This window comes from Mycolicibacterium sp. XJ870 (assembly GCF_053483975.1).
Genome location: NZ_JBEFTI010000002.1, coordinates 564,754 through 622,424 on the forward strand (window position 1 = coordinate 564,754; position 57,671 = coordinate 622,424).

At 65.9% G+C, this 57,671-nt stretch carries 49 protein-coding genes and 3 tRNA genes (2 of these 52 only partly in view); 30 read left to right on the forward strand and 22 right to left on the reverse strand.

The features are described from left to right. The 7 genes from pknB to ABQF30_RS14255 form a co-directional block, all read right to left on the reverse strand. Positions 1-219 carry the 5' end (the start) of a Stk1 family PASTA domain-containing Ser/Thr kinase gene (pknB, locus tag ABQF30_RS14225; RefSeq protein WP_448464670.1) on the reverse strand. 1,656 nt of this gene lie to the left of the window's left edge, so 219 of the gene's 1,875 nt are visible here — the first part of the coding sequence; it begins with the start codon at positions 217-219; its stop codon lies off the left edge, out of view. 8 nt (positions 220-227) lie between these two features. Next, positions 228-1,475: a protein kinase domain-containing protein gene (locus ABQF30_RS14230; RefSeq protein WP_448464672.1), complete on the reverse strand. Its 1,248-nt coding sequence runs from the start codon at positions 1,473-1,475 to the stop codon at positions 228-230. Then, entirely contained in the window at positions 1,472-2,947 is a 1,476-nt protein-coding gene (gene pbpA, locus ABQF30_RS14235) for a D,D-transpeptidase PbpA (protein ID WP_448464674.1), read from the reverse strand. Before pbpA ends, ABQF30_RS14230 begins: the two co-directional genes overlap by 4 nt. Continuing rightward, the gene (locus ABQF30_RS14240) at positions 2,944-4,359 is read right to left on the reverse strand and encodes a peptidoglycan glycosyltransferase RodA (protein ID WP_448464676.1); all 1,416 of its coding nucleotides are present in this window, start codon (positions 4,357-4,359) and stop codon (positions 2,944-2,946) included. Before ABQF30_RS14240 ends, pbpA begins: the two co-directional genes overlap by 4 nt. Continuing rightward, the gene (locus ABQF30_RS14245) at positions 4,356-5,876 is read right to left on the reverse strand and encodes a PP2C family protein-serine/threonine phosphatase (protein WP_448464678.1); all 1,521 of its coding nucleotides are present in this window, start codon (positions 5,874-5,876) and stop codon (positions 4,356-4,358) included. The genes ABQF30_RS14240 and ABQF30_RS14245 overlap by 4 nt, the downstream gene beginning before the upstream one ends. Then, complete coding sequence (locus ABQF30_RS14250) at positions 5,873-6,340, reverse strand: FHA domain-containing protein FhaB/FipA (RefSeq protein ID WP_448464680.1); 468 nt, start codon at positions 6,338-6,340, stop codon at positions 5,873-5,875. Before ABQF30_RS14250 ends, ABQF30_RS14245 begins: the two co-directional genes overlap by 4 nt. 131 nt (positions 6,341-6,471) lie before the next feature. Beyond that, positions 6,472-7,932 (reverse strand): FHA domain-containing protein, encoded by a 1,461-nt coding sequence (locus ABQF30_RS14255; protein ID WP_448464682.1) that lies wholly within the window; start codon positions 7,930-7,932, stop codon positions 6,472-6,474. A gap of 260 nt (positions 7,933-8,192) precedes the next feature. On the opposite strand from ABQF30_RS14255, the gene ABQF30_RS14260 reads away from it, so the two are divergent. Then, positions 8,193-8,275 (forward strand) — tRNA-Leu (locus ABQF30_RS14260). 122 nt (positions 8,276-8,397) lie between these two features. Here ABQF30_RS14260 and ABQF30_RS14265 read toward each other — a convergent pair. From ABQF30_RS14265 to ABQF30_RS14280, 4 genes are all read right to left on the reverse strand, one after another. Beyond that, positions 8,398-8,898 carry an HNH endonuclease gene (locus ABQF30_RS14265; protein ID WP_448464684.1) on the reverse strand — a complete coding sequence of 167 codons (501 nt, stop codon included), beginning with the start codon at positions 8,896-8,898 and terminating at the stop codon, positions 8,398-8,400. Positions 8,899-8,935: 37 nt separating this feature from the next. Further along, a tRNA-Leu gene (locus ABQF30_RS14270) sits at positions 8,936-9,009 on the reverse strand. 109 nt (positions 9,010-9,118) lie between these two features. Further along, positions 9,119-9,190, reverse strand: a tRNA-Lys gene (locus ABQF30_RS14275). A 367-nt stretch (positions 9,191-9,557) separates the two neighbouring features. Continuing rightward, positions 9,558-10,721 carry an MFS transporter gene (locus tag ABQF30_RS14280; RefSeq protein WP_448464686.1) on the reverse strand — a complete coding sequence of 388 codons (1,164 nt, stop codon included), beginning with the start codon at positions 10,719-10,721 and terminating at the stop codon, positions 9,558-9,560. A 145-nt stretch (positions 10,722-10,866) separates the two neighbouring features. Between ABQF30_RS14280 and ABQF30_RS14285 the strand changes: the two genes are divergently transcribed. After that, positions 10,867-11,409, forward strand: coding sequence for a TetR/AcrR family transcriptional regulator (locus tag ABQF30_RS14285; RefSeq protein WP_448464688.1), 543 nt, complete (start codon positions 10,867-10,869; stop codon positions 11,407-11,409). Here the strand turns inward: ABQF30_RS14285 and ABQF30_RS14290 are convergent, their stop codons facing one another. Further along, a complete protein-coding gene (locus tag ABQF30_RS14290; RefSeq protein ID WP_448464690.1) occupies positions 11,410-11,901 on the reverse strand; it encodes a CYTH domain-containing protein in 492 nt (163 codons plus the stop codon). Between the two features lie 34 nt (positions 11,902-11,935). Here ABQF30_RS14290 and ABQF30_RS14295 point away from each other — a divergent pair, with 34 nt between their 5' ends. Beyond that, positions 11,936-12,577 carry an alpha/beta hydrolase gene (locus ABQF30_RS14295; protein ID WP_448464692.1) on the forward strand — a complete coding sequence of 214 codons (642 nt, stop codon included), beginning with the start codon at positions 11,936-11,938 and terminating at the stop codon, positions 12,575-12,577. 11 nt (positions 12,578-12,588) lie between these two features. On the opposite strand, the gene ABQF30_RS14300 is transcribed toward ABQF30_RS14295, so the two are convergent. After that, complete coding sequence (locus ABQF30_RS14300) at positions 12,589-13,227, reverse strand: nitroreductase family protein (protein WP_448464694.1); 639 nt, start codon at positions 13,225-13,227, stop codon at positions 12,589-12,591. 195 nt (positions 13,228-13,422) lie between these two features. Here ABQF30_RS14300 and ABQF30_RS14305 point away from each other — a divergent pair, with 195 nt between their 5' ends. The 3 genes from ABQF30_RS14305 to ABQF30_RS14315 are packed head-to-tail and all read left to right on the forward strand — an operon-like array spanning position 13,423 to position 19,116. Continuing rightward, complete coding sequence (locus tag ABQF30_RS14305; protein ID WP_448464696.1) at positions 13,423-15,543, forward strand: SaeA-related protein; 2,121 nt, start codon at positions 13,423-13,425, stop codon at positions 15,541-15,543. Beyond that, the gene (locus ABQF30_RS14310; RefSeq protein WP_448464698.1) at positions 15,540-17,960 is read left to right on the forward strand and encodes a GAP1-N2 domain-containing protein; all 2,421 of its coding nucleotides are present in this window, start codon (positions 15,540-15,542) and stop codon (positions 17,958-17,960) included. The genes ABQF30_RS14305 and ABQF30_RS14310 overlap by 4 nt, the downstream gene beginning before the upstream one ends. Position 17,961: 1 nt before the next feature. Beyond that, positions 17,962-19,116, forward strand: coding sequence for a hypothetical protein (locus tag ABQF30_RS14315; protein ID WP_448464700.1), 1,155 nt, complete (start codon positions 17,962-17,964; stop codon positions 19,114-19,116). Positions 19,117-19,125: 9 nt separating this feature from the next. Here the strand turns inward: ABQF30_RS14315 and ABQF30_RS14320 are convergent, their stop codons facing one another. Continuing rightward, on the reverse strand, positions 19,126-20,067 hold the full coding sequence (locus ABQF30_RS14320; protein ID WP_448464702.1) for a DUF8017 domain-containing protein: 942 nt from the start codon (positions 20,065-20,067) through the stop codon (positions 19,126-19,128). A gap of 123 nt (positions 20,068-20,190) precedes the next feature. Between ABQF30_RS14320 and ABQF30_RS14325 the strand changes: the two genes are divergently transcribed. Further along, positions 20,191-20,694: a pyridoxamine 5'-phosphate oxidase family protein gene (locus ABQF30_RS14325; protein WP_448464704.1), complete on the forward strand. Its 504-nt coding sequence runs from the start codon at positions 20,191-20,193 to the stop codon at positions 20,692-20,694. Here the strand turns inward: ABQF30_RS14325 and ABQF30_RS14330 are convergent. Further along, positions 20,691-21,656 carry a pirin family protein gene (locus tag ABQF30_RS14330; RefSeq protein ID WP_448464706.1) on the reverse strand — a complete coding sequence of 322 codons (966 nt, stop codon included), beginning with the start codon at positions 21,654-21,656 and terminating at the stop codon, positions 20,691-20,693. The genes ABQF30_RS14325 and ABQF30_RS14330 overlap by 4 nt on opposite strands. A 54-nt stretch (positions 21,657-21,710) precedes the next feature. On the opposite strand from ABQF30_RS14330, the gene ABQF30_RS14335 reads away from it, so the two are divergent. Further along, positions 21,711-21,968: a DivIVA domain-containing protein gene (locus ABQF30_RS14335; RefSeq protein WP_448464708.1), complete on the forward strand. Its 258-nt coding sequence runs from the start codon at positions 21,711-21,713 to the stop codon at positions 21,966-21,968. A 195-nt stretch (positions 21,969-22,163) separates the two neighbouring features. Here the strand turns inward: ABQF30_RS14335 and ABQF30_RS14340 are convergent, their stop codons facing one another. Further along, complete coding sequence (locus tag ABQF30_RS14340) at positions 22,164-22,457, reverse strand: WhiB family transcriptional regulator (RefSeq protein WP_448464710.1); 294 nt, start codon at positions 22,455-22,457, stop codon at positions 22,164-22,166. A 348-nt stretch (positions 22,458-22,805) separates the two neighbouring features. Between ABQF30_RS14340 and ABQF30_RS14345 the strand changes: the two genes are divergently transcribed. Beyond that, positions 22,806-23,573, forward strand: a complete 768-nt coding sequence (locus tag ABQF30_RS14345; protein ID WP_448464712.1) for a transcriptional regulator — start codon at positions 22,806-22,808, stop codon at positions 23,571-23,573. A gap of 6 nt (positions 23,574-23,579) precedes the next feature. Here ABQF30_RS14345 and ABQF30_RS14350 read toward each other — a convergent pair whose 3' ends face one another. Beyond that, positions 23,580-25,061, reverse strand: coding sequence for a MinD/ParA family ATP-binding protein (locus ABQF30_RS14350; protein ID WP_448464714.1), 1,482 nt, complete (start codon positions 25,059-25,061; stop codon positions 23,580-23,582). A gap of 367 nt (positions 25,062-25,428) precedes the next feature. On the opposite strand from ABQF30_RS14350, the gene ABQF30_RS14355 reads away from it, so the two are divergent. The 18 genes from ABQF30_RS14355 to ABQF30_RS14440 all read left to right on the forward strand — a co-directional run bounded on the left by ABQF30_RS14355 (position 25,429) and on the right by ABQF30_RS14440 (position 47,713). Continuing rightward, a complete protein-coding gene (locus tag ABQF30_RS14355; RefSeq protein ID WP_448464716.1) occupies positions 25,429-26,964 on the forward strand; it encodes an EspA/EspE family type VII secretion system effector in 1,536 nt (511 codons plus the stop codon). A gap of 30 nt (positions 26,965-26,994) precedes the next feature. After that, positions 26,995-27,312, forward strand: a complete 318-nt coding sequence (locus ABQF30_RS14360) for an ESX-1 secretion-associated protein (RefSeq protein ID WP_448464718.1) — start codon at positions 26,995-26,997, stop codon at positions 27,310-27,312. Positions 27,313-27,315: 3 nt separating this feature from the next. Next, positions 27,316-28,164 (forward strand): ESX secretion-associated protein EspG, encoded by an 849-nt coding sequence (locus ABQF30_RS14365; protein WP_448464720.1) that lies wholly within the window; start codon positions 27,316-27,318, stop codon positions 28,162-28,164. 14 nt (positions 28,165-28,178) lie between these two features. Then, the gene (locus tag ABQF30_RS14370; protein WP_448464722.1) at positions 28,179-28,676 is read left to right on the forward strand and encodes a YbaB/EbfC family DNA-binding protein; all 498 of its coding nucleotides are present in this window, start codon (positions 28,179-28,181) and stop codon (positions 28,674-28,676) included. After that, the gene (gene eccA / locus ABQF30_RS14375) at positions 28,669-30,393 is read left to right on the forward strand and encodes a type VII secretion AAA-ATPase EccA (RefSeq protein WP_448464724.1); all 1,725 of its coding nucleotides are present in this window, start codon (positions 28,669-28,671) and stop codon (positions 30,391-30,393) included. The genes ABQF30_RS14370 and eccA overlap by 8 nt, the downstream gene beginning before the upstream one ends. Positions 30,394-30,396: 3 nt before the next feature. Further along, positions 30,397-31,839: a type VII secretion protein EccB gene (gene eccB, locus ABQF30_RS14380; protein WP_448464726.1), complete on the forward strand. Its 1,443-nt coding sequence runs from the start codon at positions 30,397-30,399 to the stop codon at positions 31,837-31,839. Next, positions 31,836-34,067 carry a type VII secretion protein EccCa gene (gene eccCa / locus ABQF30_RS14385; protein ID WP_448464728.1) on the forward strand — a complete coding sequence of 744 codons (2,232 nt, stop codon included), beginning with the start codon at positions 31,836-31,838 and terminating at the stop codon, positions 34,065-34,067. The genes eccB and eccCa overlap by 4 nt, the downstream gene beginning before the upstream one ends. Further along, on the forward strand, positions 34,064-35,845 hold the full coding sequence (gene eccCb, locus ABQF30_RS14390; RefSeq protein WP_448464730.1) for a type VII secretion protein EccCb: 1,782 nt from the start codon (positions 34,064-34,066) through the stop codon (positions 35,843-35,845). The genes eccCa and eccCb overlap by 4 nt, the downstream gene beginning before the upstream one ends. Positions 35,846-35,992: 147 nt before the next feature. Further along, on the forward strand, positions 35,993-36,286 hold the full coding sequence (locus tag ABQF30_RS14395) for a PE family protein (RefSeq protein ID WP_448464732.1): 294 nt from the start codon (positions 35,993-35,995) through the stop codon (positions 36,284-36,286). Between the two features lie 32 nt (positions 36,287-36,318). Next, entirely contained in the window at positions 36,319-37,647 is a 1,329-nt protein-coding gene (locus ABQF30_RS14400) for a PPE family protein (protein ID WP_448464734.1), read from the forward strand. Between the two features lie 87 nt (positions 37,648-37,734). Further along, positions 37,735-38,037 carry a WXG100 family type VII secretion target gene (locus tag ABQF30_RS14405; RefSeq protein WP_448464736.1) on the forward strand — a complete coding sequence of 101 codons (303 nt, stop codon included), beginning with the start codon at positions 37,735-37,737 and terminating at the stop codon, positions 38,035-38,037. 31 nt (positions 38,038-38,068) lie between these two features. Next, entirely contained in the window at positions 38,069-38,356 is a 288-nt protein-coding gene (locus ABQF30_RS14410) for a WXG100 family type VII secretion target (protein WP_448464738.1), read from the forward strand. 120 nt (positions 38,357-38,476) lie between these two features. Then, positions 38,477-39,901, forward strand: a complete 1,425-nt coding sequence (locus tag ABQF30_RS14415) for a MinD/ParA family ATP-binding protein (protein WP_448464740.1) — start codon at positions 38,477-38,479, stop codon at positions 39,899-39,901. Then, a complete protein-coding gene (gene eccD / locus ABQF30_RS14420; RefSeq protein ID WP_448464742.1) occupies positions 39,898-41,430 on the forward strand; it encodes a type VII secretion integral membrane protein EccD in 1,533 nt (510 codons plus the stop codon). The genes ABQF30_RS14415 and eccD overlap by 4 nt, the downstream gene beginning before the upstream one ends. A 168-nt stretch (positions 41,431-41,598) precedes the next feature. Next, complete coding sequence (locus ABQF30_RS14425; RefSeq protein ID WP_448464744.1) at positions 41,599-42,432, forward strand: hypothetical protein; 834 nt, start codon at positions 41,599-41,601, stop codon at positions 42,430-42,432. Between the two features lie 29 nt (positions 42,433-42,461). After that, the gene (locus tag ABQF30_RS14430; protein ID WP_448464746.1) at positions 42,462-43,673 is read left to right on the forward strand and encodes an ESX-1 system-associated protein; all 1,212 of its coding nucleotides are present in this window, start codon (positions 42,462-42,464) and stop codon (positions 43,671-43,673) included. Positions 43,674-45,337: 1,664 nt separating this feature from the next. Next, complete coding sequence (locus tag ABQF30_RS14435; RefSeq protein ID WP_448464748.1) at positions 45,338-46,078, forward strand: EspK C-terminal domain-containing protein; 741 nt, start codon at positions 45,338-45,340, stop codon at positions 46,076-46,078. Positions 46,079-46,153: 75 nt separating this feature from the next. Continuing rightward, complete coding sequence (locus ABQF30_RS14440) at positions 46,154-47,713, forward strand: PPE domain-containing protein (protein ID WP_448464750.1); 1,560 nt, start codon at positions 46,154-46,156, stop codon at positions 47,711-47,713. A 35-nt stretch (positions 47,714-47,748) separates the two neighbouring features. Here ABQF30_RS14440 and ABQF30_RS14445 read toward each other — a convergent pair whose 3' ends face one another. From ABQF30_RS14445 to mycP, 3 genes are read right to left on the reverse strand one after another with little or no spacing between them, the layout of a single operon-like run. Then, complete coding sequence (locus ABQF30_RS14445) at positions 47,749-48,078, reverse strand: YbaB/EbfC family nucleoid-associated protein (protein WP_448464752.1); 330 nt, start codon at positions 48,076-48,078, stop codon at positions 47,749-47,751. Between the two features lie 11 nt (positions 48,079-48,089). Continuing rightward, positions 48,090-49,487, reverse strand: coding sequence for a type VII secretion protein EccE (gene eccE, locus ABQF30_RS14450; RefSeq protein ID WP_448464754.1), 1,398 nt, complete (start codon positions 49,485-49,487; stop codon positions 48,090-48,092). After that, positions 49,484-50,833, reverse strand: coding sequence for a type VII secretion-associated serine protease mycosin (mycP, locus tag ABQF30_RS14455; RefSeq protein ID WP_448464756.1), 1,350 nt, complete (start codon positions 50,831-50,833; stop codon positions 49,484-49,486). Before mycP ends, eccE begins: the two co-directional genes overlap by 4 nt. Before the next feature lie 362 nt (positions 50,834-51,195). On the opposite strand from mycP, the gene ABQF30_RS14460 reads away from it, so the two are divergent. The 3 genes from ABQF30_RS14460 to ABQF30_RS14470 all read left to right on the forward strand — a co-directional run bounded on the left by ABQF30_RS14460 (position 51,196) and on the right by ABQF30_RS14470 (position 55,432). Continuing rightward, positions 51,196-52,005, forward strand: a complete 810-nt coding sequence (locus tag ABQF30_RS14460) for an ESX-1 secretion-associated protein (RefSeq protein WP_448464758.1) — start codon at positions 51,196-51,198, stop codon at positions 52,003-52,005. A 201-nt stretch (positions 52,006-52,206) separates the two neighbouring features. After that, positions 52,207-54,513: a TPR repeat domain-containing protein gene (locus ABQF30_RS14465; RefSeq protein WP_448464761.1), complete on the forward strand. Its 2,307-nt coding sequence runs from the start codon at positions 52,207-52,209 to the stop codon at positions 54,511-54,513. Then, positions 54,452-55,432 (forward strand): hypothetical protein, encoded by a 981-nt coding sequence (locus tag ABQF30_RS14470; RefSeq protein ID WP_448464763.1) that lies wholly within the window; start codon positions 54,452-54,454, stop codon positions 55,430-55,432. Before ABQF30_RS14465 ends, ABQF30_RS14470 begins: the two co-directional genes overlap by 62 nt. A 54-nt stretch (positions 55,433-55,486) precedes the next feature. On the opposite strand, the gene ABQF30_RS14475 is transcribed toward ABQF30_RS14470, so the two are convergent. Together ABQF30_RS14475 and ABQF30_RS14480 are read right to left on the reverse strand one after the other, a co-directional pair. Continuing rightward, positions 55,487-55,744, reverse strand: a complete 258-nt coding sequence (locus tag ABQF30_RS14475; RefSeq protein WP_448464765.1) for an HPr family phosphocarrier protein — start codon at positions 55,742-55,744, stop codon at positions 55,487-55,489. A gap of 9 nt (positions 55,745-55,753) precedes the next feature. Then, a protein-coding gene (locus tag ABQF30_RS14480; protein WP_448464767.1) for a PTS fructose transporter subunit IIABC crosses the window boundary here: on the reverse strand, positions 55,754-57,671 show its 3' portion. The gene runs 110 nt beyond the window's last position; the window shows 1,918 of its 2,028 coding nt (coding positions 111-2,028); its start codon lies off the right edge, out of view — the gene reads right to left on this strand; the stop codon is at positions 55,754-55,756.

The window sequence follows — 57,671 nt, forward strand, 5'->3', positions numbered from 1 at the left end:
CGCGACGATCGCCGGATGGTTCAACGCTGCGGCGTTCTGCGCTTCGCGGCGGAAGCGCAGGTAGAAGCTGGGGTCGCGGGCAAGGTCGGCGCGCAGCACTTTCACCGCGACATCGCGGTGCAACCGGGTATCGCGGGCGATATGGACTTCGGACATTCCACCGAAGCCGAGGATTTCGCCGAGTTCATATCGGTCGGAGAGGTGCTGAGGCGTCGTCATCGCAGTATCTATTCCGGTGCCGCGGGGGCGCGCGGCACGATCACGTGGACCCCCAGGTCAGGCAGCGCTGCCGGTGACTCGTAGGGCGTTGTTTGCGTCACCGTATCGGTGACGGTCGGCGACGGTGTCTGGTTCTGTTCCTTGCGGTCCTGCGCATTGAGCACAATCAGGATCGCAATGACGATGGCCAGCGCGCCGAGGACGCCAGCCGCCCACAATAGCGCTCGCTGGCCGGAGGAGAAGGTGCGTCGCGCCGGTGGCGGTGCGGGCCGATGCGCGCTGGTGGTCGTCGGCCTGGCTCGTGCGGCGGTGACCGGTGCGCGTCCGGTGAGGTCGGCGGCAGCTCGAGCCTGCGCGGCCGACGGCACCGCGGCAGGTGCGGCCCGACCGAGCGTCGGCGCCTGGTTCGGCCGGGGCGGCCTGCGCCCGGATCGCACCGCGGCGACCGCGTCGGCGAACGGACCGCCCGACTTGTAGCGCATGCCCGGGTTCTTGACGAGGGTGATTTCGATGAGCTCACGCACGTTGGGCGGCAGATCGGCAGGCAGCGGCGGCGGGGTCTCCTTGATGTGCTTCATCGCCACCGTCAGCGCACCATCACCGGTGAACGGGCGCTTGCCCGAAACAGATTCGTAGCCAACAACTCCCAGTGCGTACACATCGCTGGCCGCGGTGGCGTCGTGGCCAAGGGCCTGTTCCGGGGCGATGTACTGGGCGGTGCCCATCACCATGCCGGTCTGGGTGACCGGGGCGGCGTCGACGGCCTTGGCGATACCGAAGTCGGTGAGCTTGACCTGACCGGTCGGGGTGATCAGGATGTTGCCCGGCTTGACGTCGCGGTGCACCAGCCCCGCGGTGTGGGCCACCTGCAGCGCGCGTCCGGTCTGCTCGAGCATGTCCAGGGCGTGCCGCAGCGACAGCCGCCCGGTGCGTTTGATCACCGAGTTCAGCGGCTCACCGTTGACGAGCTCCATCACCAGGTACGCGGTGCGGCCCTCACCGTCCATGTCGGTCTCGCCGTAGTCATAGACGCTGGCGATGCCGGGGTGGTTCAGCATGGCCACGGTGCGGGCCTCGGCCCGGAACCGTTCGACGAACTCGGCGTCGGTGGAGAACTCGGCCTTGAGTACCTTGACCGCCACCCGGCGGCCCAGCCGCGAGTCGACGGCTTCCCACACCTGGCCCATACCGCCGGTGGCGATCAGGCGCTGCAGCCGGTACCGACCGGACAGCGTGACTCCGACCCGGGGGCTCATGTTCCCTCCCGCAGTGCCGCCGCAATGGTGGCACGTCCGATGGGGGCGGCAAGTGCGCCGCCGGTGGCCGACAACCGGTCGCCGCCGTCCTCAACCAGCACCGCGACCGCGACCTTTGGGTCGGAGGCCGGTGCAAAGGCGATGTACCAGGCATGGGGCGGAGTGTTCCTGGGATCCGTCCCATGCTCTGCCGTACCGGTTTTTGAAGCGATCTGCACGCCGGCGATGGCTCCCTTCTGCTGAGTCACCTGCTCGGCGGCGACCATCAAGTCCGTAAGTGTAGCCGCGACCTGGGGTGACACCGCCCGGCGCTCTTGCGCGGGGGTGGTGGTGCTGATGGTGGCCAGGTCCGGTCCCTTGAGAGTATCGACAAGGTAGGGGCGCATTGCGATGCCGTCGTTGGCGATTGTCGCGGCCACCTGCGCGTTTTGCAATGGCGTCAGCGCGACGTCCCGCTGCCCGATGCTCGACATTCCCAGCGCCGCCCCGTCGAGGATGGGTCCGGTGGTGGATTCGGCCACCTGCAGCGGAATGGCAGGTGCCGGCGAGTCGAGTCCGAACGCCTGCGCGGTGGTCTTGAGCTTGTCGGCGCCGGTGTCGAGGCCCAGTTGCACGAACGCGGTGTTGCAGGACTTCGCGAACGCCTCGCTCAGGGATGCCGTCGGGCCGGACCCACACGGTGCGCCACCGAAGTTCTCGAGTGTCGCGGTGCTGTCCGGCAATGTGGTCCGCGGCGCCGCGTTGAGCTGTGTTTCCGGGGTGGCGCCCGCCTGCAGCGCAGCGGCGGTGGTGATCACCTTGAACGTGGAACCCGGGGGGTAGGTCTCGGAGATGGCGCGGTTGAGCAGCGGTGACTGTGGATCGTCGCGCAGCCGCTCCCAGGCCGCCGTCTGCGCGGTCATGTCGTGCGTGGCCAGCAGGTTGGGGTCGTACGACGGTGCCGACACCATGGCCAGGATCTTGCCCGTCGACGGTTCGAGTGCGACGACCGAGCCCTTGCACGGTCCGTCGCAGCTGGACTGCATCGCGTCCCAGGCGGCCTGCTGCACCTGCGGCTTGATGGTCGTGTCGACGTTGCCGCCGCGCGGATCCCGGCCGGTGAAGAAATCCGCGAGCCTGCGGCCGAACAGGCGCTCGTCCGAGCCGTTGAGCATGGTGTCCTCAGCCCGTTCGAGGCCGGTGCTGGAGTAACCCAGCGAGTAGAACCCGGTGACCGGCGCGTAGGTCTGCGGGTTCGGATAGGTGCGCAGGTACCGGAATCGGCCCTCGGTGGAGACCGAGTAGGCCAGCAATTGACCGCCCGCGCTGATCTGGCCGCGCTGCCGCGAATACTCGTCGAGCAGCACCCGCTGATTGCGCGGGTCAGCGCGTAACCCGTCGGCGGTGAAGACCTGGGTAATCGTGGCGTTGGCCAGCAGCAGCACGATCAGCACCATGATCGCGACGGCTACCCGGCGCAGTGAGGTGTTCATACCTTCTCGATCACCTCGGTGCCGGCCGCCGCGATCGGCGTCGCATTCGGCGGTCGGGTGTCGGTGATCGGTCGCCGAGCGGCGTGCGAGATGCGGATCAGGATGGCCAGCAGCACATAGTTGGCCACCAGCGAGGAGCCGCCGTAGGACATCCACGGGGTGGTCAGTCCGGTCAGCGGGATCAGTCTGGTGACGCCGCCGACGACGATGAACAACTGGATGGCCAACGTGGAGGCCAGGCCGGCGGCGAGCAGCTTGCCAAAGCTGTCACGCACCGCGAGCGCGGTCCGCAGGCCGCGGATGATCACGATGGTGTAGAGCATGAGAACGCCTGCGAGGCCGACCAATCCGAGCTCCTCGCCGACGGCGGCGATGATGAAGTCGGTGGCCGCGGCAGGCACCGTGCCGGGCTGCCCATTGCCCAGACCGGTGCCGAAAATACCGCCGGTGGCGAAGCTGAACAGCGACTGCACCATCTGGTAGCCGGCGCCCTCGGGGTCGGCGAACGGGTCCAGCCAGGTTTGTACGCGCACCCGGACATGGCCGAAAATGTGGTATGCCACAACGCTTCCCACGGCAAACAGGGCCAGCCCGATCACCACCCAGGTGAGCCTCTCGGTGGCGACGTAGAGCAGTACCAAAAACGATGCGTACAGCAGAAGTGAAGTGCCCAAATCTTTTTCGAAAATCATCACACCGACCGACGCCGCCCAGGCGAGCAGCAGGGGTGCCAGATCGCGGGGACGGGGCAGGTCGACACCGAGGAAATGCTTACCGGCACTGGTGAACAGGCTGCGCTTGGCCACCAGCACGGCGGAGAAGAAGATGAGCAGCAGGATCTTGGAGAACTCGGCGGGCTGAATTGAGAAGCCCGGGAACTGAATCCAGATCTTGGCGCCGTACTGCTCGGAGTATCTCGCCGGCAGCAGGGCCGGAATCACAAGCAGCACAAGGCCTGTCAGCCCGCAGATGTAGCCGTACCGAGCCAGGATGCGGTGATCGGTCAGGAAGATCACCACGAGCGAGAACGCGATCACGCCCACCAGCGTCCACAGCATCTGCTGGTTGGCGGTGCCGCCGACGTCGTCCGACGTCATCTCACCCTTGGCCAGGTCCAACCGGTGGATCATCACCAGGCCCAACCCGTTGAGCAAGGCGACCACCGGTAGCAGCAGCGGGTCGGCATACGGCGCGAACCGACGCACCGCGAGGTGGGCACCGGCGAACACCGCGAGGTAGGCGGCCGCGTAGCGGGCCAGATCCCAGCTCAGGCCCTGCTCCTGATTGGTCTCCACGATGAGCAGCGCGACAGTGGTGATCAAGACTGCGAACCCCAGCAGCAGCAGTTCCGCATTGCGCCGATTCGGTAACGGCGGCATGACGGTAACCGGCGACTGGGGTTGCGTCGTCATGACGCCGCCCGGCAGTTCGTCCCCGGTTCCGGCGGCGGGGGAGGCAGAGCGGTGACGGTGGGTGAGGGCGACGGAGCCGGTGATGGTGCCTGCGCCCCTGGTGGCGGCGGCGGCGCGGGCGCGGTGACGGTGGTCGGGGTCTCCGGTGCCGGGGACTGCGCGGTCGCGCGGGCAGTGGGCTCGGGCCCGGGCGCCGGGGCGGGCGCGGGAGGCGGTGTGGGAGTGGCCGACGTGGTGGTCGCAGCCCGAGGTGCGCACACCGGGAGCACTGAGCTCTGGGCCAGCTCGGTGATTTGGGCGAACGCCTCGTCGAGGGTGCCGCCGGGCAGGCCCGCGGCCACCTGTGCGCGCTCGGAGGGACGCATGTCGTTGACCGCCATCAGGCGGCAACCCAGATCAGCGCGATTTTCGTCGGCGCCGATCAGGGACAGCTCGTTGCGGGCGTTCAGACAGCCGAGCCGGTAGGGCTCCTGCAGTGAGAATCCCAGAAAGGAACCCTGGACCCCACGCATGATCGACACCGTGCCATCGTGCTCGGCGACGTAATAGTTGTTGCGGACGATCTCCCGGCCGATCGCGAGTCCGCCCACCACCACCAAGATCAGCAGCACCGCGGCGATGACGATGCGCCGCCGCGACCGTGGCTTGCGGGACGGTTCGGCGGGCTGGGGCACCACCCGCTTCGGTTCGTTACGCCGAGGATTGAATGCCGAAGCCCGCCCCGCGGAGGTGTTCGGCGGTGCGCTCTGGTCGTCGTCGCCGGAAACCGCGCCGGCCAAAATCGGCTGAGTCTGGCCGTAGTCGTAGTCGACGACGTCGGCGACCACCACGGTGACGTTGTCCGGGCCGCCGCCCCGCAGCGCCAATTCGATGAGCCGGTCGGCACTTTCGGCCACATCCTCGATCTGCAGCGCTTCCTGGATGGTCTCCTGGCTGACCGGATCGGACAAGCCGTCCGAGCACAGCAGATAGCGGTCACCGGCTTTGGCCTCGCGCATGATCAGCGTCGGCTCGACCTCGTGGCCCGTGAGTGCCCGCATGATGAGCGAGCGCTGCGGGTGGCTGTGCGCTTCTTCTGCGGTGATCCGACCCTCGTCGACGAGCGTCTGGACGAAGGTGTCGTCCTTGGTGATCTGGGTGAGCTCACCGTCGCGCAGCAGATAGCCGCGGGAGTCGCCGATGTGGACGAGGCCGAGTCTGTTGCCCGCGAACAGGATCGCGGTCAGCGTCGTGCCCATCCCGTCGAGTTCCGGATCGGCCTCGACGTGCGCGGCGATTGCGCCGTTTCCTTCGGCGACGGCCGAGTGCAGCTTGCTGAGCAGATCACCGCCGGGCTCATCGTCGTCGAGGTGGGCCAGCGCCGCGATCACGAGCTGCGAGGCGACCTCGCCGGCGGCGTGTCCACCCATCCCGTCAGCCAAGGCCAATAGGCGGGCACCGGCGTACACCGAGTCTTCGTTGTTGGCGCGGACCAGGCCGCGATCGCTGCGGGCGGCATATCTCAAAACGAGGGTCACGGGCGTAACTCGATCACCGTCTTGCCGATACGCACCGGCGTGCCAATGGGAACCCTTACCGCTGTTGTCACCTTCGCCCTGTCAAGGTATGTGCCGTTGGTCGATCCTAGGTCTTCGACGTACCACTCCGAACCTCGTGGCGAGAGTCTGGCGTGGCGCGTCGAGGCGTAGTCATCGGTAAGCACAAGTGTCGAGTCGTCAGCCCGGCCGATCAGCACAGGTTGGTCCCCCAAAGTGATGCGGGTACCGGCCAGGGCGCCGTCGGTGACCACCAATTGCCGGATCACGTGCCGTCGTTGCCGGTTGGGAAGCAGCGAGCCGCGCAGCGCCAACCCCCGGCGCACCATCACCGCGCCGGTGGGGGCATAGATATCGGTGCGCAGTATCCGCAACACCGACCAGATGAACAGCCACAACAGCAACAGGAAGCCGACGCGCGTCAGCTGCAGCACTAACCCCTGCATCTGACGTCCTCTCCGTGCCCGCCCCGTTGGTGTCGCTCAGCGACCGTCGGCAACGTCACGATACTTGGACGGCGATGGGCATGAGGGTGAAGCGAGCCGCTTGTCACCCCGATGTGTCCCGTCCGAGATGCTCAGTGCACGCGCACGATGATCTCGGAGTGGCCCAACCGGATCACGTCGCCGTCAGCCAACTGCCACTCCTGCACCGGTGCATTGTTCACCGTGGTGCCGTTGGTGGAGTTGAGGTCAGACAGCAGCGCGACCTGGCCGTCCCACCGGATCTCCAGGTGCCGACGTGACACGCCGGTGTCCGGCAGCCGGAACTGGGCGTCCTGGCCGCGGCCGATCACGTTGGCGCCTTCACGAAGCTGGTAGGTCCGGCCACTGCCGTCGTCGAGCTGCAGTGTGACGGACGCCCCACCGGCCGCGTAGTCCGCGCCGGCGTACCCGCCGCCGTAGCCTGCCTGCCCGCCCGCGGGAGCACCGTAATCCGCATCACGGCCGCCCTCGCCGTAGCCGGGCTCCGGATAGCCGCCCTGCGGCTCGGCGTAGCCACGGCCGTAGTCGGGCTGTTGACCGTACTCGGGCCGCCCGTACGGCTGCGCGGCATAGCCACCCTGCTCGGGGTAACCGGGCTGACGGGGATCCTGCCGTGGGTAGCCGCCCTCGTCCTGGCGTCCGGGTGCGGGCTGCCGTCCGTAGTCGTACTCAGCGGCGGGACCGCCGTAGCCGGGCTGACCGGCGGGCGGCGCCGGCGGGTAGCCACCGGGCTGCTGACCGTAGCCCCGGCCCGGGGGCTGGTCATAACCGCCGGCGGGCTGGCCGTAACCGGCCGCCGGCGGACGCTGCTCGTACGGCTGCGGCGGGTAACCGCCCTGGTCGGGATATCCGCCTTGATCCGGGTAGCCGCCCTGGTCCGGGTAGCCGGCCTGGTCGGGGTAGCCGCCTTGATCTGGGTAGCCGCCCTGCTCGGGGTAGCCACCACGGGGCGGGTAACCAGCCGGCTCCTGCGGGGGATAGCCGCCTGGCTCCGGCGGGTACTGGCCGCCGCGCGGGTCATCCTGCTGGCGCCCGTAGCGCTCGTCGTAATACTCGTCGCCTGGCCGACCTTGTCCCTGGCCGCCGCGGTAATTCGGATTATCGGTCATAGGTGGTTCTCCTGATTCTGCGGTGAACGCATGGTCGCGATGGGCTCGCGCGGATTCGCCAGCGGTCGAATCGGGGTTGACCGCGCCATGCGCGCGGAACTGTCCAGTGTGCAAGTTCGGTGATTGCTCGAATCTAACGACCACTTCACCATACGTTTGCCACCCCTGATCATGGATAAATCCCCCCAAGTGCTTGGCGAACGCGGTCGAGGTCAGGTCAGTATCGGCGCTTACCTTCTGATAGTCAGTCCCACTGAGGGTAATTACGTACTCGTTCGGTGCCAAAACTTGGCCGCCGCCTCCGACGGTGCGCGCCCGCGTCTCGGCCTCGCGCCGCAACGCGGCTTCGAGCTCCTGCGGCACAATGGAACCACCGAAAACCCGGGCGAATGCATCCCCGACAGTCGATTCGAGTTTGCGTTCGATGCGGTCAACAAGACCCATGACACCGCCCGCCTTTACTCGTTGTCGTTGGTGGCCGCGCCGACAGCTTCGTGCTACCGCGTGTCGCTCTGGCCACACTGCTCACAAGCATGGTATCGGCCTGACGTGCTTATGCGGGACCAACAGAACTCTGAGAATCAGAACGCCGCTGGTCAGTGACCTGATCTTGATGAAGGAAAGCATTCATTCAGGGTCTCGGGGCTACGATCGGCGCGGTTTGGGAAGCGGCCGCGCGCAGTGATACGCTGCCTCGGTCATTCGGGCGAGTGGCGGAATGGCAGACGCGCTGGCTTCAGGTGCCAGTGTCCTTCGGGACGTGGGGGTTCAAGTCCCCCTTCGCCCACAGTTACGACGCAGGGCCCCGGTCAATCGGGGCCCTGCGTCGTTTTCACCGAGATCGACACCAGGGCTGTGCCGAGCGCGAAATCACAACCCTGGCGTCAATCTCGATGCAGCCGTCCGAAGTCACACCGCCGTCGACAGCTCCCGCCAGATCCGGCGCTGGCGCACCGGTTCCCGTGCCGGCACCCTCGGGCTCCACAGCAGTCGCATCCCCGCCTCCTCCGGCGTGGAGTCGGCCTTGAGTTGATTGCACGTGAGACAGGCAGCGATCAGATTCGCCCACGAGTTCGCCCCGCCTCGCGATCGCGGGACGATGTGGTCGACCGTCGAGGCGAAATCGCCGCAGTAGCCGCAGGTGTTGTTGTCACGGCGCAGCACCGCCGTCACCGACGCACCCGAGTGCTCGTCCAGTTCCCGGTAGGGAACCAGCACGTAGTGCGTGAGCACGACGACAGCCGGCAACGGGACCGACAGATACTCCGAGTGGATGACCACGCCGGATTCATGGGCCTGGTGAATTCGGGCCTTGTCCTTCACGATCAGGACGACAGCGTTCTCCCAAGAGACCAGGTCGAGGGCCTCGTAGGACGCGTTAAGTACAAGTACTGCTGGATAATTCGTCATCCATCGGCCCTCCTTCCTGTTGGTGTGGCCTGTTGTGTGCCTCGGGTGGGACTCGAACCCACACTGTCCGGTATCTGAAACCGGTTCCTCTTCCAATTGGGATACCAAGGCAAAATCCGGTCGTAGCTACCGGGTTGTGCTGCTGCACAAGATAATTCGCGACGTGCTCCGGGGAGAGTCCTGCTCTCACCCACTGAGCTACCGGAGCGGTGAAACATTGTGCCCCGCCGAGGATTTGAACCCCGGGCCTACTGATTAAGAGTCAGTAGCTCTACCGCTGAGCTAGCGAGGCGTACGGCGACACCGGCGGGAATCGAACCCGCGTCCTACCCGTGCCATACCGAAACGTGCATGTTCAGTTATCAAGAGATCAACCCGTCACCGGGGAAGCGGAACCAAGTAAACCGGGCGACCAACGGCCCGTCAACGGCAATAAAATCGCGATTGCCAGGGGAAAGAGCGACAAAGAGACCCGTTTGAAGCTAGGCGCGTCGTGCGACGTGCCTAGCAGCAAGAAACAGGCTCAGCAAATTTCTGAAGTGATATCACCCGTCCGCTCATACCGAGATCGCACGCCAAAGCGACCGAGCTCAGCTCGGTCGCTGCGAGACGCATCACGAACGCGGACATGAGATAAGGGTAGCGACCTCCGCCACCGATTATCTGGATGCGGACGGCGACGCGGCGCTGACAGCCTCGTCCGCGGAGTCGGTGAGGCCGCCGATCGGCCCGGCCGCGCGAGCGATGAGGGGGCCGCAGGCGGCGATCGCGGCGAGCACGGTTGCCACTGCGACGGCTCCAACCGCACCGTGCGCCTCGGTCGCCACACCCGCGCATGCGGTGCCGATGGCGCCACCGACGAGGGCGGCGCTGTTCAGCCAGCCGAACGCTTCGGTGGCCGAGTGTTCGTCGACTTCCCGCGACACGATGAGGTAGAGAGCGGACATTGCCGGGGCGAATCCAAGTCCCGAACAGAACAGGGCCGTGAACTGCAGCACCAGGCTGTCGGCGATCCCGAACAGCGCGGTACCGATCGCGACGGTCGCCAGCGCGGCCACGATGCCGGCGACGCCGATGCGGCGGTGTCCCAGTAGCAGTCCGCCGACCAGAGACCCGATGCTCGCCACTGCTATCGCAACCCCGGCCATGACGCCGCTGTGCCCGAGGTCCGCGACGATGCCGACCTCAAGGGCCATGAACGATGCGACGAGCAGGAGGCTGGTCAGCATGGCAAGAATGACCGTCCGGTTCGCGAGAACCTTGCCAAAGGTCGACGTGCTCCGGGTGATTCCCGGGTGTAACCGCCTGGCGCTCAGCAGAAACCAACACGTTCCCAGCACCGTGACGGCAGCCGACAGAATCAGTGGGGCAGCGGTCGAGGCAGCCGAGACGAGGAAGGTGGCGGCGACGGGGCCGATCACCCAGATGAGTTCCTGTGCCGTCGTATCGAGCGCAAACAGGGCTCGAACGCCTTCGCCGGTAACCATTTTCGGGTACAACGCCCGAACTACCGGCATCAACGGCGGAACCGATGCGCCGATGAGGACGCCGAGCGTCATCAGCAGGGCAGGCGAGGAACCGGCGAACGCGAGTGCCAGCATGCTGGCCCCACTCATCGAAGCCGCAACCAACAACGTCGGCACCACGCCGACGCGACCGGCAAGGCGTGCGGTCATCGGCATGGCGACCGCTTGGCCGGCGCTGAGCGCTGCCACCACGGCACCGGCTTGGGCGTAGGACCCGGACAGCGCCTGAACGTGCAGCAGGATCGCCAATGAGAGCATGCCCAGCGGTAGCCGCGCAAACAGTTGCGACGCAGTCACATTCGCGACACCAGGCACTCGAACAAGATCGAGATAGGCCCGCACTGACATCCTCCGCTCAGTTCTGTCGGGCCGCGTGGCCGCCGAGAAAGCTACTGTACCGTCCAGACGGTACAGTAGCGGGACGCTGTCGTAAGCTTTCGCGATGGCTTCGTCACGGGACCGCATCCTCGACGCCTACGAGGACCTGCTGGCCGTCGAGGGAGAACGCTTCGCAACCCTGGACTCAGTGGCGGCACGCGCGGGAGTCTCGAAGGGCGGCCTGCTCTACCACTTTCCCTCCAAGGACCGCTTGGCTGAGGCGCTGTGTGACCGATTGGTGGCCCTTGCGGCGGAGGACGTGCAGCAGATGCGGACCGCAGCGGAAGGGCCGGCGCGCCACTACGTCCGCACCTCCCACTACGCGGGCACGCCGTTGGACCGCGCGCTGCTGGCCGTCGCGCGACTGCAGCAAGCCGGGGACACGCAGGCCCGCGCCGTCATCGAATCGGTTTCGGGGGAGTGGTTGAGCGTCCTGCACGGGGCACTCGGTGATCTCGACGTCGCCCGCGCCGTCAAACTGATCGGCGATGGCCTCTACTACAACGCCCTTTCCAGTGCGCTCGGCGGCCATCCGGCGGGAACCGACGCCGATGACGGGCTTCTCTCGGTGATCGACCGGATTATCGCGAGTACTGCCCGCGACTGATCAGGGCAGGCCGTTGGTGGCGAGGTTCTTGTTCTTGTAGGACTTGTCGCTCGTCACGTCGCGGGAAAACCAATCTGGCACAACGAAGGCCGCCGCGTCCTCTTCACCGCTGAACTCAACTTCTGCGACAACCAACCCGGCGAGATCACCGCCGTAGATATCGAGCTCGATGGTGTGTGACTCGTACGGTATTCGCAGGCGGGCCTTCTCGATTCGCGCGCCTTCGGACTTCGGCCACAGCGCCTCGAACATCTCGCGGGTGATCTCGATTGTCGACTCACCGCGCACCAGATCACCCGCGGACTTGACGGTCAGTTCGAACGCCGCATCGTCTGTGCTGCGCACCCGAGCCTCTGAGCCGTCCGTTGCAACGGCGAGATAACCCTGCCGCAGCACCAGCCGACGCTCTGCCCGCTGCTCGACATCAGCCGGGACATCAGACGGTTCAACCAGGAACTTCCGTTCCACCTCGGTGCCGGCATCTCCATCCACGTTGTCAGAGTAATGAGCCACGTACCGTGACGGCATGACGCGGTTCATCCTCATCCCCGGCGCGGGCGGGGTCGGCTGGTACTGGCAGCGGGTGGCCGAGAGATTGCGCGCACGGGGCCACGGGGCACTGCCGGTTGATCTACCGGGAAACGGCAGGCTCCCGGACTACCGTGACATCGTCCTCGCCGAGCTGCGCGAGGGAGATGTCGTGGTGGCGCAGTCGCTGGGCGGCTTCACCGCGGGAGCGGTGTGTGGGGTAACACGCCCTGCCGCAGTGGTTTTCGTGAACGCGATGATCCCGGCGCCCGGTGAGACAGCGGGGGAGTGGTGGGCCAACGTCGGCGCCGAGGAGGCCCGGCTGGCGGCGGTGGACGGCTATCCGCCGGAGTTCACCGCCGAGACGTACTTCCTGCACGACGTGCCACCAGATATCGCGGCCGAGGGCGAACCGCTGCAGCAGGAGCAAACCGACGCCATCTGCGGCGATCCCTGCGTCTTCGGCGGATGGGACGACATTGCAATGCGGATCCTCGTCGGCGCGGATGACCGATTCTTCCCGGCCGACTTTCAGCGCCGGGTGGCTTTGGAGCGCACCGGCGTCAACCCGGATGTCGTGCCCGGCGGCCACCTGGTCGCGCTGTCGAATCCGGACGCCGTGGTCGACTACCTGGCATAGGGCGCGACGGGCTAATCGTTCGACGGAGCGTTGTCCCAATAGTCGGCGGACACCAACTCCGAAAGCAGGCGCCGTCGCACCGGCCCATGTGAACCGCGCGGCCAGCCGACCACGACGTGTCCGGCCAGCATCCAGTCCGGCGGTACGCCGACCGCGTCGCGAATCAGCTGCTCGCCGCCGTACGACGCCCAACTGGTCAAGCATGCGCCCAAGCCCTGAGCCCGCGCCGCCAGCAGGAAATTCTGCATCGCCGGGAAGATGGAACCGCCGAGCAGCAACTCCGACGCCGTCGGGAACTTCTGCTGGGTGAACAGCACCGAGGTGAATTCGCCTGCCCGGTCATGCAATTCATAGGTCGCCCGGTTGGTACGGGCGCGCCGGCTGGTGTCGTCGTCGGCAGGTCTGCTCATTCCGTAGACCGGCTCGATCACCGCCAGTGCCTGAGCGGCCGCCTTGGCCACCACGGCCCGCTGCTCGGGTGAGCGCAATACGACGAACCGCCAGGCCTGCGCATTGGCCCCGGACGGCGCCCATGCCGCCGCCTGCAGGCACCGATTGAGGGTGGTCTGGTCGACCGGTTCGTCCGTGAACCGCCGGATCGTCCGGGATGTCGACATGACCTCCCAGACGTCGTCGCTGGCCGCTGACATCGCGCTCCCTCCCGCTCGCTGCCCCGAACCTAGTAGTGGCGGGCTGAGCAGGCCGCCCCGGGTTAGGCTCGAGGGGGCGGTTGTACGTCGGGGGACTGGAGGAGCGTTGGCGCAGCACAGCACGCGGCGGCGCCCGCTGCCCGCGGTCGCGCCGAGCCGATCCGACGTTCCGCCCGGCGAGGACTTGGTTTTCTGATGGCCGATCTAGACCCCGCCGACGAGCATGACGACGCCGACCCGCGGTTGGCGCCGCTGCTGGCCTGGCGTCAACAACTCGTCGATTCCGGCGCGGTCGCCCCCCGCAGCTTCAAAGAGTCGCACCTGCGTCTGGTGCTGAGATCCGGCCGCACCGATGTCGAGCAGATCCGCGCGATGCTGCCCGGATCGGTGGGCCAGCACGCCGACGAGATGGCCCGGATATTGGCCGAGCTCGCAACGACGTCTGCTGAGCAGACCGCGGCTCGCGGCAAGCATCGCAGCCCCGACGCGTCGTCGCCTGGGCTCCCTGTCCCGACGCACCCCGACCCGCCTGCGCCGGCTGACCCGGCGCCACCGGCCCCGCCTCCGGAGCCGCCCGAGCCCGAGTCGGCGCAACCAACGCCGCCGGCTCCAGAACGCAACGAAACACCCGAAACACCCGAAACCACAAGCGGATTCGCACCCTACCTGTTCGGAAGCCAGCAGGCGGCGCTACACGTCATCAAGGTGCGCCGCGGCGGCGCTGCCGGCACCACGGACCTGAGCTGGCCGGCCTACGAGACGCCGGGTGTCGCGCTGTACCGGTTGGTCAGCGTCGACGGTCAGGCGCCGTACTCACCGGATCGCGCCGATCTGGTCGCCGTGACCGAGCAGCCCGCCGCCACTGATGAGCGGCCGCCGATAGCTCCGGTCCGGCACTACCAGGTGTGGGTCAATGCGGGGGCATCCCGCGCGGAGGCGCAGGCCTCCCAACCGCTGCTATATGCCAGCGGGGTAGTGGTCAGACCGATCACCGACTTCGAGATCCGCGAGGACGCCGGCTGGGTCATCGGGCAGTGGACCGCGCCTCCCGGAATCGGCGCGGTACAGGTGTATCGAATCCCGATCGACGAGGTCGACCGCGACGAGGCGCAATACCGGATCCTGGCAGGCAGCGAAAATCTGGCCGGCTTCGTCGACACCGAGCCGGTCCGCGGCCAGCGCTACCGGTACCGGGCCCGCTGTGCCGTCGATGTCGAGGGTGTCGTGGGGTTGGCCGAGCCGGCCGAAGCCGACGTCGAGTTGGCGGCGGCACTGGCACCGGTCACCGACCTGGCGGTGGAGACCGACGTCGACGGGGATACGTGCGAGCTGTCGTGGACTCCTCCGGCGGGTGGTCAGGTGGTGATCTACTGCAGCCAGAACGGTCCCAGCGCCGGGGCGGAGGGCATCGAACTGCCGGAAGGAGCCCTCGAGCAGGTCGGGCTGACGCCCGAATTGCGCCTGGCACAGCCGGTGAGCGAGCAGCCCGGACCGGACCGTCGTCGGCGCTCGCTGATGAGCGGGGTGTCCTGGCCTTCGCAGTGGAGCCGGGCATATTTCACGCCGGTGACCATCCTGGCCGAGCGGGCGATCCTCGGCCGCACGCAGTCGTCGGTGCGCACGGGCACCATCCGCGACATCGAACTGGCCGAATACTGCAACAAGCAGATATTGACCTTCGATTGGCCCGACGGTGCCGCCGGCGTCGTGGTCTATCTGGCGCCCAAGGGGCACGATCCGCGGGCCGGTCTGACAGGCAGGTCATTCGAGATCTCGCTGGAGGAGTACGAGAGGTACGGCGGCATGCACCTCACCGGGCAGCTTCCGGTGGGCGGCTGCTCACTGCATCTGGCGCCGGTCGCGTACGCGGGCGGGCGCCGGATGACCGGGACATTCTCCAGCGTCGAGTACCCGGGCCTACTGCGGTTGCAGTACGCGGTGCGAATCGGCCGGGATCCCAATGGTTTTCCCACAACCGCCACGGTCGCGCTGCGTGCCGAGCACGACGTGCCGGGATCGCCCGGCTTCGTCCTGGTGAACAACCCGCAGCGGCTGCCGCTGAGTGTGCACGACGGGCAGCCTGTCGACGTGGCACCGTTGGATGCCAACGGCCAGCTCGCCGATCACCCGTCCAAGGAGCTGCGCTGGTCGGCGCTGACCACATCCGGCGACGGAGAGTTGTGGGCTGCCAACGTCAGTGGATTGCAGGGCTGGATCCGGCTCTTCGTCGACATCCCGTCACCGGCGCAGCTTCGGGTGGTTGCGCTGCTGGATCCGCCTGTTGACACCTTGCAGCTGACCGCGGTCGCGCCATGACGTCCCGCTACGGCCAGCTGGCTTATACGTCGTTCGACGCGGCCGGATCTGTCGGTGGCTGGCAGGTCAAAGAGACCAGCGGTGGGCTTACTCCGGAGGAGACGCAGCTGTTGCTGGCCGGTGTGCGAACCGTGTTCCGTCCGGTCGACCAGCCGCCGGACTTTCCCACGCCCGAACAGCTCGAGCAGGGACCGCGTCGCCTCGCCTACCGGCGCACCGACCAATCCGGCGCCGCCTACTGGCACACCGTCCCGGCGGGTTCGGACAGCACCGGCCGGCCGGGCAATGTGTTCGCGCACGTGCTGCTGGATCGCACCCCCGACACGATCCCGCGGAAACGGGCGATCGAATGGTGGCGCTCGTCGTATTGGCTGCAGCCGTACGGCGCGACCGCGGTGGCGCGCGCTGTCCTGACCGACACCAACCCGACACCTGGCGCGGCGGTGACAAAGGACAGCGTCGTCCAGTTCGCGCTGGACGACGCGACCTGGCGGTTGGCGACGCTGTTCGGGCTGCTGGACGCGGTGGCCGCGGCGCTGGACGGCGGGGCGCCGGTGGCGTTCGGAGTCCAGTCCGCGGATTCGGCGGCGCAGTGGATCGGCCTGCTCAGTTTCTTGATGTCCCCGGGCACTGCGGCCGACCTGAGCTTCTCCACTTTCGATCGCGCCGACCAAGTTTCAGTCCACAGCGGTCAGTTGCTCAGCGCCGTGCCCATCGCGGATCTGACCGGCGTGCCGCCCGGTGTGGTGGCGATCAGCGAAACCGAGACCTTGTCGCTGGGTGAGCTCGGCGGCGAACCCCATCGCACCGCGGGCGGGCACAGCGTGGCGGTGACGCCCTGGTCGGCGATGGCGCAGGTGGTGATGCTGGATCCAGGGTCTGCGCGGCAGCTTTTGGACGACATCGACACGATTGCGCAGCAGGTGCGCGACGTAGGTCTGCACCCAGCGTGGCCGATGGCGATGGCGGTGGCGGGTCGCGCCGAGTTCGCCGACGCCGAAGCCGAGGCGCACGAGGTGATCGCAGAGCATTCACCGCCGGGGATCGCGGTCGGCTCTTCAGCCGCCCGCACCATCTCCAGCGTGCTGTCCGCGGCGGTGGGGACCACCACGGCCGACGCCTGGCAGGCGGTCCACGAACTGAAGGCCGGGCCCGGAGCCGTGTTCGCCGACACCACATATCTGTGCCGAGCCATCGCCGACGACGACTGGTTGGCCCAATCTGATCCAATACCCTTGGGGCCCAGACCGTTTCACGGGAAACCAATCCCTCCGCCGCTACGGTCCGCGATCGGCGGCGCCCTGGCACCCGACCGGGGTCCGGACAGGTTGCTGCGGGTGATCGACCTTTTGCTGCGCGCCGGCGTCGAGGACGAGCGACTCCGCGCCGCCCTGGTCGACGACGTCGTACCGCACCTCGGTGACCCCGGTCTGCGGCAGCGCATCGGCGCCGAAACCAGGCTGACGCTGGGCGCCGCGCTGCTCCAAGATGACATCGACGGCATCGGCATCGACGACGACCTGTTGGACTGGCTGGCCGACGCGGCCCCGCTGCCTTCGCTCGCTCAGCTGTCGCAGGCGCTGCCATGGGATTCGGTCTGGACGAGCGCGGCGCTGCGCGGCGTGCGTACCCGTCGCCGCGGGCCGGTCGAGACCGGCGATCCCGGCGCGCACCTGTGGTGGCTGCGGGTGACCGGGTCGGATGAGTTCGAGCCGACCGCATCCTCGGCGGCCTGGGATCCCGCAGATCTGTTGCTGGCGGCAGGCTCTCACCCGGTGTCCGGGCCGGCCGCGGTACGCACGTTGGTGGGTGCACCCGACTCGCCGGCGATGGAACAGTTGGCAGGCAAGGTGATCGACGAGAACGGGGACGGTTTGGCGGTGGCCTGCGCAGCCGTCCGGCACATCGGGCCGCAGACGTGGCTGCAGCAGCGCTACGTCGAAACCCATCAAGGCGCCTACTCGCCGCTGTGGGATCAGGTTCTCACCGGTATCGAGCCCGACGGTGTGCACCCCGACTTCGCCACGCGGATACTGACTTTCGCCTTGTTGGGGCTGATTGCCGGCCAACCGTACCCGCAGGCGTGCAACGCGTTGGCCGCGGGCAATGGTCACGATGCGGTGGACCGGCTGCTGCCCATGGTCGCCAACGGTGACCTCACACCTCAGGTGGTGCTGGCTGTGAGTCTGCTGCGTGCAGCGAGCGCCGAGGCCGCCGCACGGCCTCTCGATGCGGTCGAGGAACTGGCCGGTCAGGTCGCCGAGCGGATCGCCGTCAGGCTCCCCGGTGATGAGGGCGCCGTCGACGGCGTCGCGGCGATGATGGCCCAGCTTTCGGGCGACGCGACAGAGGGCGCACTGCGCGGGTATCGCAAGATGGTGAGCAGGCTGCTGGCGCGACGACGGGGGAGCCGCTGACATGAGCAAGTGCCCGCGCTGCTTCACGGCGCTGAACCCCAACCAACATCTGTGGACCCTGCCCGCCCAGGCAGGCGGTACCCGCTACCGCGACGAGGTCGCGTCGGCATATGTCGGTGCCCCCGCCGACTGCGGCCCGCTCTACACCTGGTCGCGCAGTCCGGGTTACAACGGCCCGCCGCCGCCGACCTCCGAGGCGAGCCGTGCCCTGCAAGGGCCCGCGGTCGAGATCTGCCCGGTATGTCACTTCACGTTGCCCGACGGCTGGCGCGAGGGCCACGCGATCTGCATTGCGCTGGCCGGCGCGCGCGCCACGGGTAAAAGCCTCTACATCGCGGTACTGGTCAAACAGCTTGAGCTGTTGTGCGAACGGTTCGGTTTCTCGATGCTGCCGGCCACCCGCGGCACCGCGCAGGCCTACGCCACCCACTACGAGGGCCCGCTCTACGTCCAGCGCGGATTGATCCCGCCGACTCCGACCGTGCACACCCAGACCGCCGATCATCGTGAGCCGCTGATGTTCTCGATCGGGGTGTGGCATGGGGTGCGACGCTTCCTGGTGCTGCGCGACGTGGCCGGTGAAGACATGGAGACCGGTGACCTGCATGCGCCTCCGTTCCGGTTCTTCGCCCACGCCGACGCGGTGTTCTTCATGTTCGATCCGCTGCGGGTCAAGACAATCCGCGACCAGCTGCAGGATCTTCTTCCCGCTCAGGTGTTCAGCAGCGGGGATCCGCGCTCGGTGCTGACCAACCTGCTGATGGCGGTCGGCTCCGGCCGGCCCAAACTGGCCCTGATCCTGTCGAAGTTCGACGTGCTGCGGGCGTTGCACGACGTGGAGGGTGACTGGGGCCTCATCATGTCCAACGGTGGCGCGGCCTACCTGCGTGACACGTCCGACGGTCGTCAGTACGACGACGTCGACGGGCAACTCCTGCACGAAGAGGTGCGCAGCCTGCTGATCCGGCTCCACGGCGGATCGATCATCGCCGCGGTGGAGAACCCGTCGACCGGAATCCACCTGCCCAGCCGCAACTTCGCGGTGTCCGCACTCGGTCACCCGCCCAACGGAAATCACCTACACGCCAGGGGAATTGCCCCGTTCCGGTGCGTTGATCCGGTGCGATGGGTGACATCGGGTTTCGGCGTTCTCTAGCCGGCCGCCTCAGGTGTCCTTGCGCAGCGTTCCGACAAGTTGATCGATCAGGGCGGGGTCCGGCGCACCGGGATAGCCCTGCTCGAGCGAGACGATGAACAGCACGGACCCGGGCTGACCGGGCACCTTCGTCGCCAACATGGAATGCAGCGCCGTCGGGGCGGTGCACGCGTCGGCCTCGATGCCGGTGACGGTTGCGACGATCTGAACCGCCGGTTCTCCGGAGATGGTGAGCTCCCGGGGCGGGCCGAGGGAAACCGTGGGCACCACACCAGTTTTCGATGTGTAGATGTCCGCGACGAGCTGGGATTCCCGTTGCACGGCCTCCTGGATGTCGTCGGTGCCCTTTGCGCCGGGTACACCGGTGGCGCCGCGGTGCACGTCCGGGCACTGCTTGTTGGGCATCACGGCCGAGCCGCTCATCGTTCGGACCGGGCAGAAGCCGAATGGCCCGTCAGGACAGGGCTTTTCCCATCCGACCAGGGCGGTGCAGCTGTTGACGGTCCAGTCCGGAGGGACGTCGTAACCGAGCCCACGAGGGCTTTCCACCGCAATCCAGCCGGGGGGCGTCTGCGGCTTGGTGCTGGCGATCCGCCCCGCGCACGCGGGCGTGGCGGCGGGGGAGGGCGACGTCGTCGCCGATTCCGACGAGGTGACCGACGTCGTGACGCCGGCGGTGTCGGTTTCGTCATCGTCTGCGTTCAGAGTCCACACGAACCCACCGACCGCGACGGCTGCAACGAGAACCAGTGCGACAGCGGCGATGATCCACGGGGTCTTGTTCCGCTTGGGCGGCCGTCCATACGGCGGCGGGACCTGGCCGTACCCCGGCCAGTGCTGCTGCGGATAGCCGCCGGAATACGGCTGCGGCCGATTCTGGTAGGCGCCGGGGTATCCCTCGTAGGGCGGCTGTTGACCGCCGTACGGATCTCCCGGTGGTGGGTAGGTCAAGGTGACGCAGCCCCTCCTCTGCAGTGCTCGCTGACCGGAGTATAGATACCACCGCCGTACCAATGTCTTCCGCCGAGCAGTTCCCGCTTATGGTGGGCACACCGAGCAGAGAGGTGCTGATGCGTGGGTAAGAACGAGCGCACAAAGATCGTCATGGCCGACGACGAGATCGCCGACTTCATCGAACGCAGCCGGACCGCGACCATGGCAACGGTGCTGCCCAACGGCAGGCCGCACCTGGTCGCCATGTGGTACGCGGTCCTCGACGGTGAAATCTGGTTCGAGACGAAGGCCAAGTCGCAGAAGGCGGTCAACTTGCGCCGCGATCCGATGGTCACCGTGATGATCGAGGACGGCCAGACCTACAACACTCTGCGCGGGATCTCCATCGACGGGCATGGCGAAATCGTGGACGACCCCGAAACCCTTCTGCGCGTGGGCATCAGCGTGTGGGAGCGCTACACCGGGCCCTACACCGAGGAGATGCGCCCCTTCGTCGACCAGATGATGAACAACCGGATCGCGGTGCGGGTGGTGCCAGGCCGGCTACGCAGCTGGGATCACCGCAAGCTGGGCCTGCCCGAGATGCCGGTGGGCGGAAGCACAGCGCAGTATCTCGACGCCTAACTCTCGGGGCGCCGCCGCGGTTTGAGCCTGCCATTCGGCAGCGGCGGCGCGGGCAGTCGCGCGATGCGGCCGCGATAGCCGTGAACGTCGCCGAACCGCCCGTCGTTGGATTGCCACAGTTCGCGATAGGCGGCGATGTCGTCGTGACTGCGGCCGACGAAGTTCCACCACATCACCAGGTCCTCGGGGAATGGTGGCCCGCCGAGCAGAACCACTCGCGCTGGGCCGCCGCCCGGGTTGGCGATGTGCAGCTGCTGGTGGCCGGGAGCTTGATAGGCCATATCGGCCACCTCGAGGGCGGTCTCGCCGACATGGACGACGCCCTGATCCAGCAGCACGCCGTGCTCGAAGGAGGGGTCGACATCGAGGGTGAGCACCGCGCCCGCCTCGAGGTCGAGCTGCGCGCCGAGCAATGGTGTGAAGGTGTGCACGGGGGATCGCGAATCGGCCAGCTCACCGAGGAAGACCCGCAGGGTGACACCGTCGAGGGCCAGCGGCGGCGGCGCGTAATGGGCGAAGTCGCGATCGGTGTCACGGGCGGATTCCGGCAGGGCGACCCACAGCTGTACGCCGTGCAGGATCGACGTGTTCGCGGTGGAGACCTCGGAGTGACAGATCCCGGCGCCTGCCGTCATCAGATTGAGCTCGCCGGGCCGAACCATGGCGTGCACCCCCGCGCTGTCACGGTGTTCGATCTCGCCGGCGAAAAGCCAACTCACCGTTTGTAATCCGGTGTGCGGGTGCGGCGGCACGTCCATGCCGGGGCCGTTGCGGACATCGTGCGGGCCGTAGTGGTCGGCGAAACACCACGCTCCGATCAGCGACCGTTCCCGCTGCGGCAGGGTGCGCCGGACCAGGATCGCGCGTGGCCCGCCGAGTGGTACCTCGCGCGCGTGCAAGACCCCCGTGAATGCCGAAGTGGCACAGGTGACCTCGGCGGGCGCCGGATCCGTGTTGCTCATGAGGCCACGGTAGTGCGATCCGGCGCGAGCCGACGCACGGTTAGCATGAGCGCCATGAGCCGGGATCTGACAGCCGACGATGTCCGCAGCGCGCAGTTCCCCAAGCCACCCATCGGTAAGCGCGGCTATGACAAGAAATCGGTGGACGACTTTCTGCAGCTCATCGTGCGCAGGCTCGACGGGCGCGGACACCTCAGCGCGGACGACGTCCGCAACATCGCGTTCCCGAAGCCGCCGGTGTTCCAGCGGGGCTATGACGAGGACGAGGTGGACAGCCTGCTCGACGCGGTGGTTGCCACGCTCGAGCGTTAAGAAGTCGGAGGACGGTGCCGGCAGTGCGCCTCACGGCGAGTGGTCGCTCGAAGCGACTGTTTTGGATGGGACCCGGGGCAATGCCGACACCGTCGAATGATGTAACGGCAGACCCCGGGTCCCTATTCCTCGCCCTGTGGGAATGCTGCCCTCCCGCCGCCGTCCCCTCGAATCGGCGGCGAGAGGGCCAGTGATTCAGGCGGCGTCCGGGAAGATCAGGCGGGTCTTGCGCACGGGATAACCGTGGCGCTCCGCCAGCGAGCGAAGCTGCTTGAGCGCGAACGCACGGCCTCGGCCGCCCTCGGGAACCATGATGCCGGCCCACAGGCCTTCGGCCCGGGGCAGCTCGCATGCTTCACGGGCGCACAACCAGCGCCGGGGGCATTCACGGCAGATGACCTTGGCCTCGTCGTCGGGCGTGGAGGTCCACCGCTCCGGGTCGCTGGTGCACACGCCGAGTGGGATTCCGTTGGCCATCAGTGCGTTCATGCTGCTGCTCCTGTTAGGGACTGTTGCGGTGGGCACCGCGTTGGCGTGAACGCTATAGCAACAACCGTAGCGATGCAACAGTTTGAGCAGAAGCGATGGATCGGATCGCTACGGAAGTTTGCAATGTTAACGACGCGGAGTCACCTGCGAAAAGGTCCGATCAATGCAAAATCGCACGTCAAGCAGCGGACGGACGGCCTAAACGCAGCCGTAGCATCGGTGCGGTTTGTAGTCGGCACAACGTGTTGCACTGATGTGGTTTGCTGCGATCGATGGGGAAGCAGGCGTAGCGGTGCTGCGGTCGAGGGTTAGGATTGTTGCGTCCCGACAGCAAGGAACCATCTCGAGATGACCGACGCGGAGTTCGATCTCGCGACTGGCGAGTTCGACCTCGGGCTGGTGCGTGCCGGTGCGGCCGCGGCGGCCCGGCGTCGAGAGCTCGACATCAGTCAGCGGAGTTTGGCTGCCGACGGCGTCATCAACGCCGGCGCGCTGATCGCATTCGAAAAGGGCCGTAGTTGGCCGCGTGAGCGCACCCGTCTGAAACTGGAAGAGGTGCTTCGCTGGCCGCCGGGAACCATCGCCCGGCTCCGGCAGGGTGCCCCGGCTCCGGCAACACCCGCCCCGCCACCGCCGGCGGCTCCGCCCGCCGCCGTACTGCCGGCGACTTCAGTACCGACAAGCGACGAAGTGCCGTTGATCGCGCAGGCGGTCCTCACCGCGGTGAACACCCTCGAATCGACCATTGCGACGCTGCCCGCCGTCAGCGATCCCGACTTCACCCCCAGGGTGACGGCGATCCTTGCCGATCTGCGCCAGCTCGAGGCGGTGGCGTCGCGCGCGGCGCGGATCAGCATGGTGACGCCGGCATTGATCAAGGCGCTGAGCGCGGTCCGCCGTCAAATCGATGAGCTGACCATGCGTGCGGCGTCCGCGCCGGGAGCCACCCTCGGGCAGCGGTTGTACGCCGCCAGGCGTCAAGCGAACCTCACGATGGGCGAAACCGCCCAAGCGGCAGGGGTTTCCGAGGATGCTATTGCCCGAGCGGAAGCTGAGCACCCGGTGGATGCCACCGCTGTGCACGCCGTCGAAGCACTCATCAGCGCGCTGCGCTGAATCAGGTCAGGCTCGTTCCCTGGCACGGTCGTCGTGCGTCGGGAAATGGTCGGCCAGCGCTGCGGCGATTTCCAGAAAGCGCTTACGTACCGCCGGTGACATCTCCTGGATGTCGACGACGCCGCCGGGCCGTAAATGTCCGTCGAACGGAACCTCGACCACCACCTGTCCCTGGCCGGAGAACTGGTTGGCGAGGATCGACCGGGTGCGTTTGTCGGCGTGGCCGTCGGAGTCGTTGAGGACGACGACGGTGCGTTGCAGCAGGCTCGTCATTCCGCGGGCGGCCAGCCAGTCCAACGTCTGGCCTGCCGTCGCGGCTCCGTCGACCCATGGCGAGGACACCACGACCAGTGCGTCGAGGTCACGCAGCACCTCCTGCGTCACCGGCGAGTCCATCGTCGAACTGCAATCGACCACCGAGATCGAGAAATGCCGGTCCAGCCGGGTGGTGGCCTCGCGGTAGATCGCCGCATCCAGCACGCGGCGTCGCGCCGGGGTGCCCTCGCCGGCCAGGACGAACAGGCCCGCCGAGTTGTTGCCGACCCGGCTGCGCACGTCGGCGAACGATTCCAGGTGCTTGTCGGATGCCAGTTCCCAATACGAACTGTGGGCGCGGGGATCGACTCGGCTGCCGAGCTTTCCGAATGAGGTGTCCGCATCGATGGCCACCACGCGGTCATCCTGGCGCAGATGGGCGAACATCGACCCGATGCTCGCGGAGACCGTGGTCTTGCCCACTCCGCCCTTGCCGAGCACGCCGATCTTGTAGTGGCCGCGCAAGACCCCTTTGATCTTGGCTTCCAGTTCGGCTTGCCGGAGATCCTCGGCCGACGGTCCGAGGTTGATCAACCCGAAGCTGGCCCGGTACACGAACAGTCGCCAGCCGCTGCCGGGCGGTTGGCGCCGCGGCGGCACCAGATCGTTGACCCGGATGCGATCGGCGTAGGACCCCGGTGGAACTGCCGGTGCAGGGGGCTGCCCAGGGGCGGCGCCGGGATCCGTCGCGAAACCGCCTTCGGCAGGCCACGGCTGTCCGGGCTGTGGTGGGCCGAACGGCTGCTGCGATCCAGCAGGCGGCGCCGGCGGGCGGGGAGGCGTCTTCCAGCCCTGGTCCCACGGATCCGGCCGGGCGGGCCCGGGAGGCTGTTGCGGTGGTTGCTGTGGAGATTGCGGGGGCGGAGGCGGCGGTGGCTGCTGCTGCGGTGGCTGTTGAGGAAGTGGCTGGGTCGGCTGGGTCGGTTGGGTCGGCTCTCGAAATGACGTCCGGGCCCGCTCGGCATCGGGATCGGTCGGAACGCCCCGGGGATCCTCGGACTCGGCACTGGTTTGATTTTTGGGCGGCACCAACTCGACCGGTGGCCGGCCGGGTAGTGACGGCGGCTTGGGTGCTTTTCGGCGCCCCGTCGGCTTGGTGTCCGGTTCGAAATCGCTTTCCTCCGGCCCCGTCCAGCCAAGCTCTCTACGCAGCGTGTCGTCGGGGTCGGTCACGACTAAATCTCCTCCGAATGTCAGACGACGAGAATCTCGACCGCTCCAAGTATCGACTACAACACCAAACGATCGCAGGAGCCATCCTCTGGTCCGTCGTCAGCAAATGCAATATGGCCCACCGCTGGCCCTCCGGCGGTGGGTGAACCCAACCGCGTCCACCGGCCGCGACAGGTGTGGTGGGCTGCGCGCGTCGAGTTGCCGCGAACTAGAGACCAGCCAGGGGCAAGCCCCAGCCAGATGCGGGATGACATGCATAAATATGGGTGAAGTGGGCATGCTGCCGCGGACTGTCGGCACCTGAAATTGGTGCGTAGGAGGCACCCGCTGCGCTGGTAATCTCTGATCCGGCGGAGGGGATACTGGCATGGGATTGATGAGCGACGTCGCCGGTTTCGGCAAAGATGTCGTCGACGATCGGGAAAAGTGGGCGGAGCGATTGGCGAAGGTCGGTGACTTCATCGAACGCAACGCCAAGGGCAGCAAGCTCGAGCGGGTCGCGACGGTCGGCCGCAAGCTGGCCGACTTCAGCACCAAGTTCACCGACTTCTTCCAATCCGGCCTCGGCACGCGGATGGCCAAAGCAGCCAGGTCGCCAATCCTGCTGGCCGGGCAACGCGTCATCGACGGCATGACGCTCACCACCGGAATCGGCGACCCGGAGAGCGGGGAGCGGTTCGGCCACGGCGCGGACCGGTTGAGTGCTGCCGGCCAGACGCTCAACACCGCCTTTCCCGACGACGGTTGGGACAGCAGCGGGTCCGACGCGTACATCGCCAGGAACAACGAGCAGTTGAGCCGCACGCAGACGATGATCGGGGCGGACCACGTCGTGGCCTCGGTCCTGACCAGGGAAGCCGAGCAGGTCGCCACCACCAGGGACAACCTCGCCGGCCAGTCCGACTGGCTGGGGGACATGAGTCTGATCACGATGGCGACCGGGTGCATCCCCTATGTCGGTCGAGCGGCGCAGATCGCCGCCGAGATCGCGATGGTGAGCAAGGCCGTCGGCGAATCGACGAATCAGCTCATGGCGATGCAGGACAACGCCAACGCCAACGCCGCCGAGGTGCGAGGTGCGGTGAGCCAGTACGCATCCGTCGCCGACGCGGCCGAACCGTTCGACACGATCGATGACGCAGCCGACCCGTCCGGCGCGGACGATGACGAGACGCCCGCCCAGCCTGGCGAGCCCGACGAATCCGGCGAGCCCGGCGAGCCCACCATGAGCGGCGAGCCCGGCGCCGCGCCGCCTGCACCCGGCGCCTCCACGGGTGGCGGTGCGCCGTCCGGGGGCACCGCGAGCGTCCCCGCGCAGCCGATACCGACACCGTCGATGCCAACGGGTGTGCCGGCGGCGCCGGCGGGTAGCGCGGGCGGAGACGCCGCAGGTGTCATGGGCGCCGTGCTGGGCTCCGTCCTCGGACCTCTCGGCGGGATGCTGGGCGGTGTGGTGCAGGCGGCCGGCCAGGTTGCCCAGGTGGCGACGCAGGCGGCCACCCAAGCCGCTCAAGTCGCCAGTCAGGCCGCCGGGCAGTCGCAGGATCCGACGGCCCTTGCCGCAGAGGCCGACGACGTCGACAAGCGTGCAGAGGACGACGCCGAGGGCAAAGACGAGAAGGCCGACAGGGCCGCGGAGGAAAAGGATGGTCCGGGCACCGCCGATGAGACGGCGGGCGAGGCGGATACCGCAGGTCCGGACCCCGAAGCCGCAGGCGAGAACGACGAAACGGCGGCGAAGACCTTGCCGCCGGACTTGGAGGCCGCATCGGCCGATGGGAACGCCGCCGGGCTTGCCCCGGTGCATATCGGGGTGGATTCCGATCAGGGACAGCTACGCACGCCCGTGGCCGCTACATTAGATCGCGGTATTCCCCGCACTGCGGTCGCGATCGATACGTAATGATGCAGGGAATAGGGATCGAGGGGATTCATGTCGGGTGATTTGCGGGTTACTACCGCGCATTTGCGTGAGCTGTCAGCCAAGCAGGGGCAGGCCGCTGCTGATCTGACGACGGCCACCGCAATAGTCGAAGGGGTCGACTCCGCGGTGCGCTGGACTCATGGTCCGATCTCGTGGTCGACCGCCGCCGCGGTGGAGGCCGCGCAGATTGCGCGGCGCAGTGCGGGCGTCAGGATGGCGAATGCGTCGCAGGATCTCGGTGCGAAGCTGACGACCGCCGCAGGCAAGTACTCCGGCACGGACACCACGATGGGCGCGGCTCTCGACGGAACCATCCGGCAGGGATAGGTCATGACTGCTTCGTACGGCGCCGACAACGGCGCAACGCACATCGACGATGTCGTCGGCGTCGAGGTGACCATCGACGGAATGCTGGTGATCGCCGACAAACTCGAGCTCACCGACTTTCCGCCGTCAATGGGCATCCGATTGAACATCCCCCAACCTGATCTTCGCGACAAAGTCTGGGAGCAGGTCGAGCGCGATCTGGCCGCCCAGGGCGTGCTCGACGTGTTCGGCACACCGCATCCGGAAGTGGCCGCCATGCTCGACACCCTGAGCCGGCCGGACCGGACGTTGGAAGGCCGGTGGTGGCGTCGCGATGTCGGTGGCAAGATGATCCGATTCGTGGTGTGTCGTAAGGGGGCCCGGCATGTCGTTGCCGCTCGGGACAACGACATGCTGGTGCTGCAGCGGGTGGCCCCGCAGATCGGCACGGCGGGCATGGTGATGACGGTGCTCGGTGACGGCGTGCCGGCCAACGTCGAACCGCTGACGGGTGTCGCGGCGACGCTTGCCGGCTGCCGCACCGCCGACGAACTCACCGGGTACGGGATACCTCCGACGTCTGCCCGGGTGTATGCCGGGATCATCTCCGAACCCGAGAGCTGGGTGGAGATCGTCGCCACCGAGCGGCATCCGGGCGGCACCACGTCCCAGGCCGACGTGGCGGCCGGGGTGCTGGACTCCAAGGGGGGCCGCATCGTGTCGATACCGCGTCGCGTCAACGGCGAGCTCTACGGCAGCTTCCTGTCCGGAACCAAGGACAACCTCCAGCGTGCTCTGGACGGTCTGGTGGAGTTCCTGCCGTCGAAATCTTGGTTCGACAAGACCGACACGGACAGTTCCTACCTGCACTGAGAGAGGCCGCCACGGTGGGTGACTTTCCGCCATACGATCCGGACGACGAGGTTGATGAAGACGGTGATCACGACAGCCTCGCAGCGCTGGATTTCTCCTACCCTGACGAGGTCGACGCGGGTCTGGACGCTCTTGACGCCTTCGACGTCGCCGGCCAAGCCGAGGACGAAGAACTTCTGGTACCGCTGTTCACGGTCACCAATCCGCCTGAGACCGTCACGGTTACCGCATATCTGGACGGCCGGGTACACCAGATCGATCTATCTCCGAAAGTCACCAACATGACCGAAACCGATCTCGCGGACGAGATCCTCGTGATCGCCGGCCTGGCCGGCCAGCAGGCACGGTCCGCGCAGTACTCCTTCATGCTCGAGGGAATGCGCGAGCACGGACACGACGATTTCGCGACGCGCGACTTTCTCACTCGTGACCTGGACCTGCCGACACCGGAGCAGGCCGACGCCGCCCGAGCCCAGCTGTTCTCGACCCGTTATGGAGGCGACCATGGTTGATCACCTCGCCGGAATGTTCGGCAGCGCGGTCGGCATGCTGGCCGGTTCACCGGCCCGCTCGCTCGAAATCTTCACCGAGATAACCAATTACGACGAATCTGCGTGTGACGCGTGGGTCGGCCGGATCCGCTGTGGCGACACCGACCGTGTGACACTGTTCCGGGCCTGGTACTCGCGGTCGAACTTCGGTCAACTCGCCGGGGCCGCCGAGATCTCGATGAACGGGTTGAACGCGCGGATTCCTATCGGCGGCATCTACGGCCGCGACATCAGCTACCCGATCAACTCGCCGTTGGCGATCACCATGGGATTCGCGGTCCAGGAAGCCGCCGAGGGCAACTTCGCCGATGCGATGGAGGCGCTGGAGGATGCCCCGTCGGGTGGTTCCGACCATCTGGTGTCGTGGGTCAGAGCGGTGATTTACGGTGCCGCACAACGCTGGACCGATGTGATCGACGAGGTGCGCGGTGCCGATCGGTGGCCCGACAAGTTCCTGGCAGCGGCCGCCGGGGTGGCCCACGGAGTGGCGGCGGCGAACCTCGGATTGTTCACCGAAGCCGACCGGCGCCTCACCGAGGCCAACGACACCCCGGCCGGTCAGGCGTGTGCACCCGCAATCGCCTGGTTCCTGGCGATGGCACGTCGTCACCAAGGCAACGAAGAATCCGCCGTGGTCCTGCTGGAATGGCTGCAGGCGAACTTCCCTGAACCGAAAGTGACTGCCGCACTGCGAGATCCGGCCTACCGGCTGGAAACCACGACGGCCGAGAAGATCGCTGCCCGCAAGGATCCCTGGGATCCGGCCAGTGTGGTGGCGGATACCTCCGCCCGGGACAAGCTGCTGGCCGAGGCGCAGGCCGAACTCGACCGGCAGATCGGCCTGAGCCGTGTCAAGGAACAGATCGAGGCGTACCGGGCGGCCACCCAGATGGCCCGGGTCCGGGCGGCGCGCGGCATGAAGGTGGCCCAGACCTCCAAGCACATGATCTTCGCCGGTCCGCCCGGTACCGGAAAGACGACGATCGCCCGCGTGGTGGCCAATATCCTCACCGGCCTCGGGGTGATCGCCGAACCCAAGTTGATCGAGACCTCGCGTAAGGACTTCGTCGCCGAGTACGAGGGGCAGTCGGCGGTCAAGACGGCCAAGACCATCGACCGTGCGCTCGGCGGCGTGCTGTTCATCGACGAGGCCTACACCCTGGTGCAGGAGCGCGACGGCCGGGCCGACCCGTTCGGCACCGAGGCACTGGACACGCTGCTGGCCCGGATGGAGAACGACCGCGACCGCCTGGTGGTGATCATCGCCGGCTACAGCAACGACATCGACCGACTGCTGGAAGCCAACGACGGCCTGCGGTCCCGCTTCTCGACCCGCATCGAATTCGACTCGTACTCGCCCGACGACATCGTAGAGATCGCGAAAGTCATTGCTGAAGCGAATGATTCGCAGCTGGACGATACCGCCGCCAAGCGGGTGCACGAGGCCGCGACACTCCTGAGCCAGCGCAGGCTGAACGGTAAGCCGGCGCTGGACATCGCGGGCAACGGTCGCTACGCCAGGCAGTTGGTGGAGGCCGCCGAGCAGAACCGCGATATGCGGCTCTCCCGGTCGCTGGACTTCGACAGCCTCGGTGTGGAGCAGCTCAGCGAAGTCAACGGGGAAGACATGGCGGCAGCGATCGCGGCGGTGCACAGCCGCCTGAACATCGGCGAATAACTAATGGCAGGTTTCCGGCTCACCACCAAGGTTCAGGTCAGCGGTTGGCGCTTCCTGCTGCGCCGCGTCGAGCACGCGATCGTGCGCCGGGATACCCGGATGTTCGATGATCCGCTGCAGTTCTACAGCAGAGCGGTGTTCGCCGGAATCGTCATCTCGGTGCTGATCTGCCTCGGCGCCGCGTTGATGGCGTACTTCAAACCGCTCGGCAAGCAAGGCACTGACACGTTGTTGGTGGACCGCACCACCAATCAGCTCTACGTGATGCTGCCCGGGAGCAACCAGTTGCGCCCGGTGTACAACCTGACGTCGGCGCGGCTGGCACTCGGCAATGCCGGCGAGCCTTCCGCGGTGAAGTCCGACGAGCTCAACCGGCTGTCCAAAGGGCAGTCCATCGGCATTCCCGGCGCGCCGTACGCGACCCCGACGGGTGTGCCCGCATCGCGCTGGGCGTTGTGCGACACCGTGGCCAAACCCGAAAGTGCCGCACCGGAAGTGGAGAAATCGATCCTCATCCGGTCGCTGACCACCGACATGTCCGTCGGCCCGCTGCGTGAGGACCAGGGCATGCTCGTGACGTTCGAGGGCGGCAACTGGCTGATCACCGCCGACGGTCGGCACACCATCGACCTGGCCGACCGCGCGGTCACCTCGGCCGTGGGTATACCCGTCACCGCGAAGGCGACGCCCGTCTCGGAGGGCCTGTTCAACGCCCTGCCCAATCGGGGGCCGTGGCAGCTGCCGCAGATTCCCGCGGCGGGAGCACCGAATAGCGTTGGGCTGCAGGCGAATCTGGTGATCGGCTCGGTGTTCCAGACCGCGACCGAATCCGAGCCGCAACACTATGTGGTGCTGCCCGACGGGGTGGCGCGGGTCAACGACACCACCGCGGCTGCGTTGCGGGCCACCAATTCCTATGGGCTGCTGGAGCCGCCGTCGGTGGAGGCCAGCGTCGTCGCCAAGATCGCCGAACGGGTGTACGTCTCACCGTTGCCCGACAAGCCGCTCGAGGTGCTGCTGCGCCAGGAGTCGCCGGTGCTGTGCTGGTCCTGGCAGCGCGAACCTGGCGACCAGGCGCCCAAGACCACGATCATCGCCGGCCGTCGGCTGCCTATCCCGGCGTCGGCGGTGGGTACCGGGATCGACCAGATCGACGGTGACGCGGTCGTTTACATCGAAGGCGGCCAGTTCGTTCGGCTGCAATCGCCGGATCCCCGGGTGGGCGAGAGTCTTTACTACATCGATCCGCAGGGTGTGCGGTATGGGGTCATCAATGACGATGCCGCCAAGAACCTGGGCCTGGCGGGTCCGGTCAACGCACCGTGGCAGGTGGTGGGGCTGCTGGTGGAGGGTCCGCTGCTGTCGAAGGAGGCGGCCCTGCTGGAGCACGACACGCTGCCCGCCGATCCGAATCCGCGCAAAGTCGAAAGCGGGCAAGGCCGATGACGACGAAGAAGTTCACGCCCACCATCAAGAAGGGGCCACGGCTGACGCCGGGCGAGATCAACGTGACCCCGCCCGACGACCTCGGAGTGGACATCCCGCCGTCGGGCATGCAGAAGGCGTTGCCGTGGGTGATGGGCGGCTGCATGCTCGGCATGATCGCGATCATGATCTTCACCGGGGTGCGGCAGCTGTCGCCGTACATGCTGATGATGCCGCTGATGATGGTCATGGGCACAGTCGGTTTCATGGCCGGCGGTGGATCCGGTGGCAAGAAGGTTCCCGAGATCAACGCCGACCGCAAGGAGTATCTGCGGTATCTGGCGGGCCTGCGGACGAGGGTTACGTCGTCGGCGTCGGCACAGGTCGCCTTCTTCAGCTACCACGCACCGAACCCGGATGATCTGCTGTCGATCATCGGCACGCACCGGCAATGGTCGCGGCAGGCCAACTCCGAGTTCTACGCCGCCGTCCGGATCGGTATCGGCGCCGAGCAAGCGGTGGACCGGTTGCTCAAACCGAACACCAGCGGTGAGCTCGCCGGGCCGCAGGGTGCGCCGCAGCCACACCTGGAGCCGGTGAGCCACATGTGGGTGACGAAGTTCCTGCGCACGCACGGCTTGATCCACGATTGCCCGAAACTTGTTCAGCTGCGCACGTTTCCGACGGTCGCCGTCGGCGGCGACGTGGACGGAGCGGCCGGTCTGCTCACCGCGATGATCTGCCATCTGGCGGTGTTCCATCCGCCGGACCTGCTGCAGATCCGGGTGCTCACCGACAATCCGGAGGATCCGAACTGGTCGTGGATGAAGTGGTTGCCACACGTCCAGCACCAGACCGACACCGACGCCGCGGGTCCCACTCGTCTGGTGTACACCAGGCCCGACGGGCTGAGTGATCTCACCGCACGCGGTCCACACAGTGCCGATGCGGCACCCGGCGGTCCGTATGTGGTCGTCGTCGACCTCACCGGTGGCAAGGCCGGCTTCCCGGTCGACGGCCGGGCCGGCGTCACAGTGCTGACCCTCGGTAACCATCGTGGCTCGGCATACAAGTTGCGAGTCGACGCCGACGGCACCGCTGACGACAAGCTGCCCAACCAAAACTTCCGCGAGGTGACCCGCGTCGTCGACCGGATGACCCCGGCGCAGGCCGGGCGCATCGCCCGCAAGCTTGCCGGCTGGTCGATCACCGGGACCATCATCGACAAGAACGTGCGGGTTCAGAAGAAGGTCTCCACCGACTGGCACCACCTTGTCGGTGCGAAGTCGGTCGAGGAGGTCACCCCGTCGCGCTGGCGGATGTTCACCGACACCGACCGGGACCGGCTCAGGATTCCGTTCGGCCACGAGCTCAAAACCGGCGAGATCATGTACCTCGACATCAAAGAGGGTGCGGAGTTCGGTGCAGGTCCGCACGGCATGTTGATCGGTACCACCGGCTCGGGTAAGTCGGAATTCCTTCGGACACTGATCCTTTCGCTGGTGGCCACCCACCACCCCGATCAGGTGAACCTGCTCCTGACGGACTTCAAGGGCGGCTCGACGTTCCTGGGTATGGAGAAGCTGCCGCACACCGCGGCCGTCGTCACCAACATGGAAGAGGAAGCCGAACTCGTCAGCCGCATGGGTGAGGTGCTCACCGGCGAGCTCGACCGCCGTCAGTCGATCCTGCGTCAGGCCGGTATCCAGGTCGGCGCCGCAGGTGCACTCTCCGGGGTTGCCGAATACGAGAAGCATCGCGAACGTGGAGCCGACCTCCCGCCGCTGCCAACCCTTTTCGTCGTGGTCGACGAGTTCGCCGAGCTTCTGCAGAACCATCCGGACTTCATCGGCCTGTTCGACCGCATCTGTCGCGTCGGACGGTCACTGCGGGTGCATCTGCTGCTGGCCACCCAGTCGCTCAACACCGGTGGGGTGCGCATCGACAAGCTCGAACCGAACCTGACCTACCGACTTGCCTTGCGCACCACCAGTTCCGCGGAGTCCAAAGCGGTGATCGGAACGCCTGAGGCGCAGTACATCACCAACAAGGAAAGCGGCGTCGGCTTCCTTCGGGTCGGTATGGAGGATCCGGTGAAGTTCCGCAGCGTGTACACCGGAAACAACTACGTCCCCGACGAGGATGAAGTGGTCGACGGCGAGGTGAAACCGCGGACGAAGCGGCAGGAACGGGTGCGGATTCACCAGTTCACCACCACCCCGATCTTCGATACGGCGGTGAGCTCGTGAGTACGGACGCCGAACCCAGAGTCTTGCGGGAGGTGGTCCTCGGGCAGTTGGCCACCGGCGAGGAACGCGCCTACAAGATGTGGCTGCCGCCGCTGACCGATCCGACCCCGCTCAACGAGCTGATCGAGCGGGACCACCAGCGTCAACCGCTGCGGTTCGGGCTGGGAATCATGGACGAGCCACGCCGGCACCGCCAAGAAGTCTGGGGCGTCGACGTGTCCGCGGCCGGCGGCAACATCGCGATCGGCGGGGCTCCCCAGACCGGTAAGTCGACGTTTCTTCAGACACTGGTGTTGTCGGCGGCGGCCACCCACACACCGCGGCAGGTGCAGTTCTACTGCATCGACCTCGGCGGTGGCGGCCTGATGTATCTGGAGGACCTGCCGCACGTCGGCGGGGTCGCCACTCGTGCCGAGCCGGATCGGGTCAACCGCGTGGTGGCCGAGGTGAAGGCGGTGCTGCGAGCTCGCGAGCAGGTGTTCAAGCAGTACCGCGTCGGGTCCATCGCGGCGTACCGGCAGATGCGGGAGGATCCGAACAGCCCGGCCGCCCAGGATCCGTTCGGAGACGTGTTCCTGGTGGTCGACGGCTGGCCGGCGTTCGTCGCAGAGTTCCCGGATCTCGAACCGGCAGTGCAGGACCTCGCGGGCCAAGGCCTGGCGTACGGCGTGCACGTCATCATCTCCACCCCGCGGTGGACGGAGTTGAAGTCCCGGGTGCGCGACTACCTGGGCACCAAGATCGAGTTCCGCCTGGGCGACGTGAACGAAACCCAGATCGACCGCATCACCCGCGAGATCCCGGCCAACCGCCCGGGCCGGGCCGTCTCATTGGAGAAGCACCATCTCATGATGGGGGTGCCGCGGTTCGACGGCGTGCACAGCGCCGCCAACATCGTGGACGCCATCTCGTCGGCAGTGCAGCAGGTGGCCGACCGTCACACCGAGCAGGCGCCGCAGGTGCGGGTGCTGCCCGAGCGGATCTACCTGCATCAGCTCGTACCGGACCCGCCGGGACCCGACGCCGACTACCGCACAAGGTGGCAGATACCGCTGGGCGTGCGCGAGTCCGACCTCACGGTCGCCTACAACCAGATGCACGTGACGCCGCATCTGTTGATCTTCGGTGCTCCCAAGTCGGGCAAGACGCGCATCGCGCATGCGGTGGCGCAGGCGATCTGTCAGCGCAACAGCCCCCAGCAGGTGCGGTTCATGCTGGCCGACTACCGGTCGGGTCTGCTCGACGCGGTGCCGCAGAGTCACCTCCTCGACGCCGGAGCGATCAACCGCAACAGCGCGACGCTGGAGGAGGCCATCAAGGCGCTGGCGTTCAATCTGCAGAAGCGGCTGCCGCCACCCGATCTGACCACTGCGCAGCTGCGGGCACGGTCGTGGTGGACTGGCCCTGACGTCGTGCTTCTGGTCGACGACTGGCACATGATCGTTGCCGCGGCAGGCATGATGTCGCCGATGGCGCCGTTGGGGCCACTGCTGCCCGCGGCCGCCGACATCGGCCTGCACATCGTCGTCACGTGTCAGATGAGCCAAGCTCACCGGGCCACGATGGACAAATTCGTCGGCTCCGCTTATGGGGCCGGTTCGCCGACATTGTTCCTTTCAGGCGAGAAGAACGACTTCCCATCGCGCGAGATCATCGTCAAGAAGCGACCTCCCGGCCAGGCTTTCTTGGTCGCACCGGACGGCAAGGAGGTCATTCAGGCCGCCTATGTCGATCCCCCGGAAGAAGAAGTGTTCGCACCACCACTAGAGGGCAGTTAGTATTTGATCAACGCACTCAGCAACGCTGGCGGCAGCCCGCCAGCAAAGGGATCGGGGGACAGATTCCTTGACGACTTGGCAAATGCTGTCAAGCCGCCTATGAGTGCTTGTCCTTGACCGTTTCAATTCGACAAGGAGAACACGCAAATGCAACCGATGATGCACAACCCGGGCGCAGAAGGCGTCGCCGCACAGGTGATCGCAAACGCGGCCCGTGGTCTGGCAGGTGGCACCACAGCTTCGGCAGCTGTCACTGCACTGGTTCCGGCCGGCGCCGATGAGGTCTCGGCCATGGCCGCGGTGGCGTTCGCGAGCGAGGGCGTCGAGGCTCTTGCGGTGAATGCGTTCGCCCAGGAGGAGTTGACGCGCGCCGGTGCGGCGTATGCGGAGATCGCGGGGATCTACAACGCGGTCGATGCCGCCCAGGCAAGCACGCTGTAGCAGGTCGTTCGAGCAGATAGGTTCACCCAGCAATGGTCGCGCTGCCGCCCCTGCCGCCTCTGCTGTGGCACGGAGTGCCTCCCGAGGTCAACACCTCACGGTTGATGGTCGGTGCCGGCCCGGCACCGATGCTTCAGGCAGCCACGGGATGGGAAGGGCTGGCGATCCTGCTGGAGACCCAGGCCGCTGAACTGGCGGGCGCGCTCAGCAACTTGACATCGGTGTGGAGTGGCGCGGCCAGTGAACGCGCGGTCGCCTCCACCATGCCGATGATCGTGTGGCTGCAGACCGTCGCGGCCCAAGCGCAAAAACGCGCTGTGCAGGCCGCAGCCCAGGCAAGCTCCTACACGGTGGCCCTGGCAACGACGCCGCCGATCCCGGAGATCGAGCAGAACCACGTCACGCACGCAGTATTGGAAGCCACCAACTTCCTCGGCATCAATTTGATGCCGATCGGGCTCAACGAGTTCGACTATTTCGTCCGGATGTGGAATCAAGCGGCAGGCGCGATGGATGCCTATCACGCCGAAACCACCGTCAATCTGCTGTTCGAGCCGATCATGCCGATGAAGCCGATCGTCATGCCTGGAGTGGGTGAGTCCGCCGCGGCCGTCGCCCTGGCGCAGACGGCTCCGCGGGCGGCTCAAGGCGCGGCCCGGAACGCGACTGTCGAGGCGCTGAGCGGCCTGGCCACGATGGAGTCGATGGGCTTGCTCGCGGGCCACGCTGCGGCACAGGCCAACCACGCCGAGCAGCGCGGGTTGGGCGCCGCGCAGAAGGCGGACAGCGCCGGCCAGCAGGGGCCGGATGATCCCCAGAAGGAGGGTGGTCAAGCTCTGCAACAGGGCATGCAGATGGCCATGCAGATGGGTTCGCAGGCCGCGCAGCTTCCAGCGCAGATCGCCCAGATGGTGCAAAGCCCGATGCAGCAGATGACTCAGCCGCTGCAGCAGGTCAGCCAGATGGTCAGCCAGTTCACCAGCATGGGTGGCAGCGACCGGGGCATGCAGGTCGGGCTGCTGGGGGCGACGCCGTTCTCGAACCATCCGCTCGCCGGTGGGTCCGGCCCCAGTTCGGGATCGGGTCTCGTGCGGGCGGCGTCGCTGCCGGGAGCGGGTGGAACCCCGCCCCGCACACCGTTGCTGTCCAGCTTGCTCGGCATCAGCGGGGAAATGAAGCCGGTTCCGACAGGTGCGGCAGCGGGCGGAAGTGGTGGCTTGGCGCCCGTCGGGGCAGGCGGTGGCGGCGCACCGATGGCCGGTGCCGGTCAGAACAGCAAGAGCGGCGGATCCAAGGAGGGACTCGTGGCTCCGACACCGCTGACGTACGACCTCTCAGAGGATGAAGACGACGACTGGTAAGTCGTCAACGACAAAGACTTTCCGGTCGAATGGCCGGAAGACTCGCCAATGACTTGGTGAGGACAAGGGAAATAAGGGGAATCCAACATGGCAGCAATGAATACAGATGCCGCCGTCCTCGCCAAGGAGGCGGCAAACTTCGAGCGCATCTCTGGCGAGCTGAAGGGCGTCATGGCACAGGTCGAGTCGACCGCAGGCGCTCTGGCCGGCCAGATGGTGGGACAGGCCGGCACCGCGGCTCAGGCAGCGCTGGTGCGGTTCAACGAGGCAGCGGCCAAGCAGGTTCAGCAGCTCGACGAGATCTCGACCAACATCCACACCTCGGGCACGCAGTACACCTCCACCGACGACGACATGGCCGGCAACCTGACGTCGTCCATGGGCATCTGACCACCAGACCACTGAGAAACGGAGATAAGACATGACAGAACAGGTATGGAATTTCGCGGGTATTGAAGGCGGATCGGCCGAGATCCAGGGCTCCGTCGCCACCACCGCCGGCCTGCTCGACGAGGGCAAGGCATCGCTCACCTCTCTCGCCGCGGCGTGGGGCGGTACCGGTTCGGAGGCATACCAGGGTGTTCAGACCCGTTGGGACAGCACCGCTCTCGAGCTCAACACGGCGCTGCAGAACCTCGCCCAGACCATCAGCGAGGCCGGCCAGACCATGGCCCAGACCGAAGCCGGCGTCACGGGGATGTTTGCCTAGTACAACGGCTGTGCGGCGGTGGGCGGGAATTCGGTCGATCACTCGATGGCCGAACCCGCCCACCCTGTGCGCTCTGATGTAAAGATCTAACCAACTGCTTTGACTATTTGAGGGGTCCCCATGTCGGCCGACTATGACCGGCTCTTTCATTCGTCGGAACCGGGAAAACCGGTCGACGACGCCACGATCACCGTGGACAGAGATGCCATTCTGAAGGCCACGGCTGCGTCGACGCCGCCGGTTCCGGTTGGGGAAACCAGTTCCACCGACCTGCCGGCGGCCCCGAAGCCACCGGCGTCGACCCAGACGCAGGCCGCGCCGTCGCGCCATGCGGAAACCGCACCGCAGGTGCCGCCGCCGATGCCGCCGCCGCCCGCCACCGCGCCGCAGTGGCCACAGAACTCCATGCTGCGTGCTCCGCAGCAGCAGTACGGAACGGGTGCGCGCCACGAGCAGCCCCGCACATTGCCCGGCCCCGTCGCGCGGCCGGCGCCGGGACCGGCACCGTCACAGTTCACCGACATGGATCCCGAGATCAGCGGGGCGTGGCGCGCCGGCCAGGCGATTCCGGCGCCCAGCCAGCCCGGCCCGACCTCGGCTGCATCAATGGGCAATCACCGCGCCATCGACGCGCTGTCGCACGTCGGTGTGAAGACAGCGGTGAAGATGCCGTCGCAGCGCGGCTGGCGGCATTGGCTGTACCTGACGACCCGGATCAACCTGGGCCTGTCACCAGACGAGGTTTACGAGCTGGATCTGCACAACCGGATCCGCCGTAACGCACGGGATTCCTACCAGATCGGCGTCTTCGGCCTGAAGGGCGGCGTCGGCAAGACCGCCGTGACCGTGGCGCTCGGATCGGCGATGGCCAAGATCCGCGGCGACCGGATTCTGGCGATCGACGCCGATCCCGACGGCGGCAACCTCGCCGACCGCGCGGGACGGCAGTCTGCGGCGACTGTCAACGATCTGCTCGCCGATCAGGAGTTGGCGCGCTACAACGATATTCGCGCATACACGAGCATGAACTCGTCCAACCTCGAGGTGCTGTCCTCCGAGGATTACAGCGGCGCGCAGCGCGAGTTCAACGATGACGACTGGAAGCGCGCGACAGGAGTCGTGTCGCGCTACTACAACCTCGTGCTCGCCGACTGCGGTGCCGGCCTGTTCCAGAAGGCATCGCGCGGCGTGCTGTCGACGGTGTCGGGCATGGTGATCGTCGCCAGCGCCTCCATCGACGGTGCACGGCAGGCCGCGGTCACCATGGACTGGATGCGCCAGAACGGATATCAGGATCTGCTCGGCCGGTCCTGTGTCGTCATAAACCACGTGACGCCGGGTAAGCCGAACGTCGACGTCGACGACCTTGTGCAGCAGTTCGAGCGCCACGTGCCGCCCGGCCGGGTGATCGTGTTGCCGTGGGACAAGCACATCGCAGCCGGTACCGAGATTCAGCTCGAGCTTCTCAGCGACACATACCAGCGGCGCATCACCGAGTTGGCGGCTGCCCTTTCTGACGATTTCGACAGGCTTGAACGCCGTTGACATCCACCGCTGCTGCAACAGACACACCGAGCGTTACGCCGGGCCGGCCATCCACCACCCGAGTTACCGTTCTCACCGGTAAACGGTTGACGGACTTGGTGTTGCCGTCGGCAGCGCCGATCGAGACATACATCGACGAAACCGTCAGCGTCCTGGGCGAGCTGCTCGAGGACACCCCGAAGGACATCCTCGCCGGGTTCGACTTCTCCGAGCAGGGCATGTGGGCGTTCGCTCGTCCCGGCGCACCGCCGTTGAAGCCCGACGAATCGCTGGATGACGCCGGGGTCGTCGACGGCTCGCTGCTGACGTTGGTGTCGGTCAGCCGCACTGAGCGGTACCGGCCGTTGGTCGAGGACGTGATCGACGCGATTGCGGTTCTTGACGAGTCACCGGTGTTCGATCGTCGAGCGTTGAATCTCTTTGTCGGCCTGGCCCTTCCGCTGGTGGCCATCGTCGTCACCGTCATGTCTCTGGTGGTGTGGACGCAGACCGGGCACGGCTGGTGGTGGCCGGTGGCGCTGGCGGTCTTCGGCGTGGGGCTGCTGGCCGGCAGCATGCTGGCCAAGAGCCGCTACGACAACGTCGGCATGTCGGAGAGCCTGCTGATCGCGGCGGCGCCTGTGTTGGCCGGAGCCGCAGCGTTGGCAGTTCCGTTGCCGCGGGGCGTCGACGGCCTCGGTGCACCGCAGATCGCCGGCGCTGCCGCGGTGGTTCTGTTGTTGACGCTGGCCACCCGTGGCGGGCCGCGACAGCGCGCCGAGGTGGCGTCGTTCGTGGCGGTGCTTGCAATCGCCATCACCATTGCCGCTGTCGGGTACGGATACGGATGGCAAACTTGGGTGCCCGCAGGCGCGATCGCTTTCGGCCTGATTGTGGTCACCAACGCCGCCAAACTGACTGTCGCCGTAGCCCGTATCGCCCTGCCGCCGATCCCGGCACCCGGCGAGACGGTGTCCAACGACGAGCTTCTCGATCCTGTCATCACGCCCGATCAGGTCGACAACGCGTCACCGACCTGGCAGGCGATCATCGCGTCCGTGCCGGAATCGGCTGCCCGGCTACACGAGCGCAGCCAACTGACCCGCCAGCTGCTGATCGGCTTCCTGTCGGCCGGCGCGCTGATCCTGTCAGTCGGCGCGATCGCCGTTGTGGTGCAAGGGCATTTCTTCGTGCACAGCATGATTGTCGCCGCACTGGTGGCCATCATCTGCGGGTTCCGTTCCCGGTTGTACGCCGAAAGATGGTGCTCCTGGGCACTACTGGCCGCCGCGATCACCGTGCCGACCGGGGTGATGGTCCGGCTGTCCTTGTGGTGGCCGGACAGTGCGTGGCTGGTGCTGGCGATCTATACGGCGCTGTGCCTGGTCGCGTTGATTATCGTGGGCGCCACCGACGAGGCGGGTCGGATGTCCCCGGTGACCAAACGGATCCTGGAACTCTTCGACGGCGCGACCATTGCCGCAGTGATCCCATTGCTGCTGTGGATCGCCGGCGTTTACGACCTCCTGCGGAACTTGCGGTTGGGCTGAGCCGGAGCGGTTGGAGGTGGCCAAAGACGTGCGGTCGGGGCGCTTTCAGCTCCGGTAGCATTTGCTGAACGAGTGGTGAGGGGACTGCCGATGAGCACCGGGGCCGAGGTCCGCATCAGCCGAGCGGACTGAATATCTGGTTGGCCTGCGCGGGGATTGGGGATTGCGATGGATGAGTTGAGGGTGAACCCACCCGAACTCAGGTCAAAAAGCGCGGGCATGGAAGATGCAGCCAACAGCCTGCCGGAGCCACCTCAGCAGTTCACGTCCGCGGGTTCCGATCCACTGTCCCAAGCACTCACCAAGCTGACGCAGGAGAAAGAAGCCGCGTTCATCGCCGCTCTGCCTGCGACGAAGTCAGATGCTCAGAAGACCGCCAGCGACATGGGCGTTGCTGCAGACAGGTACGAGAAGACCGACCAGGAAATCCACGACGCCATCATGAAGCGGATCGCCGATTTCGACGCGATCTTCGGGCCGCCCGATACCGCCGGGGGCGGCGTTCCAGCGAGTGGCGGTCAATTTGGACAGATGGTGCACGGTCAGATGCCGGGAGGTCAGGGCCCCGCACAACCGGCGGGACTCGGAGGACAGGGTCCGGTCGAAGCGGCTCAACAGGGCGCGCAATCGGCCGGCCAGATCGCCCAGCAGTTGGGTCAAATGCCGATGCAAATGATGCAAGTCCCGATGCAGATGATGCAGCAGGCCGGCCAGATGCCCCAGGGTGTCATGCAGGGCGTTAAGGGCGGCATCGAACAAATCACGAAGCTGGCCGGCGACGCGGGTCAGGATAGGCAACCAGGTGAGGATGCCACACCGGAATATGAAGCCCCAGCGCCGAGCGGCGCCGGGGACACCGGTTCCAATGCTCAGAATGCACCCGTAGGAACGCCGAGCGCAGGCGGTGCTCCGGAGAGTTCCGAGATGAGAGCGGCTCCCGAATCCGCACCTGTACAACCGAACCCGAATCAGGTTCCGTCCGATCCGTCAATTGCTTTGTGACCGTGTGTCTTTGATGTGAAGGTGTGCCAATGACGTTGCCTCCCCCGCCGGATTCGTATGGTTCCCAGCCGCCGAATGGTGGCGGGACGCCGCCGTGGGGTGGCCAGCCTCCACAGGGACCTGGTGGACAACCGCAATATCCCGGTGCGCCACAAGGTCAGCCGTACGGTCAGCCCTATCAGGGCCAGCCAGGCGGGCCACAACAGTGGGGTCCACAGCAGCCGTGGGCCGGTGGCCCGCCGTCTCCGCCGCCGAACAAGGGCGGCAAGGGCAAGTGGATTCTTGTTGGCTTGGCCTTGGTGGCGGTGATCGCCGTCAGCGTCGTTGCGACTGTCCTTGTGTTGCGGGCGGATTCAGGCGGTAACGGAAACGGACCTACAACGGCTAACGGTGATTCCGAGTTCGCGAGTGCGGGCGACACTGGCCCCGCGAACATCATCACCGAAGATCCGACATGTGAAGCGTGGGGGCGGATTGCACGCGATTACGTGGCCGAGGCGGAATCGGTTAAATGGGACGACCGTGACCCGCAAATACCAGCAACACAATGGACACCAGAACAACGCGCAATGTACGAAACTGTCGGCAAGGCATTAACTCAAGCTGTAAGCCTGGCGACAAACTTGGTGAATCAAACGCCACATAGGGTTATGCGGCAACTCTACGCGCAATTCGTCGCATACTCGAGGATGTTCATAGAGACGATCCCTTCTTACGATGCCAACTCTGATGCATTTTCGAGCGTAAGCCTTTCAGCGATGTCCGCTCTATCGAACATTTGTGGAGGTATTGATTACAAGTCGATACAGTCCCTTGCTCCTCTTATTTCGGAACCGGACGCTCCGTCGCAATTGTCGGCAGCTAATGGGGATAATCAGCAATTCTTGACCGCAGAGAATCCCGTATGTATGGATTGGATATCGGCGGCTGATACTTACCGTCAAGATACACAGTCATGGGAAGCTATACCTGCAAAACTTTCCGCCACGGAATGGACGCCGGAGCAAAGATCGGTGTATGACGCTACCGCACGTGTGATGACGGATTATGCGAACCGCATGGAGCAGTTGGGTCGTCAAAGTGGAAATGCGATCTTGGAGGACGTCGCGGTCCTCGCAGCCCAGTACATGCGCGCCTATGTTATCGCGATACCGAAATATACATCCGCGGACAATTATGTTTCGCAAGCCGCAATCTATCTCGCAAATACGGTGTATTGGGCATGTAAGGCGGTGTCATGAGTGCTGTGGCAGCTAGCCAAGCCTCCGGAGGATCCGGTGCTGCAGCGGCAGCTGTGACGGGGGCGGTTCTCGGTGCCGCTGGAGGTCGCGATCTCGCCCGATCGGGCAGTCGCGAGAAGCCAGGCGGGCAATACGCAGATGAAATGACTGGACCAGGTGCATGGCCTGAAACTGACGAATCTGAATTCGACAGACGTAAGGAAGTGTTGTCTGACCTTATGTCTAGGGTTTCCCAAGCGAGGCAAGCGTGGGATAACTTGCGGGCGCTCGTATTCAATGGATCATATGTATGGGCCGGTCAGGGTGCAGGCGCTGCAGCTACTGCAGCCGAGCAGCGCAGCGACGCCATGGCCGAGTGTGAAAAGCAACTACAAGATGCAATACAATGGTGTCAGAACGCATCACGCAGTATCGGCACAGCCAAGGACCTCATTATTGACAATGTCAGTAAAGAACTCGGCAACATCGCTGAATTGCTGCGGGAAGCTGATAAACAGAGCGCCGACGCAACCCAAGCAGTACAGGGAATAGTAAATCGAGCATCGGACACAAACAAAAAGACTCTACAGTTACTGTCGAACCTTTTCGCGGGTGGTGCCTTCGGCGAGCTTCCACTGTCAGGCGATGGGGATGACTTGAATCAAGCCGATGAAGACGAAACCAAAGTAGATACCCTTTTGTCCGAGCCTAGGAAGGCGAACGCGGGTGTGAAGCCGGCATTGTGGGGCGGGTCAGTGGAAGGTGTACCCGTGCCTGCAGCTCCCGCACCGGGGGTTCCATCGCCCGAAGCGCCAGCGCCAGGCGTTCCGGCGCCCGCGGCGCCTCCACCCGGAGTGGGAAGGGAACCCACAAAGGGGAACGTAGGCAAGTCGCCGGAGGCGACGGGGGCAGCGGCCCCAGCTGCAGGGTCGCCCGCGACGCCAGCGGAGAAACCCAAGGGCAGTATCGGTCCATCGCCAACGTTGGCTGGCGGATCAACACCATCGTCGTCGCCACTCCCACAAGGGCAGCCACCCGCGCCAAGCGGCAAACCTCCGGTGGGCCCACCCGTTTCTGGTCCTAGCGCCCCAGACGCACCTTCAGTCGGAGTCCCCAGCCTCGGGGGCGGTGGGTCCGCGCCCGCTGCACCTAGCGCACCCGCCAGTCCCCTTAGCGGTGGCGGAACTTCAGCGTCAGGTGGTTTCGAATCGGCGGCGAACGCGTCGCAGGCAGCATCGGCCGCTCAGGCTGGTGCGCAACCCCCGCCGAACCCGATGCAGCAGTTCGCGCAGTCGTTCGCGAATGCGGCTGGGCCACAGATGCAACCCGCGTCGTCGGGGATGGCGCCGCCACCGCTTGAACCTCTGGATTCGACTGCCCCGACCAACACAGCTCCAGCTCCGACAGCCCAGAGCGGCGCTCAAGCTCCCGTTTCCTCGCCACCGCCGACAACTGGCGGTGGTCCAAGTGGCATGGGCATGGGAAGTGGCGGGATGCCGCCACCGATGCCGTTGGGTCCGCCTCCCACGGCTCCGCCCGCAGCGTCGGTGGCTCCTGCGGGCGTACCTGCTCCGCCTCCTCCCGCGCCAACCACAGCGGGAGCGGGTGCAGTTGGTGCTGCTCCGGTTCCCGTCTCGGCCGCGCGGGCACAACGTGATGCGGCAGCCGGTACGTCTCGTCGCGCTGTGGGTTCGGATCTGGTCGACTTGGCGCGGCGCATCGGTGCCGCGTTGAACGTCGATGTGAAGCAGCCGCGGCTCTTCTGGCTCACCGGATTGACCAACGAAGGGTCGATTCTGGTGGCCAACAACTATGGGATCGGGTTCATCCCTGACGGCGTGAAACTCCCGGAACGCGTGAAGTTCGTTAGTGCAGACGAGTCCATCCCCGCGGTGGAACGCGGCAAATGGGCCACGTATCCGATCGCGGCATTGCACGGGTGGGCGCAAGCCCATGACACAACGCTGCGTGCCGTGATCGCCACGGAGGAGCAGCTCAAGGGATTTGATTCCGGGGTCGCACAAGTGATTCTGCAGCCTGATGACCTCCCCGCGAATGGCCAGATGCAGGGGCGCTCGCGGCTGGAAGTCATCGCTCCAGATTCGATGGCCCGATTGTCGAAAGTTGGCGACGGCGGACTGGCTGAGCTGCTGCCGCCCGCACCCGCGGATCCGGAAGCCCCCGAGGATCGTCGGGCGAAGTTGCTCCGAGAGGTGTTTCAGCCGCTGTTGAGCAAGGATCCAGGGCGGGTCCTGGTGCATATGAACGCGATGATCGCATACGTAAACCATCTGCAGGAGTTGGCATTACACCGTGCCCACACCGCTGCCGGACCCGACGCGCAACGCGTCGCGATCGCCGACGCGATCTATTGGCAGCACCTGAGCGTGCTCAATACAGAAGCAATAACTAATGAACAGGCGTAACCGCGCTACGCATGTCGGCCGACAGAAGGTCACACCGACAGGCTTTGCGATGAGATTCGGAGTGTAGGGGGAACGATGGGCGACAGGATCAAGGTTGCCGCCGACGAGTTGAACAACCGGGCGCAATGGATTGAGGACCAGGCGGGCGACTGGCCGACCGAAGCTCCGGAAGCTACTGCGCCCGATGGTCTGAAGTCGACGAAAACGGCTATCGAGAACCTCAACGCGTACGGGAAGTCGCTGCAGGAGTACACCGACGTCTCGAAAGAGGAAAGCCTCCGTCTGGCAAGGTCTTTGCGCAAGGTCGCCCAGGCATACTCGGATGTCGACGAGAACTACCAGGATGCCATCGAGCGGGGCGTCCAGGCGGACAACATCGCAGCTCCTCAACCAGAGCCCGAATTGCCGTTGCCGCCGTCACCACCGTCACCGGGGTTGGTGAGCGCCGATGGGTATCTCTCCGTTGAGGAAACCGAGAAACTGCTCAACGACCCAGGTAGCAACGCCTCGTTGGACGAAGCATTTGCGGCCGCCGTACGTGCGACGTTTGGTATCAAGGCCGGCGCACCGGATCCCAACTTCGGAAGTTGGGAAGGAGATGCTGCTGACGCGGCATTCGCCAAATTCAACAAGTTCCGGGACTGGATTGATGACCTCTCCGATGCGTGGGAGAGCTATGGCGGTGCGGTCCTGGCGATCAGGAACGCGCACAACAGGGCCGCGGCCGATCACAAGCCGATAGCCGAGGCCTATAAAGATCTACAAATGACGATGGACGACGCCCTTGAAGGGACCTCCGCGAACCAAGCGGACATCGACGCGCTCCTCAAACGTATGGAGGAGGAGCAAGAGAAATCCCGGATGGTCCGTGAGACCTATGCCGGCAGCGCTGATCCCGACATGGCCAAGGTACCCACACCGCCCTTCGGCGCGGCCGCTGGAACTGGCCCGACCAGTAACGATGGTCAGCCCGCAGGTGGCGGAGGCGGCACCGGTGGCGGCGGAGGCGGTGCGCCCGGCGGCCAGCCACCGGGAGGTATGCCGACGGGCCAACCGGCGATGTCCCCGGCGAGCGCGAATGCCGGTGCGGGCAAGCCCGAATCGGCAGGCGGCGGATCTCCCTCGGGTGGCGGATCTCCCTCTGGCGGCGGCCAGGGGCAGGGCAGCGGCGGGTCGCCGTCCGGTGCCGGTGCGCCGTCGGGTGCTGGCTTGCCAAGCGGAAGCCCCACGGGCATACCCGGATTGGATGAACCCAGTCTCAAGCCGGCGGGCGCCGGCGGTGGTGGATCCGGGGGTGGGTCCGGCGGTGGCGGTGGTGGCATGCCTTCCGCGCCTCTCGGGCCTGCGGTTGGTGCTGAAACTGTCGCGCCGCCCGGTGGCGCTGCCGCCCGGGGCGGCGCCGGAATGCCGGCAGGCGCTGGAGCGGGGGGCGCCGGAATGGGCGGTATGGGCGCCGGAATGGGCGGAATGGGACAAGGTGCTGGCCAAGGCGGCCAGGGCAAGGAGAAGCGCCGCGATCCCAACCTGGCACCCGATGAGGACCTCTATACCGAGGACAGGGCGTACACCGAGGCCGTCATTGGTTTGCAGGAGCGCAGAAAACGAGAAATGCAGGCGCGCAAGGACTCTAGTTAGACGCGGTTCCGCCCCGCTGAACGGCCAGAGTTGTGCTAGCCGTCCTCGGCAGTAATGTCGGCGACGATCGAGTCGAGCCATTCCCGGTCCGCCTCGATCGACGCAGTCGCTGCTGCCGTCGCCTTCTGTAGCGCTTCGTTGAGCCGCTGTTCGACGGTTGCCGCACCCAGTCGCAGCAGTCCGTCTTCGATGAACACTGAGGTCAGATGGTGGTGGCCATTGAGTGTCACCTCGACAGTGTCGGTTTCGTCGGTGCCAGTGAAGGCTTCGGTGTTCATCTTGTGGAGCTGATCGTCCATGAGCGATTGCAGCCGTTGCGCCTGCCGTAACACCGCAGCGACCTGTGGATGTACGTTGTCGGTCACTTCAGTCCCCCCTACTGCTCCAGCGCCATCTGGTAGCGGCTTTCCTCACGCGGGTTGATCAGACTGATCGGCAGTTGCCGGTGTCGTGGCGTGTCAATGAAGTTGGGCCGCAGGATCACTCGGCCGACACCTTGGTGGGGTCCGAGATACGTCGTCGAAGTAGGCCATGCCACCCGGGGTGTCCGACCCACCCGCCCGTTGATCATCGTGGCGAACTCCCGGAACTGCGGGCCGAGGGTGACGACAGCACCCGACGCCGCCGACCGGATCACGAACTGCGTGAACAGTCGTGCGTCACCGAGATTGATGCTGACGTCGACATTGTCGAAGGGCATGTAAACCGGGTAGCGATCAGACGTCTCGCCAACCAGCACCCCGGCCGAGCCGATCGGCAGGTCGTAGTGTTTGTCGGTCACCGGGGTCAGTCCCTGAAGTGCGGCACGCTGACCACCGAACAGGCAGGAAAAACCGCGTGGTGTCGTGGGATTCGCCAACGTGGTCAGCAGCACCGTGGAGGCTGGCGCGGCGCCGGGCCGTAACCGAACCCGGGTGGTGGTGTGATCGGCGCGCGCCGACCACCACACGTCCGGGCCGCCGGGTGCGTTGTAGGCGGCGGTGAAGGTGCTGCGGCCCTTGATGACCGACCAGGTCTCTCTCTCGAAGCTGATCTCGGTGGCCTTGTCGAAATCGTCGAAGCTGCGTGAACAGCGTGCGTCGATTCCGTTGCTGGCCAGCTGATCCGCGATGCGCGTCGTCGACGCCACCAGGTAACGGGCCAGGCCGGACACACCGGCATCGCGGCGATGCGCCGACCGCTGCGTCTTCTCCGGATCGGCACGCAGCACGATCCAGGTGCGCCGGTTCGACGGCGCCGGGTACGGCCCGACGACCTGTTCGTAGAGTGCTACCAGGCTGGCCGGAGCGGTCTTGCCGACCCGGTAACCGGCCGACACCACGTCGGCCTCCAGGTCGGGGCAGTGTGCCGCCAACAGTTCCTCGACGAGCTTGGTGCTGACCATGTCATCGGTCACTGCGTTGCCGTTCACGATCACCGTCGGTGTGAAAGGCCTTGGTACCAGCTCGATCACGGCGATCAAGTAGTCACCCTGCCAACGGACCGCGACGTGATCGCCGGGCATGACGGTTGCGCCGACAGCTGGCTCGGATGCCGCATCCGGAGTGCTGCGGTGGCGTCGCCGCCAGGAGAAGATCGCTTTGATCCAACCGGTGATCCGGTACCCGCGGATGGTGAGCACCGAGAAGATCGCGATCAGGACCGCCAAGGTGATCCCCAACCACAACAGGTTGAAGTGCAGGCAAACGGCAATGCAGGCGGGGATCAGCGCGGCCGCCCAGATGCCGTGTCCGGTGGTGAAGCGAAAACCGAAATGCCGCCGCAGGAAGTTCATCGGCGTCGCCTCAACGCGCGGCGGGCCATCGCTGCGATCCCGAGGATCAGTGCCAGCGACACCCCGGCCACCACCACGGCGGTGATCGGGCCGCGGTCCGGCGGCGGGATGTACACCGGCGGTGGAACTTCCTTCACCCGGAACGGCGCCTTGTCCGGACCGTCGGGGATCTTCCAAGTCAGCGCGGCGACCGGGTCGACGACCCCGGCACCGACGTAATTGTCGACCCCGCCGCCGGGATGGCGGGCCGTCGCGGTGATCCGGTTGATGATCTGAGCCGGCGTCAGGTCCGGGAAGCGCTGCTTGAGCAGCGCGGCCAGGCCGGACACGTAAGCAGCCGAGAACGACGTGCCGTTGAGCGGCACCGGGCCGTCCTCACCGGGCGTCGCGTTGATCGGGGCACCGTCGTAACCCAGCGCAACGAGGTTCTCGCCGGGCGCGGCGGCGCCGACCCACGGGCCGGACATGGAGAAGTTGCTCGGCTGACCGTTCTGGCTGATGCTGCCGACGGTGAGCACCAGCGGGTCGTACCAGGCTGGGCTGACGATCGTCTGTACCTGCTTCCACCCGCGCGGATCTGACGGTGTGGACGGATCCGGCGGCGGATTCTGCGAGCAGTCCTGGCCGGTGTTGCCGGCAGCGACGACGATGACCGCGCCCTTGACGTTGACGGCGTAGTTGATCGCCGCACCCAGGCTGGACTCGTCGATTCGGCGAGTCACCTTGTAGCAGGCGGCCTCGCTGATATTGATCACCTGCGCGCCCAGGTTGGCGGCATGTACCACCGCGCGGGCCAGGCTGCGGATCGAACCCGCCGTCTGGGTGGTGTTGGGGTCATTCGGGTCTTGTCGCGCGCCCTTGGGCTGGAACGCGACCGACGTCTGGCGCAGCGAAAGTAGCCGCGCGTCGGGAGCCACGCCGATGAAGCCGTCGGTTGGTGCGGGGCGGCCCGCGATGATCGACGCGGTCATCGTCCCGTGGGCATCACAGTCAGACATACCGTTGCCCGCCGCGTCGACGAAATCGCCGCCCGGTTCGGCGGGCACCCTGGGCGATCCGTTGACGCCGGTGTCGATCACCGCGACAGTTACGCCGGCGCCGGTAGCGAACTTCTGCGCCTCGGCGAGCCGCAGGTAGTCGTTGGCCCACGGCTTGTCGGCGAAATTCGAGTTCGGCATAACCGTCGGCGCCGCGCAGATCTTGCGCTGCTCGGTCGGCTGATCCGGGCCGGTTTCGTCAGGTGGAACCGCGGCCGCGTCGATAAACGGCGGGTCGACAGCCCACGCCGGAGGCGCACTGAACAAAGCCAGCAAAAATGCCAGCAGCATTACGGCTACGCGCTGCACGCCTCACACTCCCCCAACGAGATTCGATCCGCCTGAGTGTGCTGATGCATATCCAGCAAATAACACTCTGTCTGTCCAGCAATGCATCTTTTCACGTCAAGCCGACCGGCTATTTGCACGGAGGCAATCATAAGGGGCTGCTGGTCGGGACGATGACGCTTCTTGCCGTAGACGGTCCTGCCGGGAAGTTAACGCCGCCCCGCGGTATACGAGGTGATCGCGCCACTGGTCTGATTCCGGGATCGAATACCGTCGCACGTCGAACGGCGGCGGCGTTGTGAGCAGGAAAGTTCTGTCGTGAACGCCCTGATCCCCGGCTTAGAATTGCCGGCGAGATAGACGTCCGTTGCGAAGGGTCGGCGATGACAGAGTTGAGAACATTCACAGGCGCGGTGACGGCCATGGGTGGGCAGTTCGACAATGTTGCTGCGGACGTCAGCAGCTTGATCGACGGGGCGCCCGCACTGTCCGGAGTCCTCAACAGCCACGGCACTATCGGCTTCCCGGCGGATTTCGCTGGGGTCACTGATGCGCGGAGCGCGGCGGTGGGTGCTGCCAAGGCCACCTCGGAGAAGATGGCTGAAACTCTTCGGCAGGCCGCCAAAGCGTATGAGCGCGGCGATATGGAGGCTGCCGAAAAGCTGAAGGCTCAGGCGGAACGGATGGACGGCCCCGGGGCGCCGGGCTCACCAAACGCCGGAGGTGCCGGTGCACCAAGCGGTGGTCAAGACGGTGGAATGCAGGCTGGGGGCCAGATGATGGGCCAGTTCTCTCAGATGGCCACGCAGATGATGCAGGGATTGACGCAACCGGCCCAAGGCATCGTGCAGGGACTGTCTCAGATGCCTCAGCAGGCGTTCCAGGGTGTGCAGGGCATTGTCCAGGCGGCCACACAGGGCGCCGCAGGTGGCGGTGGCGCCGCAGCCGATGCGGCGAAGGCCAGCGCTGGTGCAGCTGGTCCGGGCGGACCGCCAGAAGGGGCTGGTCCCTCCGAAGGTGCGGGAGCGCCTGGCGGGGGCGAGAAGGCGCCAGCACAAGCGGGAATCATGAGTGAGGAACGGATGAGGGAGTTGCAGGGGATGCCACCCTTGTCCGACGACGAGAAGGCCCAACGGGAAACGAGGCCGGATACCTCGCCACCGATTGATCCCAGAACAGCCCGAAACCTGTAATACCGAACGGGTTTCAATTAGTCGCGCTCAGACCGGGCGCACGCGGCACGCATCACCGCCGTGTTCTGACGCGGACTGGTCAGCCATGGCAATGCTAGCCACCCACGTCGTGCGGCCTGTCATCCGTTGGAATTGCTGTCCTTCCGGAGCCGGAACTGCTGAGATACTCGGTTGTCGCTGTTGATGTCTGGGGAGGGTTCCATGGGTGCGCTGGATGCGTTCTACTCGACGTGGTCGAACGCTCGCGAAACATTCGGTCAGGGCAACCCGCAGGATGGGGCGGAATTCGACGGCAGCTCAAAATTCCAGCAGGCGCGGTCGGCGGTGGAGGCTGCTGCCCCAGGCTCGAATTGGCTGGGGCCGGCGGCGGAGGCATACGGGGCCAAGAACAAGGAGCATGCCGCCGTGTTCGGCAAGCTGGCCGACCTCGACAAGAGGATGGCTACTGAAGTCACCAACGCCGCGAATGTGGTCACCGCCGGCCGGCAGAACCTTGACGAGGTCAAGAGCTGGGTGACCAGCATGGCGAATTCGCTTCCCAACACCAGCGCAGCGGACCGGGACAGCAAGCTGATGCAGATCGCCAACTCCGGCATCAGCAAGGTGAGCGACATCGTCCAGAAGTCGACGGACGACATGAACACCATCGGCAGACGTGTCCAAACCATCAAAGGCGAGTTCCAGGCATTGGGGAATCAGCTTGGCAGCCCGAAGGAAAACCCTGCCGATCCCAACAAGCTGCCAGGCGACGAGAGCAAGGCCGGCGAGGGTGAACTAAAGCCAGAAGACATGCAGGGACTCGTCCAGGACGCGCTCAAAGGAAATCAAGAAGCCGCGGCCAAGGTCGATCAACTCCTCAACGGTATCGACGAAGAACAGCTAGGGCCGAACAGCGAAGGCCACCCGCTTGATCCGGTGCAAGCTGAACTTATCGGCCAATTGCAGGCGCAGATGAAACCCATGTCGTTGGCGGACTTGAACGCAGCACGAGAAAGACTTGGTCCTCACAAGAACATCCTGCCCAATGCGATGCATGTCATGAGCGATCCCGATGTGACGTACCCCAGACACGACGGCGATGGGCCGCAGGTTGTGACCCCCGGCAAAATACCCAACGATGGTGTGCTCCCAGGAGATACGGGCGCACTGCCCGACGGTGTTCAGGCCGTCTTGAACGAGCGCGGAGACTTTTTGGGCCCAACGGCCCCCGTCGTCGGCTACCCCGGGAGCCAGGCCGACCTAGAAGCCGCGGAGCGGCACGCTGCTGCGGGGAACCTCAAGAATCTGGCGGATATCGTCGGTGAGGGGGACTCAAAGTTCCAGCAGGGCTCCCAATTGGATCGCGAGATGATGTCGAACGCCAAGGAGTGGTTGGCTGCACAAGAGGCTCCTGGCGGGGGACAGGAGCACTGGGGCGACGAAGTTGTGGAGCGGGTGTTCGACACGGCTGGCCGCGATACAGTCGTCAACCACGATATGTTCACGAACGATAAGGACTTCGTCGAAGACGTTTTGACGCACGACTGGCAAGATGGCGCGCAGTCGGCACGTACTTTGACGGACTGGATTGCTGAAGACGCCTATTCCACTGACCCTGTCGTCAATGAGCGGGCAGGTGAGACGGCAAGCGCCCTGGCGGATTATATTGGCGATCCAGCGAATAAGCAGACGCTTATGGACATAGACACCGGTGCTCAGCAAAACGTGGCGTTCGGCAAGTTGAACCCAGAACTGGCTGAAAGCCTTGCTCGGGCCATGAGCCCATATGTCGACGAAATGGCGGGACGGGACATCGACGGCACTTCGGGATGGACCCCAAAGGACAGCTCCGCTGACCTGTCGTATCCGCATGCCGCAAACGTAATGGGAGTCCTCGGGACTGGCGATGTTGCAGCGGAAATCCTGGATGGCCGCTCGGCTTCGGTCCAAGGGGCATACATAAACCAATATGCCAACTCTGTGATTGAGACTGACGGACATTCCGTCGATTCAGACGCCATGGCGGCAGCTGGTCGATTAAAGGGCATCACGGATGAGGGCGCGTTCATGGCGATATCAGACACTGAGTCCGATGCGGTGAAGGCGAGGCAAGCAGCCTGGGACAGGCAGGCTGTCCACTATGATGCGGCGAAGGACCTGCTAGGCATCGTGCCGCACGTCAGTCCTCTCCTATCAATGGAGGCGACATTGATGAAGGACGCGATTCTCGGGCCGCGTCCGGAAACCGCCGAACCGGGACACACGCCCATCGAAAGTTCGCATCAGATGCGGTCCGCACTTGCCTCTGTGTTCCTCGGACATAACATCGGCGACCCAGGTGACGCCGCATTACTAAGGTCGTTCGATAAGAACGGCGATGGACAACTCGAGATCCCCAACGAGGACCCCTACAACCCCGCGTGGCCCCGCTACCAGAACGCTCTAGAAAACTATTACAGTCGGCTGAGTGACAACATCAGCGATCCGCTGGACGCGTATGACGAGGCGTATCGCGATGCCCTCAAATAGAGTCCGCGGGGTAATTTCCACCGCACTGGTGATTGCGTTGGCTTTCGTCTCCGCTTGCGACAGTCAGCCCGACGGACTAACACCACCGGGGACTCCGTCAACCCAATCTGCACTGCCGCCTCCCCTCTTCCCCAATTGGCCTCCCGAAGCCAACGAGTTCCGGTTCCACTGGTCGGGTGCACCCGGAATCGACCTCGAGAACGGGCCTGCGATCGCGCTACGCGCGTATGTCGAGTCGTATCGGCTGGCCGCGTTCGCCGGCGGCGACCCGTCGGTTGTTTACCCAGGTTTTCTCAGAGCAACTCCGCAGAACACCGGTATGTCAAGAGAGACGGGCAGTCTCATCCAACTTCAATACGTACGGCCCAAGACGCGGGCCGAGTACGAAGCAAACGGATGGACCTACGTCGAGCGTCAGGTGTACGGATATCAGCCGACTCACATTCTCAGTATCTTGCCTCAGGGCGACGGCTACCGTGCGACGGTTTGTGTTGGTGCCTACTCGGTCTATCGCACAGCTGACGACGATCCGCACAAGTTTTTCTCGACCGCAGCTGAGGCCGACACCGCGCAACTGAGGTACGGCGACTGGCAGATGGTCCAGATTTGGCGTATAGAGCTGACCGATAAAGACCCACGGATTGGTGATGCGCCAGCAGCGCCCGGAGATCCGCAGCGCGGCCCGCGACCCGCACCGGCCGCCGATGTTTTCGGACCGTGGTTCATCACCGGAAACAGTGAGGGCCTTTGGGGGCCGCTAGGCGACGCCGAGCAAATTGATACACCTGAGATACGCACTCAGTGTGAGGCCGCCATGCCGGACGACGCTGCGGCCCGCAGGGCGATGGCCACCGGTTTTCACGCCAGCCCTCCGCCTCACGGGGAGCCGATTCCGGGCTGGCCAGCTAAGAGCGAGTGATACACAATCTCGCACCTTCCCTGCTGAGGACGAGATCGCCCGGGCACCAACGACTTACGCGTCCAAATCCTGTTCCACTAAACCCGCGACAGTAGCCAATGCATCGGCATCGTCGGAGGACACAGTCACCTGCGCGCCATTCTCGGCGCCCAGCGTCATGATCATCAGGGCTGAACCTGCGTCGACCGGTTCGCCGCCGTCCATCGATAGCGTGACCGGCACTCCGGCGTTGACGACAGCTTCGGCGATGATGGCGGCTGGGCGGGCGTGCAGGCCGATGGCGGAGCCTACGGTGACGGTCTTGCTGGGCATGTCTTCTCCTTAGGTGGTGGCCAGCGCCGGAGCCTCCGGCGCGGTGACGGTTGGTTTAGCGAATTGTTTGGCCGTGACAACGGCCAGGGCGCTGACGACGGTGCCGGCAGCAAGTGCGACAAGGAACCACAGCAGGTTGCCGATCGCGAAGAACACGAAGATGCCGCCGTGCGGGGCTTTCGCTGTGACGTCGAACGCCATGATCATCGCGCCGGTCACGGCGCCGCCGGCCATCATCGACGGAATCACCCGCAGCGGGTCGGCCGCAGCGAACGGGATTGCGCCCTCAGTGATGAACGACGCGCCCAGTAGCCAAGCGGCCCGGCCATTTTCGCGTTCCGGCTCGGTGAACAGCCCGGGCCGCACTGTCGATGCGAGTGCCATCGCGAGCGGTGGAACCATCCCGGCTGCCATCACAGCGGCCATGATGCGCAGCGTCGCGGGGTCGGCGACGTTCAGGCCCGCGGTCGCAAATGCGTAGGCCGCCTTGTTGACCGGGCCACCGAGGTCGAAGCACATCATCAGGCCGAGGATGACGCCCAGGATGACGACCGAGGTTCCGGTCATGCCGCTCAGCCAGTCGGTCAGGCTGGTGGTCAGCCAGGCCAGCGGACGCCCCAGCAGCAGGAACATCAGCAGGCCGACGACCAGCGACGCGAACAGCGGGATGATCACGACGGGCATCAATCCGCGGAACCACTGGGGGACGTTGATCCGGCTGATCCACAGCGCGGCGAACCCGGCGATCAAACCGCCGACGATGCCGCCGATGAACCCGCCGCCGACGAACACCGCCACAGCGCCCGCGGTGAAACCCGGTGCGATGCCGGGCCTATCGGCGATGGCGAAGGAGATGTAGCCGGCCAGCGCCGGCACCAGGAACATGAATGCCAGCCCGCCGAGCGTGTACAACACCGCGCCGATGTACTGCATCAGGCCGCCCGACGGCAGGTCGGCCAGGGTGTTGGTGACGGCGATGTGATTGCCGAGCGAGTTCATGCCGTAGGAAAGCGGATCCGCGCCGTCGGGCGAATTGGCGATGTCATAACCCGCGAAGAGGAAGCCCAGCGCAATCAGCAGACCGCCGGCGGCGACGAACGGGATCATGTAGCTGACGCCGGTGAGCAGGATCTGCCGGGTGCGGGTGCCCCAGCCGACGTCGCCGGCCGCCGCCGGGGCGGCGGCTGCGTCGGCAGAGCCTGCGACCCGCGGGGCGTTGGGATCACTTGCGGCGCTGACGGCTTCGGCGACCATCTTGTCGGGTTCGTTGATGGCGCGCTTCACCCCGGAGGCGATGACGGGCTTGCCGGCGAAGCGCTGCCGATCCTTGACCCCCACATCGGTGGCGAAGATGACAGCGTCGGCCGCCGCGATGGTTGACGCCGACACCGGTGTGCTGCCGGAGGATCCCTGGGTCTCCACGGTGAAATCGACCCCGGCCTGCTCGGCGGCCTGCTTGAGCGCGTCGGCGGCCATGTAGGTGTGGGCAATTCCGGTGGGGCAGGCGGTGATCGCGACGATCGAGACCGCCTTGGCCGGTTCGGGAGCCGGAGCCGCAGGAGCGGCAACCGGAGCGGAAGAAGCCGGATTGACGACGCCGTCCACGAGCGTCACCACCTCATCGGAACTCGATGCGTCGCGCAGGGATTGGACGAAGTCCTTGCGCACGAGGGCGCGCGCCAGGCTGGACAGCAACTTCATGTGCTCGGACCCACCGGACTGCGGGGCAGCGATCAGGAAGGCGAGGTCGGCCGGCCCGTCGGGGGCGCCGAAGTCGACCTTGGGGGCCAGCCGGGCGAAGCCGATCGTCGGGGTGTCCACGTAGGGGGAGCGGCAGTGCGGAATTGCGATGCCGCCGGGCAGTCCGGTGGCGGACTGCGCCTCGCGGGCCATCGCCGCACCCACCAGGCCGTCGGTGTCAGTGGTC

Bases quoted from the DNA above. Each gene is read 5' to 3' on its own strand.
- pbpA (WP_448464674.1), bottom strand. From the start codon at position 2,947: ATGAACACCTCACTGCGCCGGGTAGCCGTCGCGATCATGGTGCTGATC.
- ABQF30_RS14330 (WP_448464706.1), bottom strand. From the start codon at position 21,656: ATGAGCAACACGGATCCGGCGCCCGCCGAGGTCACCTGTGCCACTTCG.
- eccCa (WP_448464728.1), top strand. From the start codon at position 31,836: ATGACGACGAAGAAGTTCACGCCCACCATCAAGAAGGGGCCACGGCTG.
- ABQF30_RS14310 (WP_448464698.1), top strand. From the start codon at position 15,540: ATGACGTCCCGCTACGGCCAGCTGGCTTATACGTCGTTCGACGCGGCC.
- ABQF30_RS14395 (WP_448464732.1), top strand. From the start codon at position 35,993: ATGCAACCGATGATGCACAACCCGGGCGCAGAAGGCGTCGCCGCACAG.
- eccB (WP_448464726.1), top strand. From the start codon at position 30,397: ATGGCAGGTTTCCGGCTCACCACCAAGGTTCAGGTCAGCGGTTGGCGC.
- eccA (WP_448464724.1), top strand. From the start codon at position 28,669: ATGGTTGATCACCTCGCCGGAATGTTCGGCAGCGCGGTCGGCATGCTG.
- ABQF30_RS14300 (WP_448464694.1), bottom strand. From the start codon at position 13,227: ATGTCAGCGGCCAGCGACGACGTCTGGGAGGTCATGTCGACATCCCGG.
- ABQF30_RS14250 (WP_448464680.1), bottom strand. From the start codon at position 6,340: ATGCAGGGGTTAGTGCTGCAGCTGACGCGCGTCGGCTTCCTGTTGCTG.
- ABQF30_RS14365 (WP_448464720.1), top strand. From the start codon at position 27,316: ATGACTGCTTCGTACGGCGCCGACAACGGCGCAACGCACATCGACGAT.
- ABQF30_RS14415 (WP_448464740.1), top strand. From the start codon at position 38,477: ATGTCGGCCGACTATGACCGGCTCTTTCATTCGTCGGAACCGGGAAAA.
- ABQF30_RS14240 (WP_448464676.1), bottom strand. From the start codon at position 4,359: ATGACGACGCAACCCCAGTCGCCGGTTACCGTCATGCCGCCGTTACCG.
- ABQF30_RS14360 (WP_448464718.1), top strand. From the start codon at position 26,995: ATGTCGGGTGATTTGCGGGTTACTACCGCGCATTTGCGTGAGCTGTCA.
- ABQF30_RS14335 (WP_448464708.1), top strand. From the start codon at position 21,711: ATGAGCCGGGATCTGACAGCCGACGATGTCCGCAGCGCGCAGTTCCCC.
- ABQF30_RS14425 (WP_448464744.1), top strand. From the start codon at position 41,599: ATGGATGAGTTGAGGGTGAACCCACCCGAACTCAGGTCAAAAAGCGCG.
- ABQF30_RS14460 (WP_448464758.1), top strand. From the start codon at position 51,196: ATGACAGAGTTGAGAACATTCACAGGCGCGGTGACGGCCATGGGTGGG.
- ABQF30_RS14295 (WP_448464692.1), top strand. From the start codon at position 11,936: ATGACGCGGTTCATCCTCATCCCCGGCGCGGGCGGGGTCGGCTGGTAC.
- eccE (WP_448464754.1), bottom strand. From the start codon at position 49,487: ATGAACTTCCTGCGGCGGCATTTCGGTTTTCGCTTCACCACCGGACAC.
- ABQF30_RS14475 (WP_448464765.1), bottom strand. From the start codon at position 55,744: ATGCCCAGCAAGACCGTCACCGTAGGCTCCGCCATCGGCCTGCACGCC.
- ABQF30_RS14440 (WP_448464750.1), top strand. From the start codon at position 46,154: ATGGGCGACAGGATCAAGGTTGCCGCCGACGAGTTGAACAACCGGGCG.
- ABQF30_RS14410 (WP_448464738.1), top strand. From the start codon at position 38,069: ATGACAGAACAGGTATGGAATTTCGCGGGTATTGAAGGCGGATCGGCC.
- ABQF30_RS14230 (WP_448464672.1), bottom strand. From the start codon at position 1,475: ATGAGCCCCCGGGTCGGAGTCACGCTGTCCGGTCGGTACCGGCTGCAG.
- ABQF30_RS14345 (WP_448464712.1), top strand. From the start codon at position 22,806: ATGACCGACGCGGAGTTCGATCTCGCGACTGGCGAGTTCGACCTCGGG.
- ABQF30_RS14400 (WP_448464734.1), top strand. From the start codon at position 36,319: ATGGTCGCGCTGCCGCCCCTGCCGCCTCTGCTGTGGCACGGAGTGCCT.
- ABQF30_RS14255 (WP_448464682.1), bottom strand. From the start codon at position 7,932: ATGGGTCTTGTTGACCGCATCGAACGCAAACTCGAATCGACTGTCGGG.
- ABQF30_RS14465 (WP_448464761.1), top strand. From the start codon at position 52,207: ATGGGTGCGCTGGATGCGTTCTACTCGACGTGGTCGAACGCTCGCGAA.
- ABQF30_RS14430 (WP_448464746.1), top strand. From the start codon at position 42,462: ATGACGTTGCCTCCCCCGCCGGATTCGTATGGTTCCCAGCCGCCGAAT.
- ABQF30_RS14355 (WP_448464716.1), top strand. From the start codon at position 25,429: ATGGGATTGATGAGCGACGTCGCCGGTTTCGGCAAAGATGTCGTCGAC.
- ABQF30_RS14340 (WP_448464710.1), bottom strand. From the start codon at position 22,457: ATGAACGCACTGATGGCCAACGGAATCCCACTCGGCGTGTGCACCAGC.
- ABQF30_RS14285 (WP_448464688.1), top strand. From the start codon at position 10,867: ATGGCTTCGTCACGGGACCGCATCCTCGACGCCTACGAGGACCTGCTG.
- ABQF30_RS14265 (WP_448464684.1), bottom strand. From the start codon at position 8,898: ATGACGAATTATCCAGCAGTACTTGTACTTAACGCGTCCTACGAGGCC.
- ABQF30_RS14315 (WP_448464700.1), top strand. From the start codon at position 17,962: ATGAGCAAGTGCCCGCGCTGCTTCACGGCGCTGAACCCCAACCAACAT.
- ABQF30_RS14405 (WP_448464736.1), top strand. From the start codon at position 37,735: ATGGCAGCAATGAATACAGATGCCGCCGTCCTCGCCAAGGAGGCGGCA.
- ABQF30_RS14305 (WP_448464696.1), top strand. From the start codon at position 13,423: ATGGCCGATCTAGACCCCGCCGACGAGCATGACGACGCCGACCCGCGG.